Here is a 48,851-nt window from a genome sequence, read left to right as displayed (position 1 = left end):
GCTCGCGCCGGCCCCAGCGGCAGGCCGCGCCCGAGCCGGTCCGGGCTGAGCGGCATACCCCCCCACCTGTGAAGGCGCCCCCGCGCACCCGGATACGCAAGGGGCGCGTCATCCTGCTCGGTGTCGTGCTCGTCGTCGTCGCCTGGCTGGCCTTCATGGTCTGGGTGCCGTTCAACGCGTGGAACAACGTGGCCCGCGTCGACAACATCCCCGACGGGGCCAGGCCGGCGGACACGTCGGGCTACAACTACCTGCTGGTCGGCTCGGACAGCCGCGAGGGCCTCACGAAAGCACAACGCAAGGAGTACGCGACCGGCAACGCGGAGGGCCAGCGCACCGACACGATCATGCTCGTGCACGTCTCCGAGAGCGGCGGCAAGCCGGTCATGATCTCGATCCCGCGTGACTCCTACGTGCCGATCCCTGGCTACGGCAGCAACAAGATCAACGCGTCGTTCTCGCTCGGCGGGCCGAAGCTGCTCACCGAGACCGTCGAGCAGGTGACCGGGATCCACGTCGACGGCTACCTCGAGATCGGGCTCGGCGGCTTCGCGGCCGTCGTCGACTCGCTCGGCGGGGTCGACATCTGCGTGCCGCGCGACATGAAGGACAAGAAGGCCGGGATCGACCTGAAGAAGGGCTGCCAGACACTTAACGGCAAGAACGCCCTCGGATACGTCCGCAGCCGCTACGAGGACCCGCTCGGCGACATCGGGCGCGCGGCCCGGCAGCGGCAGTTCCTCGGCGCCCTGATGAAGGAGGCCGCGACGCCGGCGACGGTGCTGGTCCCGTGGCGCTACAAGGGCTTCGCCGATGCCGTCGCGGGCGGGATCACCGTCGGCGAGGAAACGAGCCTCATGGATGCCGTCCGGATCCTGCGGGCGATGCGCAGCGTCAGCAACGACGAGGGTCTGTCCCTGAGCGTGCCGGTCGAGAACCTGGCCTACCCGACCTCCAATGCCGGCGTAGCGGTCAAGTGGAACACCGCGCAGGCCAAGGCCCTCTTCAGCGCGCTGAAGAACGACGAGCCGCTCACCACACCGCCGACGGGCACCACCGTCAAGGACTGACGACCGGCCGACGTAGGCTCTGGCCGTGCTCTCCCCCAGCGAGATCCTTACCCGGATGCAGGCCTCCGACCCGGGGCGCCCTCGGCTCACGTGGTACGACGACGTGCCCGGCCCGACGCAGGGCGAGCGCATCGAGCTGTCCGCCCACGTCCTGGCCAACTGGGTCGCCAAGGCGGCCAACCTGCTCCAGGACGACGCGGGTGCCGAGCCCGGCACGAGGGTGGGTCTCGACCTGCCGACGCACTGGCGCGCGGTCTACTGGGCCCTCGCCACCTGGGCGGTCGGCGCGACGGCCGTGACCGGGCCGGACTCTCGTAATGCGGACGTCCTCGTCACCCACGACCCAGAGCATGCCGCGGACCACCACGCAGATGCGGTCCTCGTGTGCCTGCCCGCCCTGGCCCGCCGCCATCCGGACGCTTCCCTGGCCCCGGGGGCGGTCGACGAGGCCCGTGACCTGGCGACGCACGGCGACCGGTTCTCACCTCTGGCCGACCCGGAGCCGGGTGACCTCGCCCTCGACGGTCAGCAAGAGCGGTCGTATGCGGAGCTGGTCACCAGCCACGACGACTGGCCGGGCACGCCTCGAGCCGCAGTGTCCGGCGTCCTGCCCGATGCGCTCCTTGACATCCTCGCGGTGTGGGCGCTTGACGGGTCGGTCCTTCTGTCGAGAGGCTCACCTGGCGACCCGGAGGGTCGACGGCGTACCGAGGCAGTGACCCTCGACCTCCAGGAGGAGTGAATGCGAACAATCCGGCTCAAGCGCGGCATCAACCGTGCCTTGGCCCCGCTGGGGTACCAGATCACGCGGCGTGGCGGGCGAAACACGTCTCCCGCGCCGGCAGGTGCGGCGCTCACACCTCAGGCTCCCGCCCCGAGACCGGCACCGGCGACCACTGACAACGCTCCCAGTGCGGCTCCGACCCCCAAACCACTGCCACAGGGTGGTGAGCCGGGAAGCTTCGATGTGGATGACTTTGCGAGCTCTGTCATCGCGCGCATCTCAGGGCGCACGATGACGAGCCAGTTCAAGGTGCTGGGCCTGATCGACGGGTTGCGCTACCTGCACCGCTACGGCATCGAGGGTGACATCGTGGAGTGCGGGGTCTGGCGCGGCGGATCCATGATGGCCGCCGCACTGACCCTGATGGAGCTCGGCGACGCCGGCCGTGAGCTGTATCTCTACGACACCTTTGAAGGCATGAGCGAGGCCACCGAAGAGGACATGAGACGGCGGGACGGTCGCTCCGCGGCGGATCTGCTGACCGGAGCCGGCGTGGACAGTGCCTTGCGCGCCCGGGCGACTCTCGAAGACGTCCGCGAGGGCATGGACTCGATCGGCTACCCAGGGCCCATCCACTACGTCCAGGGAAAGGTCGAAAAGACGATCCCCGGGACGGCCCCCGAGCGAATCGCCTTGCTGCGCCTCGACACCGACTGGTTCGCGTCGACAGCGCACGAGCTCGAGCACCTCTATCCCCGGCTCGCCCCGGGGGGAGTGCTCATCCTCGACGACTACGGATACTGGGACGGGGCACGGAAGGCAACCGACGACTTCCTCGATCGCACCGGTGAGCAGCTGTTTCTCGTCCGAATCTCGGAAGGACGGATTGCCGTCAAACCACAGCCGGTCGCGGCGTCGATCGACCAGTGAGCTCGCGCATCTCGTCCTCCCACCGGTCGAGGACCGTGTCGAGGGCGAACCTCCCGGAGTCCTGTTCAGCCCGTACTCCGAGCCGTTCACGCAGTGCATCGTCGGCCATCAGTTGTCGCAGACCCGTGACCAGTCCGCTCACGTGGTTCTTGGGCACGACAACTCCGTTGACGCCGTCGTCGATCAGGTCGCGGATTCCCGGGGCACAGTCGAACGAGACAGTTGGGACACCAGCCACTGCGGCCTCGACGATCGTCAGGGGCAGCCCTTCGTCCTGGCTGGACAACGCATAGATCTTGGCTCGGCGGAGCACAGACTCCGGATCGCTCGTGATCCCCTCGAGAGTGGCTGTCCCGGATACCCCCAACTCGTGGATGAGCACCGCCAACTCGTCCCTCAGCGGTCCCTCCCCGTACAGCCGCAACCGCCACTGAGGGAAGTCGGGAGACACCACCGCCCACGCTCGGAGCAACCAGTCCAGTGACTTCTGCTCGTCGTAGCGATTGAGCGACACGACCACGTCTTCTCGCTGCGCCGGCCCATGTCGTTGACGTGGGACCGGATTATATATGAATCCCGTGTTGTTGAGCTGGTCACGGATGCGGAACTCCTCCGCGTCGGTGGGGGTGAGGGCGAGGAACCGATCCGCGTTCGCACACCACCGACGCAGACGCCGGACGGAGCCAACGGCAACGGACATCTGCCTAGAGCCGTGGTATTGCGCGATCACGTAAGGCCCCTGCGGGTTACCCGGTTCAAGACCGGCTGGGACCAGGTACTCCATGCCCTGGATCTGGGTGCAGATGATCAGCGTCTCCGGCCCCCAGCCGGAAACGATGGGACGGAGCTTGGCGACCCCACGGTCGCGGGTGCGTTGCCAACGCCGGGCCGCAGCAACCTTTCGAGGGTTGAGTCGGTCCAATCTGTCCAAGCGTACCCAGTCCGGCGGGATCGACTCCTGGATGGTGCGCACGGTGATGCCCGGGTCTCGCTCGAAGGCGTACGCATTTCCGGGAGAACTGGGCTGGAGGCCGATGATCTCAACCTCATAGCCGCGGCCCAGGAGTCCGTTGGCAAGAGTGTTCATGAACCCTGCGACACCACCGAGCCGGGAATGTTCGATCCCCACCAGCGCGATCCGACGTATGCCCGTCGATCCCGGTCCCTGCCCGGCACGCTCGTCGCCGACGGTCGGTCTCCCCCTCATCGGCGGGCTTGCCGGTCAGCAAGAAGGAAGTCCACCACGCGAGCTGACGCTTTGCCGTCCTCGTCTCCGCAGTAGCGATCTCGGAACGATCTCCGGGTCTCCGTCATGCGCGCCTGGTCCTCTCGGGCGGTACGCACCAGTGAGTGCAACGCCTCCTGCGTCTCACAGAATGGCCCGGGTGCGTCGTCCCGCAACTCGAAGTAGGTGCCGCGGGTGTCCTGGGTGTAGTTCTCGTAGTCCGGCGCGTAGATGATGATGGGCTTGTCGAGCCAGATGTAGTCGAACATCACCGATGAGTAGTCGGTCACCAACATGTCCGAAAGTCGGTACAGATCGCTGATCTCCTCCACGTGAGAGACGTCCATCAGGTATGGGGCGTACTCACGTTTGACCGCGAACTTGTTGAGATAGTGCGACCGAAGGAGCAGGTAGTGGGTCTCGCCCATCTCTTCGATCCATCTGCCCAGGTCGAGGAGCACGTCAGCCGCCCGACGGCTGTCTCTCAGGTTCTCGCGGAACGTCGGCGCGTAGAGCACGACCGACTTGCGCTCCGGAAGATCAAGCCGGCGCACCAACATCGGGTCAGGATCGGGGTTGTTGATGAGCACATCGTTGCGTGGACTGCCCCCACGGATCAGCTTTCCGGTGAACCGATAGGAGTCGACTAAGGTTCGCTCGAAGTAGTCCGATGGGCTCACCAGGGCATCCCATGCGGCCTCGCCGGTGATGCGAGCAACAGTCTCCGGTGAGGCGTGGAGGTTCTCGAGCTTGTGCAGGGCCATCCGCTTCAGGGGGGTGCCGTGCCAAGTCTGAACGTGGCGCTGGTCGGGCCGCTTGAGCGCCCAAGCCGGCAGCCCTTGGTTGTCCACGATGCTCCCCGCTCTGCCCAGTGCCTGCGTATAGGGGAGGCTGTGCCTCTTGATCCGGCGACCATGGTAGTCGGGGTGCCCGTCCGGATCGAGGAAGTCCCAGACGATGTCGAGCCCGGTGTTGCGACGCACGAGTTCCTCGTAGACCGCCCGTGGGTTGTCCGAGTACTGCTTGCCCATGTGGGAGTCGAACAACACGAGGTTCTTGAAGACGGGCCGCCGTCGGGCCAGCTCATACGCACGTTCCCGGATGTTGGCCTGAATGCGCCGACTGCGGCTGTTGGCCTCTTCCCACAATCGATCTGTGCGATGCAGGACGCGCGCCGCCTTGGCCGGGCGTCCCTGCATCCGCGCCCTTCTGAAGGCTGCATCGCCATATCTCGTCACATAGAGCTCGATCCTCGAGCGAAGATGGCTCGTCGCGCCGGCAGGTTCGGGGAACGAGAAGCCGCCCAGCTCCGCCCCGAGGCAGATCTCCGAGTCATTGACGAGACCACCGCCGGTCGTGCGGATGTCGAGCCACCATCGCGTCTGGAGCTGGTTGTCCCGGTTTGAGAAGCGTGGCACATCCACCTGCCAGCGGATGTGTCCAGGCTCCACCGAGCTGAGGTGGACCGGTACCTCCTGGCGCTGTCTCCTACCGCGCAGTCGGATGCGAAGGGTGAGTTCGGGCCACTCGTCGCGACCCGTGAACTTCAGGAGGGGGTCGTGGGTCGTCCCTCGGAGGCGGACGCCCACCGGAAGGCGCTCGGCCCGATCGAGCACATGGAAGAGCCGCATCAGTGGCGTAGGAGTATCTCGAATGGGGTCATGGCTGAGATCGGTCAGGAACTCCTCGAGCGAGCCCGCTGGCGGCGCTGACCACGTCGACCACGGGGCCCACAGGAGGCGATCGCCTTGGCGTACGATCCGACCGGCGAGAGAACCACGGTTACGGCTCGCCATCGTTGCTTGCTGGATCCCGGCTCGGTTCCGCATGAGCCCCATACCGAGGGCGACACGGGCCATCGCCGAAAGGCGCTGGTAGAACTCCCGGGGCACCGCTCGCAACTCCGGCTCGATGAGATCGAGCAGACGCTCATGCAGCTCAGGATCGTCCGTGTCCGCAGCGTCCTCCACCGTGATGCGCGCGTCATGAGCCAGCAGCTTGCCGAGCAGTCCCTCGAGGAGGGCTGGCTTGTCGTGCTCGACGAACAGGCCGCTCGCTGTCCGGATGGCGTGGAGCCGGTCGGCAAGGTTCTGGGGGGTGCTGCGCTGGTGAGTGATCGTGCGCCGGACATCCGTCGGGTAGATCCGCCAGTGGTAGACGGTCTCCGGGATCACGCCGAACCGCTTCACGACCGAGTAGACATGCGCCGTGAACTGAAGGTCCTCGTACTTGACGCGCTCAGGAAAGGCCAGCTGATGCTCCTCGAGGAAGGACTGGCGGTAGAGCTTGTTCGTCGAGATCGAGTCGAAGAGGAAGTCGGGTTCTTGCTCGATGTCGAGCAGGACGCGCCGCTCCTGGTAGAGCTTGGGATACCACGTGGTCCACGTGTCGTTCTGGAGATGATGGCGTCGGCATCTTCCGCTCACGACATCGCACTGTTCTTCGCGCGCCATCTTGACGAGGTTGTAGCAGGCATGTCGTTCGAGTTCGTCATCGCTGTCCAGGAACATCACGAACGGAGCCCGGGCGAGCTTCATCCCCTCGTTGCGAGGGACCCCGCATCCACCGGAGTTGCGCGGTTGTCGGACATAGCGAACCCGCGGGTCAGATCGCAGCAGCGCCCCTGCCAACTCAGGCGTGTCGTCCGTCGAACAGTCATCACTGATGATGACCTCGACCGCGCGCAGCGACTGCCTGAGCACTGACCCGACGGCTCTCGACAGGTTGGCCGCGTCGTTGTAGCCGATCACCACGACTGAGACAACCGGGGTGTCGGGCTTTGCGCAGACCGCTTCCGTGGACAGTGTCACTCCTCTCACTCCCCGGGGAGAGCATACGGAACTGGCGCACATCACGCCGAGACACCTCGGAGGCAACCCAGTAGTGACCGCGTCCGCGAAGCGACACCCGGCGCTTGCCCGGCCCGCACGCGCCTGCCCCGTCCTGACGGCGGCGCAGTCCGCCGTGGCTGGACCTACGTGGTCACATCCCATCCGGCGGTCCAACAAGTGGGGGCTTGCCACCCTGGGTGACAGCCGCTGGGGAGTAGGGTCCGAGCCATGGACAAAGTCGTCTCTTCTCCCCGCGAGGCCATCGAGGGGATCAGCAGTGGGGCGTCGATAGCAGTCGGCGGGTTCGGGCTGTGTGGCATACCGAGCGTGCTGATCCAAGCCATCCACGACGCTGGCATCGATGGCCTCGAGGCAATCTCGAACAACTGCGGCGTCGATGACTGGGGTCTCGGGATCCTGCTCAAGGACAGGCGGATCCGGCGGATGGTCGCCAGCTACGTAGGCGAGAACAAGGAGTTCGAACGGCAGTACCTGCACGGCGAGCTCGAGGTCGAGCTGACCCCTCAGGGCACGCTCGCGGAGCGGTTACGAGCGGGCGGGTCCGGTATCGCGGCGTTCTTCACCCGGACTGGTGTGGGCACCCAGGTGGCCGAGGGTGGCCTACCGTGGCGCTACGACTCGCAGGGCAACGTCGCGGTCTCCTCGCTCGCCAAGCAGACCCAGGACTTCGAGGTCGACGGCGAGACGAAGACGTTCGTGCTTGAACGGGCCCTGCGCCCCGACTTCGGACTCGTCCGAGCGGCCAGGGGCGACCGACACGGCAACCTCGTCTTCAACCAGTCCGCGCGCAACTTCAACCCGCTCTGCGCGATGGCAGGGAAGTTCACGATTGCCGAGGTCGAGCAGCTCGTCGAGCCCGGCGAGCTCGAACCCGACTCGGTTCACCTGCCGGGGATCTTCGTCCAGCGGGTGCTGCCCCTGACCCCGGAACAAGCGACCACCAAGCGCATCGAGCGGCGAACGGTGCGCGCTGCGAAGGATCACGCATGACACAGCCGACCTTCGCGCGCACCGAGAGCGCGAGCACAAGAACCGAGCGGCGAACGGTGCGCGCTGCGAGCCAGGAGGGCTGATCAATGGCACTGACCCGTGAGCAGATGGCCGCCCGGGCCGCAAGGGAACTGGCCGACGGAATGTACGTCAACCTCGGGATCGGCCTGCCGACCCTCGTGCCGAACTATGTACCCGACGACATCGAGATCGTCCTGCAGTCCGAGAACGGCATCCTCGGCGTGGGCGCGTACCCCCTCGACGGCGAGGAGGACCCCGACCTGATCAACGCCGGGAAGGAGACCGTCACGCTGCGCAACGGCGCTGCGTTCTTCGACTCGGCCACGTCCTTCGGGATGATCCGCGGTGGGAAGGTAGACGCGGCGATCCTCGGTGCGATGCAAGTGTCGCAGGCAGGCGACATCTCCAACTGGATGATCCCCGGCAAGATGGTCAAAGGCATGGGCGGGGCGATGGACCTGGTCCACGGCGCGAAGAAGGTCATCGTCCTGATGGAGCACACCGCCAAGGACGGGTCGTACAAGATCGTGAAGGAATGCTCCCTTCCGTTCACCGGCAAGGGCGTCGTTGAGCGCATCATCACCGATCTGGCCGTCGTCGACATCACTCCGGACGGACTCGTACTTCGCGAGCTCGCACCGGGCGTCAGCGAGGATGAGGTGCGCGCCAAGACCGAGCCCGAGCTCAAGGCAGAACTGGCCGGATGAGGCTCGGCCACGCCGGTTGCGTTCGGGTCTGGAGAGATGGGCAACCCAAGCCATCGATGCGAGACGGCGAACATCTGCCTGCCGTTGGCACGTGGGCTGCACCACGGTGAGCCAAAGAGGTGCGTCAGCCCAGGCTTGAGATGTGCTCGATCAATCCAGTCGTGGACACCGACGGCGTGCGCGGCAGGTAGATGACCTCGCACACGTCGCTGACCCAGTCGAACCTGCCGGCCCAGTCGTCGCCCATGACGAGCACCTTCCCGCCCTGCTCCAAGATGTAGTCGCGCTTCTTCTCGAGCGACTCCTCGAGGAAGACCGCGTCCACGCACTTGAGGCTGGCGACGATCTCCATCCGCTCGTCCTCCGTGAAGACGGGAGGCCGTCCCTTCTTCGCAACGTTCAGGGCGTCGGCCGAGACGCCGACAACGAGCCGGTCTCCGTGCTCAGCGGCGCGTTGGAGCATTCGGACATGACCGACGTGGAACACGTCGAAGGTACCAAACGTGATGACGGTGCGCTCGCTCAAACTCGGCTCCCTGCAGACTCAACGCGCTCCGGCTGCCCGGTGCGGCGAATCGAGCCTATCGTCCCGGTTCACGTCATGCGTTCGAGGCGGTCCATGGCTGCATCGGCGGCCTGGGCCATCGTTCGCTCTGCCAGCCCGGCCCCGTCGCTGACCGGTCCTCCCTCGAGCACCACCGTGGCGAGCCCACTCGCGTCGAGCGGCGCCAGCTCGACTCCGCGCGGGCGCGGTGCCCGGTCACTGGCGACGACCCTCGCGCCCGAGGCCAGCGCCTCCCGGACGATGAGGGAGTCGCCGTCCCAGCTGGTCGGGCGCAGGAAGCACCCGACCCGCTGCAGGACCTCACTCGTCGCCGCGGCCGGCAGGTCGAAAGTGATGGTGACCCACGCCTCGCCGCGCACTTGCTCGCGGAGCCGATCGAGCGCGGGCCCGTCGTTGCCGTAGGCGAGGATGTGGATCGTGGCATCGGGCCACTTCCTGCGCACCAGGCGGGCGGCGTCCAGGCCGAGCTCGGCGTTGTAGTGCGCAAGGCCGGCGTTCGTGGCGAGCGCGAGGGCATGGGCATCATGGGCCATGACGTCGAGGCCAGGCTGAAAGGTGTCGTCGAAGGGAACGACCACGACCGCGCGCCCGGCGAGCCCTTCGGGCAGCACTGCCCTGATCTCGTCGTTGACCGTCCACAGCTCGTCGTAGGCGTGCAGCGCGAGGTTCAGGACCGCCCGCATGGGCCCGCCCATGTCTCGCACCTGCCGTGTCGTGGACCCGGAATGGAGCACGAGCACCGTGCGACCGGGCAGCACCGCGAAGACCGGGGCCAAGATGATCGCTCGCCACAACCGGGTGATGTGGAACAGGTGCAGGGCCGGCCTCGTCGCCAGCGCCGGCGCCGCCCGCACTGCTCGCCGCAGCGACCCCGTGTCGACGTACCGCACCTCGTGACCCTCGTCCCGCAGCCGCCGGGACAGCTGGGTGTGGCTCGTCAGGACTCCCCCGACCTGGCCGTGCTCCTGCGCCCACTGGACGACGAGTGCCATCTCAGTCGAGCCTCGAGCTGGTCAGGACGCCGAGCAGGTGGCCGGCCGCGGTGATGAGCGCGAGCGGGACGAGGATGACGACGAGCCATTGGGTTCCCGCGAGGTCGCCGCGAACGACATCGACGATGCCGGCGGACAGCGCGAGCAGGCTCGCCTCGAGTGCGATGAACGCCCGGAAGATCGGCACGTAGCCGAACGCGCGCCGCACTGCGGCCATCCCCGACACCCTCGACCGCGCGGTGGCGGCGACGTCCTCGAGCATCGGCCTTCCGGTCTTGGCCCGGGCCACGTGAACCAGGTCGGTGAACGCCTTGTTGAGCAGGACGAGCACCGAGACGATCAGGCCGAGCACCGTCCACCCGCCGACGTCGAGCGGCTCCCGCCAGGACCAGGCGTCGGCACGCAGGCCGAGGGCGAAGGGGATCGTCGCCTCGGTCAGGTAGTGGCCGACGCGGTCGAGGTAGATCCCGGCCGGGGAGAACCGTTGACGCCACCGCGCGACCTCGCCGTCGGAGCAGTCGAGCAGGATCTGCACCTGCATGGCCACCACGGCGACGACCGGCCCCCAGAGCCCGGGCAGCGGCAGGGCCAGGGCGCCGAGGACGCCGACGACGATCATCAGCCAGGTGACCCCGTTGGGGGTGATGTGGGTGGGCAGCAGCAGCCGGGTCACGTAGATCGACAGATGACGGATGTAGAGCGCGCCGGCCCAGTGCTCGGCGTTGTAGCGGGCGATGTGCTCGGGCGGCTGCGCCACGCTGCGCAGGGTCGCCAGCGTGGGGCGGTCGTCCGTGGGGTCGTGCGTCACGACGGCGCCTCCGTCGCCCCGCGGCGGTAGGAGCGCGCGGCCAGGGTCCAGTCGTGCGCCGCCTCGGCGGCATACAGGACGAACAGCGCGACGCCCCCCCATGCCAGGATCGCGGCAAGGGGCCAGTCGGCTGCGACGGCGAGCAGGAGCAGCACGATTCGGCCGATCGCACCGAGGGTGAGGACGCCGACCCAGCGCGCCGGCGTGCGCCCCGTCTCGCGGAGCCGGTAGACGAGGTCGTAGCGGTGCCAGCAGATCGCGGCAAGCCAGAGGTATGCCGCCCACTGCCCGCCCGCCCGGAGGTGGCCGAGGGCGGCGAGCAGCACCGCCGCCTCGGCGGCGAGGACGAGCCACGGCAGCTGCCAGCCGAGGCGCAGCCCGGTCAGCCGGAGCGTGACCGGCCCCAGGGGGGCAGCGAGCGGGCCGAGGTCCAGCAGCTCAGCCAGGTGTGGATCGCTGCCCCCGGTGCGGAGCCGGTCCCGGCGCAGCAGCGCGCTTGCGGTGCGTCCCAGCCCGGTCCAGAGGAAGGCGAGCACCACTGCCACGGTCAGGGCCCAAAGGAAGAAGGCGGGACTGTAGGCGAGCAGGCCGATCGACATGATCAGGTACCGCTCGGCGATGGGCAGGTGCAGCACCTGCTTGATCTTGCGGACGGCGACGGCCCGGCCGCGAGGTGGCGCCGGCACCGTCGTGGGCGCATCCGCCGGGCCGAGGTCACCCAGCGTGGTGAGCGGCAACACGTCCGGTGACTCGTCGGCGGCCGCCGATCGAGCGCGTCGGGTGTAGCAGTAGTCCTCCACATGGCGGATGGCGAGCAGGGCGAGCAGCACCACGGCCAGCGTCCACAGCCCGGTTCCCCGCTGGGCCGCGACCCCGGCCACGACGCCGACCATCGCGAACTCCTTGACACGGTCCCCGACCGCGTCGAGCCAGCCGCCGAGGGCGCTGTAGGTCCGGGTGAACCGGGCGATCTCACCGTCGACGCAGTCCACGACGAGAGACGCCTGCAGGAGAACGGCCGCGGCGACCCATCCCCCGCGGGTGTCGGTGGCAGCCAGGCCGCACGCGAGCAGGCCCAGCACGAGACTGACCACGGTCACGATATTCGGCGCCCACCCGGCACGGAGCCCGACTGCTGTCAGCCGGCGCGAGACCGGTCGGACGACCGCCATCGAGAAGGCACCGTCATTGCCCCGCGACGCACCCCGGAGCCGTTGCTGCCACGGGGACCCCGGCGCTCCGGGTGCGTGATCGGATCCGCGGCTGATCGTGTACGGCCCGATGGGCACTGCCTGGACGGGCAGACCCGCACGGACGAGCGCGAGGAGCGCGAGGTCGAAGGGCTCGATCGAGCGGACCGCCGGGACTGTGGTCTGCCCGGCCACCCGCCAGATCTCGGCGACGCGGGGTCGGTCGGCGGCACGGATTCGTAAGACGCCGGCGGAGTACGCCGTGGGTCTCGTGACGGCGTGCACCGCCGACCCGGCGGACAGGATCTGCCGGCTGTGACTCGCAACGCGGACGGGAGGCATGGCGCTCGCGTCCGAGCCCAGGCCGGCGCGCTCAATGGTCAGCGCTGCCGTGCGGTCGGCCGGCGTGTCGACCAGGTCGAGCAGGGCGACGGGGGTGACTCGAAGGTCGGCCGCACAGACGACGAGGGCCAGGTCGGTGCGTGCCTTGGCTCTGGCGGCCAGTTCCGTCAACGGGTCTTCGTCGGCACGTGCTTCGGCAACGATGAGGCCCACCTGCTCGAGGGCTTCGCACATCTCCGCGTCTGGATGCGCTCCGAGAAGCACCGACTCCCCCGCGGGTCGGTTGACCGCAACGCGGCGCGCGTCGGCGTCACCGACGAGAGGCGCCACCTCGAGTCTCACTGACTACCCGTCTCTCACTGATGCTCGTCGGAGTAGTCGTTGTATTCCGAGATGACGTCCTCGATCGGCCCGTCCGCCACCAGCCGTCCTTCCCGGACGTAGAGGCCCCTCTGCGCGAAACGGCGAAGGTCCCCCTCGCTGTGCGACACCAGGAAGAGGGTCTTGCCGCCGGACAGCATCTTCTCCATCCGGACATAGCACTGTTCGCGGAAGGACCTGTCACCAACCGCGAGCACCTCGTCGACGAGGACGATCGGTTTGTCAAGCGTCGTGATCAACGAGAAGGCGAGGCGAACCTGCATGCCCGAGGAGAAGTGCCGGAACGGCATCTCCATGCTGGCCTTCACCTGAGATCCGGCAAAGTCGACGATCTCGTCGTACCGCGCGCTGATGTCAGCCTGGGTGAGGCCGTGCAGGCCCGCCGCCAGATAGACGTTCTCGCGGGCGGTCAGCTCGCCCAAGAAGCCACCCGTGAGCTCGATGAGGGGAGCCACGTCGCCACGCACCCGCACCGACCCCTCGTCGGGGATGAGCACGCCGGCGATCATCCGCAGTAGTGTGCTCTTGCCGCCGCCGTTGGACCCGATGATCCCGACGGCATCGCCGGGCCGGACATCGAAAGTGACGTGACGCAGTGCCCAGAAGGTGTCCTTCGGCGCGGTGTTCCTGCCTTGGAGGATCATTTCGCGCAGGGACATGCGGCGCTTCTTGCCTCGGTAGAACTCTATGCCGAGGTCCTTGACTTCGATGACCGGCTTCACTCAGATCTCCTTGAGCACCGGGGCCTCGAACCGCTTGAAGACGGCGGTACCGACGATGAAGACCAGCACGCTCAGGACGATCGAGATGACGACGGCCCGGCGGCCCAGCTCGCTCTCGAAGAAGCCGCTGCGGAAGAGCTCCATGATGCCGCTCATCGGGTTGAAGATGAGGAACCGGCGGATGCTCTCCGGGGCGGACTGGACACTGTAGATGATGGGGGTGGCGTAGAAGCCCATCCGCAGGCCGATGCGGACAACCCGCGCCATGTCGGTGACGAGGACGGTGATGGGGGCCAGGATGAGCCCGACTCCCGTGGCCAGGATGAACGTGAGAACCATCCCAACGGGAAAGTACACGAGGGTCCAGTTCAGGTGCGCCTCGCCACGGATCACATAGATGGCGACGAAGATGACGAGGATCGGCAGCGAGAGCACGAACTCCACCCCCTTTGCCAGCACGACCCGCACCACCCACAGCTCACGCGGCAGGTTGGTCGACTTGACGAGCCTCGACTCCTGCAGCAGAGCACGTGAGGTCTCGGTCATGCAGAGGGAGAACCACTGCCACACGAGCAGCCCGGTCAGCAGATGGAGGAAGTACGGTTCGTTGCCGACGTGGCGCGCCTTGAAGATCAGCGTGAACACAAGGAAGTAGATGAGCGACATGGCCAGTGGATCCAGCACCGACCAGAGGTAGCCGAGCACACTACGGGCGTATCGGACGCGTAGATCCCGGCGCACCAACGTACCCAGGACGTTGCGGTTGGCCATGAGCCCCTTGAACTCGGGGACGAGGATCATGCCACTCATGCCACCGCCTCTCTGCTCGATCGCGACCGGCCCGTTGGGACCCTCTGCGCCGATGGAAGTCTATGCGGGTCGGCCCCGACGACGCCGCGCGGCGCGCACGGACGCGCGGTACGCCACTCGGTACGATGACGACGCGACGCAAACGTCCCAGAAGCCCGCTGATCAGCACCGGCTGGAGGAGTCCGTATGAAGTTGTCCCGCACCTGGCGACAACACGTTCCCGCCAGGTCGCTGGCAGCCGCCGCCTACAAGGGAGTCCGGAATCGTGTCCCTCATGACGCATGGGCCAGGTTGCGCGCTCGCGCCCACCCTGCGCTCCGGCACAAGGCGGCCCTGCTGACCCGCACGCGTCTGCCGAGCAAGGGGCGTGTATCGGTGATTGTGCCGTGCTACCGGGTGGAGCAGTATCTGCGAGGTTGTCTCAACAGCCTCATCTGGCAGACCTACGCGGACCTGGAGATAATCGTCGTCATTGACGGTTCCCCTGACCGCTCGGCTGAGATAGCCCGAGGGTATGCCAGGTGGGATCGTCGAGTCCACGTCATCGAACAAGCGAACGCAGGGCTCGGTGCAGCGCGCAACACAGGAATCCGACACGCGACTGGCGACTTCCTCACGTTTGTCGACTCGGACGACGATCTGCCGAAGACCGCGTACGCCAAGATGGTCGACAGCATCACGCAGAGCGGCTCGGACTTCGTCGTCGGCAGTATCCAGCGCAGACAGGGGGGCCGCACGTGGCTTCCTCGCTGGGCCGAAGAAGTCCACCGCGTCACGCGCACCTCCTTGCGGCTCGATGACTATCCAGAGGTGCTCGCGGATGTTTTCGCCTGCAACAAGGTCTTTCGTAGGGGCTTCTTCCTCGAGCATGTCTCGCCGTTCCCGGAAGGAGTGCGCTACGAGGACCAGATCCCGAGCGCCCGCGCCTACACATCCGCTCGGAGCTTCGATATCCTCCACGACACCGTCTACACGTGGTACGTGCGATCCGATGGCACCTCCATCTCGCAACAGAAGGGCAACCTCCACGACCTGAACGACCGGTTGCGCGCGATCGAGGGCGCCGCGACGATCCTGTCGGCGAACGCTGAGCCAACGGTGCGGAGCTACTGGGTCGCCAAGACGCTCGGCCTCGACCTCGGCTCCTACTACAGCGTGATCCCGCGAACCGGGGACGACTTCTGGAAACCGCTGCGCGAGACCGTCCTCAAGGTGGCCGAGCAGGCGGACGCGAGCGCGTGGGAGCGCATCGACATCCACGACCGGCTGCTCGCTCGGCTCGTCATCGAGGGCCGTCGCGACGACGTCTGCACGGCTGTGCGGCGCAGGGAAGAGCTCGGGGTCGGATGCGTCCGGGTGGACCGCTCCGTGTCGCCCCCGATCGGCAGGCCGCTCTACCTTCCCGAGCTCGGCTGGCGCCCGCCGGACAACGAGCTGCGGTTGGCTCCCGAGTCCGACGTCCTGCGCACCACCCTCGTCGGGTACCACATCGACGCGTCGGTGTTGGAGCTGACCCTGATGGCATGGCTTCCCGGAACCTCCGACGATGCGACCCGCGGCGAGCTGAGCTGCCGGATCATCCGGGGCACCCTGGGTGACGACCGACCGTACATCCGAGGTGAGGTGGAGCGTGTACGTGGGGCCGGTTTCGTCGAGGCGACGGACGAGGCGGCCGCCCGGCACGGGTCGTGCGGCTACCTGCTCCGCTTCCCGCTCGGGGAGCTCGCCTCGATGATCGCCGGCACACCGAGCGCCGGCGACGACGGACACGGAGACGTCCTGGACTGGCACGTCGACGTGACGCTGCGACGGGGCGAGGACACATGGACCAGTCGCATCCGCGCGCAGGACCGCAGATGGACCGCCAACCGACTCCCAGCCAGCTCCATCCTGTCGAGTGGTAGCCGCATCGTCGCGACGTTCGAGCCGACCGTGGGCCTGCGCGTCGACGCGAAGGTGCCGCACGCCGTCGCCGAAGGCGCATCACTGACTGGCCGCATGCTGCGGTTGGTGCTGTCTGCTGTCCCGTCCGTTCCCGGCCGCCGCGTGGTCCAGGTGGCGAACACCTACCTCGGCATGCACAAGAGAGCGGCTCTCCCACCCGGTTCGTCCTCCTGCGTGATCACCCTGCCGGTACCGTCGCTCCCTCCGGGCGCGAGCCAGCACCGGACGTGGCGATGGGGGCTGAGCGTTCAGCTCGACGGCAGGACGATGCCTGTTCACTTCTCGGGCTCGCAGGCAGAGCTCGAGACCGACGAGGCACTGTCCGGACACCTGAGACTCTCCGTCGACGGCAAAGGACGTCTCCGTTGCGAGGAGAACGTCCGACACGCTGTGGTGACCGCCCTCGATGTCGCCGATGACTGCTCGTCCTTCACCGTTCACGGTCTGGCGGCCACGCCCGGAGGGCGGAGTCCACATCTCGCTCTCGGCGGCACGTCCGGCATGTGGTCTCCCGAAGCGCTGATCTACGACCCCCGAACGTCCCGTTTCGCTGCGACGTTCAGCCCGCTCGAGGCCAGATGGTCCAAGCAGGACGTCCCCCGAGCGTCCGACGGTTGGTCCCTGCGGCTCCTGACGGAGGCCGGGTCACTGTCTCGATCGATCTGGGTGCCGGTCGCCACGACTCGCATCGCAGACGTCGAGCAGCAGTACCTCGCGTGGCACGAGAACGAGCGCAGCGCCTTCCGGTTCACCGTGACTGCAGGTGCTCGGGCTCTGTGGGTGAACACGCGTCCACCGCTCGGGGAGGCCTTCGGCCGGTATCCGCAACGTCGGCTGCAGGAGCAGATCCCAGCCCTGCTTCGCTCGCCGCTGCGGAATGTGGTCCTCTTCTCGAGCTACAACGGGAAGTCGGCGTCTGACTCGCCCCTCGAGATCCACCGTGAGCTGCGCCGCCGCGGCGTGGACGCCGATCTGGTGTGGTCTGTCTCGGACCACGCCGCGGAGGCACCATCCGACGCCCGCTCCGTCCTGGTCGGCACGCATGAGTACTACGAGTGCCTCCACACCTCGCGCTACCTGGTGAACAACAACAACTTCCCGTACTACTTCGAGAAGCACCCGGACCAGACCTACCTTCAGACCTGGCACGGCACACCGCTCAAGCGCATCGGCAACGACGTTCCCTCTGCGAACCTGTCGCTGTCCTACCGGGCTCTGATGCGTCGGGAGGCGGCTGCGTGGGACTTCCTGCTGGCCCAGAACTCGTTCGCGGCTGATGCTCTGCCGGCGGCGTTCGGTTACGACGGCGAGGTCCTGTCCCTCGGCTACCCACGCAACGACATCCTCGCCGGCTCCAGTGCTGAGCTCGTCGACTCGGTGCGACAACGGGTCGGCGTTCGCCCCGGGCAGCAGGTGGTCCTGTACGCGCCTACGTGGCGTGACACCGTCAAAACCTCGTCGGGCAGGTACGCGTTCGTCAACTACCTCAAGCTCGACGAGGTCAGTGCTGCCCTGGGCGACGACACCGTGTTGCTGGTGCGTGGCCACAGCAACACCCAAGGAATGGCCGCGGGGACAACCCCCGCGAATATCGTCGATGTCTCGACCTACCCCAATGTAGCCGAGCTGATGCTCATCTCGGACGCGCTCGTCACTGACTACTCGTCGATCATGTTCGACTTCGCCGTGACGGGTCGGCCCATGGTCTTCCTCGTTCCCGACATCGAGGAGTACGCGGGGACGACCCGTGGGTTCTACCTGGACTTCAGGGAGATCGCCCCGGGGCCGATGCACGCGACAACCGATGAGGTGCTGGGGTCATTGTCGGCACCGGACCGCCTCGGCAGGGACTACCACGACCGATACGAGTCATTCCGCCAACAGTTCGCGCCGCACGACGACGGACATGCCGCGAAACGCGTCGTCGATGCCGTCTGGGGTCTCGCCGACGACTCCTGAAACCTGAGCGGACCCGGCTACAGGCGAAGCTCACGGGACGAGTGCCTCGAGCGTCTTCTTGTTCCGCCTGAAGTCGAACTCCCAGTCCGAGAAGTAGGCGGCCTCGGTCCAGCCCCCTTCCGGATGGGCGATGTCGGGACTGCTCCACACGTAGTCCACGTCGAAGCCGAGCACCGCGCCATACAGGTGTTCGTTGCGAGCGGTGTACCCCTCATGCGCAAGGACGATGGCCTTCTCGAGGCGACGCGAGTACATGAGGTTGAACAGCGCCGATCCAGCGAAGCCTGCGACCACCTTTGCCCCTGCAAAGATCGTCGCCTGCTCGACCAGGTCGAGATGTTCGGGGTAGATAACCGTGAATCCCCTGCCTTCGAAATACGACTCGACGTCGTGCCGGTTCCGGCACCGCCTGTTGCTGCTCGTCGTGTCATGGCGCGAGACGAACACGCGCTCCGGGTCCTCCGCCTGGTGTCGGACCAGATGCCCAGCCATCCGGTCCCAGATCTCGACGATGCGCGGACTCACAAAATGGGGAAACTGGTTGTGCCACAGGGGGCTCGCACCGTAGAGCTCATCAACACGGACGGGTTCTCCCGCCCAGACGACGTCGCGGCGGTCTATCCCGTAGGCCTGGAAGAGCCGCATCTCAAGCTCCGGGATCCGTTCGTTGGGATGCCGCAACCGGAAGAATGCCTTCAGGTCAGGACAGCGGGACTTTGCCTCGTCCCAACCCCAGAGCTTCGACACCACCTCTGTCGTCAGATGACCGAAGTGGCCGGAGTTCGATGCATCCAGGTGGTAGTAGGACCCGGGCAGGTGCCGAGTGGCGATGTCTCTGTCGGAGACCGTCGCGAACTCGCGGTCGACGGCAACCAGCCTCGGATTTCGCAACGTGGACTCGTGGTTGTGCCTGAACGACTCGGGCATGACGGATGACTCGAGAAGGGCAAGGCAGCTGCCCACGAGGGTGATGTCGCCTTCATATCTCCGCAGCGTCATCGCCGGCACCTCGAATGTCGGCTCGATCCCGGCTACGGAGTGGCTGACCCCGTGAGAGGTGGTCTTGCCGAGGGCGGTGAACGCCTGAGCGGGGAGCCTGACAATGTCCTGGACCCTGCTGCGACGGGACCGAGAGGCCAGCGTCCTGCTGGCGTCTGCCTCCACCACCCTCAGGTAATGCGTACCCACCTTCGTGAGAGCCAGATGATCGACGCCGACTGCTACTTCGCCGACACACCGCGCCAGGGCGCCCTCCCGGGGACTCTGGGGCTCGGAGCCTGGCAGGCCGAGACCGACCGCACCCATACGAATGACATCCGCGGCCAGCGACGCGTAGTCCTCCGTCGACGGACACGCGTGTCGGGGGATGACATAGCGTCCACCGTGCGAGAGGTGAAGCAGGAGACGGTCGAGCACGGCCATGCGGGTCTCGCGGGACACGGCGCGAAGGTCGATGATCTTGCTCGGGCTCCCGATCATCTTCAGCACCCAGTTGAACTCGACCGGGGTGACGGCAGGGTGGAACGGCACACCCCTGCGGGACAGTCCCCAGCTCGGGTCGTCGCCGAAGCCCACCACATGACACTCGTGCCTCGGGTGGTCTGACAGGACCCGGACGAGGGACCTGCCATCTGAGGAACCGACCAGTACGACCACGAGTTCCTGCCGGTGGTTCGATGCGCTCTCACTCATGGGTGTCTCCCGCACGGCTGGCCCCGATCGCCTGGAGGAACTCATCGATGGCCTTCCTGTTGTAGTCGGTCGGGTCGAAGGGCGGATGCGGTACGTCCCCACGGAGCACGGCGCGCATACCTTCGGCCAGGTCAGCCACATCACGTCTCACGATGCGCCCCACACCGGCGGGCAGGGATCCCCGGACAGAGTCGAACTCGGTGCTGACCACGGGAAGCCCCAGCATGCGTGCTTCCAGGATCACCATCGGTTGTCCCTCGTAGTCGCTGGACAGGACGAAGGCCCCACAGCGGGCCATGATGGCCCACGGGTTCGGTTGCAGACCCGTGAGGGTCACCGCTCCGGTCAGTCCGAGGCGAGCCACCAGACCGGTGATGTCGTCACGCAGGGGGCCATCCCCGATCAGGACCAAGCGGGCGTCCGGGTGCTGCGCATGCACGAGAGCGAAGGCCTTGATGAGTCGCTGGTGGTTCTTCTCGGGCGACAGGCGGCCGACCGTGACGAATATCGTCCCATCGGTCTGCGGGACCAGGCCGGCCGGCGGCACCTCGGCGGCCCCCCGCAGCATCCGGTCGGCATCGATAGTGTTGCGGGCCCAGGTGAACTGTTCCGGTCGTCCCCACCTGGACAGTTTCTCCGCGTTGATGTCGCGCAGCGCGTGGGAGACCGAGACGAGGTGGTCGAACCCGCGGTATGAGGTGAAGACTCCGGCGAGGTTGCGACGGTGCGGATTGCGGCCCTCGACCTCCCGTTGCTGGTCGGCGGCGAGGTCGTTGTGCAGCCAGATGGACCTCGTGCCCGCCGGCGCAACACCAATCATGAAGGACCAGAGGGGGCTGTAGCCGCTGAAGTCGATGACGTGGTCGAAGTGGGCCGTTCCCACAGTGCGCCGCCAGTCATCGAGGAGCAGTTCCATGAGGACGGCCCGCTCCCGGGACCCGAGCCGCTCCGCCGCCCCGCTGAGTAGCCGGCGTTTGCGCAGGACGTTCCGCTTGCCCGCGTTGAACCCCCCCGACCGGACGAACTGTCGCACCCGCTCATCGATGTGGGTGAAGTTCGAGCGTCGCTCGGGGTCCTGGCTCTGGTTGTGGACGACCGAGACATCGAACCTGTCGTGGTCGAGGTTCCGCAGCAGGTTCAGGCCCGAGGTGGTGATGCCGTTGGACTTCATGCCCCCGAGGTAGATCAGCAGCGTGGGCCGCCCGTCGCGTCGGGTCGGGCGAACCCGCCGCTGCTGCGCCGGCTCACGCAGCACGATGTCGAGCACCCGCTGGGTGGCCGCGCCGTCGTCCCAAGGCGCAAAGCGGGTCCGCGCCGCCTCCCGTCGCCCGCCGTGCGTCACGAGCGGGTCTTCCGCCGAACCGGACCCCGATGCGCGGACGAGCTTGGCGAGGTCGTCGACCGAGTCCACTACCGGGCCAGGCAGGTCGTCGGGTGACACGTACCACCCCCGGTACGCCCCGTAGTCCTCGAGGTCCGGGGCGTAGAAGAGGATCGGCCGCCTGGTGGAGAGGAAGTCGAAGAAGATGCTCGAGTAGTCGGTGACGAGCAGGTCGGTCGCAGCGAGCGCATGGTTTGTCGGGACCTCGTTGCCCACGAGCCGCCCGACGAGCCGCGCCTCCCGGGTGGCCGGCTCGGCAACCTGCTGATGGACCTTGAGCAGGACCCGGTGGTTCGCGGGCAGCCGCGCCTGGAGCTCGTCGACAAGCCTGGCCATCTGTGCCGCATCGTCCCGGGCGGTGTGGAACGACTCCCCCCGCCAGGTAGGGGCGTAGAGCACCACGACATCGTCCTTCGACACCTGCACGCCCGAACGCCGCAGCCGCTCGACGGCCTGGGCCCGGCTGGTGCCGGCGAACTGAACGTCCGTGCGCGGGTAGCCCTCCTCGACGAGCAGCCCCGGCGCGACATTCGCCAGGCGATAGGCACCCTCGTACATCACCTCCGACATGAAGGGCGACGTCGAAAGCAGGAAGTCGGCCATCATGAAGTTGCGCAGCACGTTGTATGCGCCCAGCGCACCCTGCGCCTCGTCGTACCCCATCCGCTTCAGAGGGGTGCCGTGCCACGTGTTGACATAGATCTGACCAGGACGCTTGCTGAAGCCCGGCGGGAAGGTCGCGTTGTTGAAGAGCAGCCCGGCCGTGGCGAGGGCCCGGTGGTAGGCGAGCGTGCCGCGCTCGACGAACCGCACGCGCTGGTTGCCGCGGAACTCGGCGAGCAGGTCGGCGTGGCGCTCCAGGTCGCGGAGCACCCAGATGTGATGGCGATGGGCCTGGTCCGGGTCGTCGAGGATGACCCGGAAGAGCGCCTCCGGATTGCACAGCATGCCGCTGCCGGCAAACGCCTCGTAAACGACGAGGTCACGGTCGATGGGCAGACGTCGGAGGTGGGCCCTCCACTCGCTCGGAACCGTCTTGACGACCTTGCGGACCACTGCCGTGATCCGGTGAGCGGCTCTGAGACCGGAGGCCATGCTGCTGACCCTACTTCCGTCGGAATGCCATGCCATGCCAAGGCGCGCCGTTCTGGAGAACCCGATACCTTCAGCGGTCGGCTACTATGTGCGGGCCACGAGGCCGATGCCTGATGCAACGTACTGCCCGAGGAGTTCCATGGGGATTCTGGTCCCGGGGACCACCTCATGGCCGGAGGCCATCCCGATCATCCTGCTGGGCCTGTCCGTGCTCTTCGTCCCCGGACTTGTCGCCGCGCTTGTGCTGCGGCTTTCGCTGCTGGCCTCCGTTGCCGTAGCCCCTCTGCTCAGCACCGCCTGCGTGGCTGGGGCAGGGATCGTATATGAGAGGTTGGGGGTGCGCTGGGGTGTCCCGGCCTTCGTCGGTGCTGTGCTGCTGCTGTGGTCAGGCGCGTGGGCCCTGAACCGCGCACAGGCGTCCCTATCCGGGTCGTCGCGGCTGCGGACGCGCGTCGGCGCCGACGATCGCCACCGGAGCCGTATGGTCGCGTGGGCCCGCGAACTGAGGTCTCCGACGTTCCGGGCGGTCGGCATCGGAACCCTGCTCGCCTTCGCTGTCGTCTGCCTTTCGGTGTTACCCGAGGTCGGCACCCCGGAGGCGATCCCACAACACCCGGACACCATCTTTCACCTCGGGGCGGCTGAATGGATGCTCGAGTCAGGCTCCATCTCGTCACTGACCGTGGGGCGGTTCGCCGCCCCCGGTACCAACAGCTTCTACCCGGCTGCCTTCCATGGCTTCACGGCCACGATCGCGATGCTCACCGGAACATCGGTCGCGGTGGCCACCTCAACGTTCGTCCTGGTCCTCGTCGGTGTGGTCTGGCCGGTCGGGTGCATCTGGCTCGCCCTGAGCCTGCTGGACAACCGACCGGCCGTGGCGATCGGCGCCGGGATCATGTCCGCCGCCTTCACGGGCTTTCCGTACCTGCTCATGGGCTACGGAGTCCTTTGGCCAAACCTCTTCGGGCAGACCATGCTCCCCGCGGCGTTGGTCCTCTTCCTCTGCGCGATCCGGTCCAGGGGTTCCTCGACGCTCATCCATCCGAGCCGTCTGGTCTCGTCGTGCCTGCTGGTCGTCTCGCTCGTGGCACTCGTCCTAGCGCATCCCAGCGCACTGATCGCGTTCGGGGTGATGGCCGCGCTCATCCTGCTGGCCGGCGCCGTAGCCTTCGCGGCCCGGCACCTGCGGGATGACCCGATGCGAGGAGTGGGCCGGCTGGTCGTCGCCGTGGTGCTCGTCCTTGTCGGTACCGCCGCAATGACGATGCTGCGCCCTGCGTCCATGGTCGGTGCGGCACGCTACGGACCGGACGACACGGCCGCCTTCGCGTGGACGTCGATGCTGCTCTTCGCGCCGGGCAAGGAACTGCCCCTCTGGGCTCTCGCAATAGCGACCGGTGCTGGCGCTCTCGCGATCCTCATCCGACGCCCAGGGGCGCGCTGGGTCGTTGCCGCGCTCAGCCTCTTCCTAGCGCTCTACTGGCTCAATGTCGCCGTGGATACGACGTGGGTGCGTTACCTCACGTGGCCCTGGTACAACGACGCCTTCCGGTTGCAGGCCGTGGCCATCCTTCCGGCAGTCATCGCGGCCACCGCCGGGGTGGTGGCCATGGCGGACGTCTTGGGCAACTCCCGAGTGTTCCGCCGACAGGGCCTCGACAGAGCTGCTCCCGACCGTCCGTCCCTCGCCACCCGATGGTCATCGAGGATGGGCGCAGCCACCCTCGTCTCTCTCAGCTTCCTCCTGGTGACCGGAGGTGACTATCTGCACCAACACCGACACGTCCTGCACACCTACTTCCACCCATCGGTCGAGGAGTCCTGGGTCAGCGACCAGGAACTGCAAGCACTGCACGACCTTGCCTCGCATCTGCCCGCGGACGCCGTGGTGGCCGCCAACCCGTGGAACGGCGCGACCTACCTCTATGTGATCAGCGGCCGCCGGCTCCTGGTGCCCACGGAGAAGGCCAAGATGAGCCAGGACCAACAGCTCCTGTCGAAGCACCTGAATCAGGTCGGCACCGATCCCGCCGTATGTGCCGCCGCCGAGCGGTACCACGTCGAGTGGGCGATCACCGGCGGAGAGGCCTACTCCTACGCGGGCGACCGCGTCGACCAGTACACCGGGATCGACCTGGTCGGCTCCTCCCCGGCGTGGCGCCGCGTCGCCAGAGCCGAGCCCTACACGCTCTACCAGCGAGTCGCGTGCGCTACCGCCGCTCCGCTGATCGACGGCAGCGCGCGCTAGAGTGGGCGCGCGCGGGCCGGGTCAATGCCGATGGCCCCTCCGCCAGTCGAGCTTCCGGAGGACCTGTTGGGCGTGCTCATCCCCGGGTCGACGACCTGGCGCGAGGCGATCCCGATCTTCGTGGTGGCGGTCGCCCTGCTCTTCGTGCCGGGCACGGTGGCGGCACTCGCGGCCCGCGTCAAGCCGCTCGCAGCCGCCGCGGTCGGCCCGGTCCTCACGACGAGCTTCCTGACCGTCTCCGGTGTCGTATGCGGTGCGCTTGGGATCGCGTGGACGAGCAGTGTCCTCGTGGTCAGCCTCGCCCTCTGCGTTGTCGTCGTGGGGGCCCTGGGCCGGTGGCTGAGCCGACGGCATACCCTGCCCGACGGCGGTCCACTGTTCGCGTCCCTGGTCGGCGTCGCCGCTGCGCTGGCCATCGTGCTGCTGTCGATCCGCAAGGAGATCGACACACCCGAGGCGATCCCCCAGCACCCCGACACGATCTTCCACCTCGGTGCCGCGCAGTGGATGCTCGAGCACGGTGACATCTCGGTGCTGCACGCGGCAGGGTTCGCGTCACCGAGCGGCACCGGCTTCTATCCCGCGGCGTTCCACACCTTCACGGCGAGCATCGCCATGCTCACCGGGAGCTCGGTCGTCGTCGCGACCACGGTCTTCGTGCTGGCCGTCGTCGGGATCGCCTGGCCACTGGGCTGCATCGCCCTGGCGATGTCGCTGCTGGGGCGGCGGTCCGCCGTCGCCGTGTCAGCCGGAGTCGCCTCGGCCTGCTTCACCGGCTACCCGTACTTCCTCATGGGCTTCGGGGTGCTGTGGCCGAACCTCTTCGGCCAGGCGCTACTGCCCGCTGCGCTGCTGCTCGTCATGTCCGTGGTCGGCTCACTCGCCAGACCCCCCTTCGTGGCCGCGCCGCGCCGCACCGCCGCGCTCCCGCTGGCCGTCTCGCTCCCGGGGGTCGCCCTGGCGCACCCCAACGCCTTCGTCGCGATGTGCGTCTTCGCCGCCCTCATCGTGCTCGGGCGCGCGCTGGCCTTCGCCTGGTCTCATCGGACCGACCGGCGAAGGCTGGCCGGGGGCATCGGCATCGTCGTGGGCGTCCTGCTCGTCGGAGCGGTCGGGCTGGTGCTGCGGCCCGCGAGCATGTTCGACACCGGGGCTCCCGGGCCCGAGGAGAGCGCGGCCCGCGCGTGGCACGACCTGCTCATCTTCGCGCCGCGCGAGACCAAGGACCTGACGCTGCTCGCCGTCCTCGTCCTCGTCGGCGTGTTCGCCATGTTGGGCCGGCACCGGGGGAGCCGATGGGTCGTCCTCGGACTCGGAGTCTTCCTCGCCCTCTTCTGGCTGAACGTGGCCGTCGACTCGCCTGCGGTCCGGTTCTTCACCTGGCCGTGGTACAACAACGCGGTCCGACTGCAGTCCGTCGCGATCCTTCCCGCGGTGATCGCCGCCACGGCGGCATTCGTCCTGCTGGGGGACCTGGCCGCTCGCGTCATCCGAGCCAGACACGCGGGTCTGGCTGTGACGGGCGTCGCGCTGCTGGTCTTCCTGGCGGTCACCCACGGCTACGTCGGTGCGCACGAGCACATCCTGCACCGGTACTTCCACCCGAAGCCGGCCGACTCCTGGGTGAGCGACCAGGAGCTGCGCTCCCTGCGGGCCCTGTCCGCCCACCTGCCGCCGGACGCCGTCGTTGCGGCCAACCCGTGGAACGGCGCGACCTACCTCTACGTCGTGAGCGGCCGGCGGCTGCTGATCCCGACGGAGAAGGCGGACACGAGCACGGACCGGCAGCTCCTGGCGAAGCGCCTCGACGAGGTCGGCAGCGACCCTGCCGTCTGCGCGGCCGCCGAGCGGGAAGACGTGGACTGGGCGATCACGGGCGGGCAGCCCTTCTCCTGGGCGAACGGGCGGGAGAAGCGCTATGCCGGCATCGACGACGTCGGCAGCTCGTCTGCCTGGCGGCAGGTCGCCACGGCGGCGCCATACACGCTGTACGAGCGAGTCGCCTGCGCACGCTGAGGAGCGGGCACACCGGCGGTCACGACTTCGCCAGATCCCGCGGGCTGGTCAGGAAGCCTGCCCCCCAGGCCCAGTGCATGGTGGCCAGGACGAGCGGGGCCAGCGCCCTGGTCCGCATGCTCTCGCCCTTGGCGATGGCCAGTCCCCCGGCGGTGACCGCTGCCGCATACGCCGCCGGCACGAGCCAGGCCGGCCTCCAGCGGGCCCCGACCAGCAGGGCGGTGGCCGTCCCGAGCACCATCGTCGGCGGAGCGAGGTAGCGCAGGTTGATGGTGCCCTCGTGGTGCCGTGCCACGACATGGCGCCACCGTCCGTAGTGGAAGTACTGCTTGGCCAACCCGCGGAACGTGCTCCGGGGACGGTAGGTGACCTTGAGCTCGGGCATGAACCAGACCGTGCCGCCAGACTGCCGGATGCGGTGGTTCATCTCCCAGTCCTGTGCCCGGGCGAAGTGGGGGTCGTAGCCGCCCACCCGTTCGAGCGCCTCGCGCCGGAACACGCCGAGGTAGACGGTCTCCGCCTCCCCTGCCTGCCCACCGGTGTGGAACGCCGAGCTGCCGACCCCGATCCTGCTGCGCATCGCGCAGGCCACGGCTCGCTCGAAGTCGTCGGTGCCCCGGGCGTCCATCATGCCGCCGACGTTGTCCGCACCGACGCGGATGAGCTCACGGACGGCGGTCGACACGTAGTCGCCGGGGATCTCCGCGTGACCGTCGACGCGCACGATGATCTCGCCGGTCGACGCCGCGATGGCGGCGTTGAGGGCATCCGGGGTGCGCCCGGTCGGGTTGGGCACCGTGCGGACCCGCGGGTCGGTGGCCTGCAGACGGCCGGCGACCGCGTCCGTCCGGTCGTGTGACGGACCGAGTGCCAGCACGACCTCGAACGGGCCTGCGTAGTCCTGGGCAAGGACCAGGTGCACGGCGTCGGCCAAGTGCCGCTCCTCGTCGAGGACCGGAAGTATGACGCTCACCGGCGGAAGGTCGGCCTCGCTGCCTGCCGCGCCGGCTGAGACGCGGTCACCCGGGTGCGCCGCGCTCATCGCGTCAGTCACCCCAGCAGCTGACGCGCCATCACGATGCGCTGGACCTGGTTGGTGCCCTCGTAGATCTGGGTGATCTTGGCGTCTCGCAGCATCCGCTCGAGCGGGAAGTCCTGGGTGTAGCCGGCCCCGCCGAGCAGCTGCACCGCGTCGGTCGTCACCCGCATCGCCACGTCCGAGGCGTAGCACTTGGCGGCGGCGCCGAAGAAGGAGAGGTCCTTGTCCTGGCGTTCGGACTTGGCTGCGGCGACGTAGACCATCTGCCGGGCGGCCTCGAGCTCCATCGCCATGTCGGCCAGCATGAACTGGATGCCCTGGAAGTCGGCGATGTGCTTGCCGAACTGCTTGCGCTCCTTGACATAGGCCAGTGCACCGTCGAGCGCGCCCTGCGCGATGCCGACGGCCTGCGCCCCGATCGTGACGCGGGTGTGATCGAGTGTGCGCAGCGCGATCTTCAGACCGTCACCGAGGGCTCCGACGAGCCGGTCGCCGGGGATCTTGACGTGGTCGAAGTGCAGTTCGCGCGTCGGGCTGCCCTTGATGCCGAGCTTGCGCTCCTTCTCGCCGAAGGTGAACCCGGCGTCGGACTTCTCCACGACGAAGGCGCTGACGTTGCTGCCGCGCTTGCCGTCCGGGTCGGTCACCGCGAGCACGGTGTAGTACTCGGACACGCCGGCGTTGGTGATCCACGACTTCTGCCCGTTCAGGATCCAGTCGTCCCCGTCCGGGGTCGCGCGGCACTTCATCGACGCGGTGTCGGAGCCGGCCTCCCGCTCGGACAGGCCGTAGGAGAAGGCGGCCTCCCCCGCGGCCAGGGGCGTGAGGTAGCGCTTCTTGACGTCGTCGCTGGCCGCCAGGATCAAGGGCAGCGAGCCGAGCTTGTTGACCGCCGGGATGAGCGAGCTCGAGGCACAGACCCTGGCGACCTCCTCGATGACGATGCACGTCGCGAGAGCGTCGGCTCCGACGCCGCCGTACTCCTCCGGTACGTGTGGGGCGAAGAAGTCCGAGGCGACGAGTGCCTCGTGCGCCTCCTGCGGGTAGCGGGCCTTCTCGTCGACCTCCGCGGCGAAGGGGGCGATCTTGTCCTCGGCTACCGCGCGCACCGCCCCGCGCAAGGCCTCGTGGTCCTCGGATGTCCTGAACAGGTCGAAGTCGGGATTCGTCACGACTCGATGCTACCCGGGCGGTCGGTCCCTGACCTGTCCGGCGAGGTGACCGGGGCCGTGCGCCGGTAGGGTCGCCGACGTGAAGATCCTCAGCGTCGTCGGGGCCCGCCCGCAGTTCGTCAAGCTGGCCCCGATGGCCGGCGCGATCGCCGCGGCCGGCCATGAGCACGTCATCGTGCACACGGGCCAGCACTACGACGTCAACATGTCCGAGGTCTTCTTCCGGGACCTCGGCATCTCGGCCCCCGACGTGCACCTCTCGGTCGGCTCGGCCTCCCACGGCCGCCAGACCGGAGCGATGCTCGCCGGCATGGACCAGGTCCTCGAGGAACGCCGGCCGGACTGGGTCCTCGTCTATGGCGACACGAACAGCACCGTCGCCGGCGCCCTCTCCGCGGTCAAGATGCACATCCCGGTCGCCCACCTCGAGGCCGGCCTGCGGTCGTTCAACCGGCGCATGCCCGAGGAGCACAACCGGGTCCTGACCGACCACGCGGCCGACCTCTGCCTGGCCCCCACCGAGGTGGCGATGGGCCACCTCGCGCGGGAGGGCCTCGCCGAGCGCTCGGTCCTCGTCGGGGACGTCATGACCGATGTCCTGCTCAAGGTCCGAGACGCGGTCCGCGGCTTGCCGGCCGGCCTCCCCGCGAGCCTGGACGGGCGACCGTTCCGGGTCGCGACGCTGCACCGCCCGGACAACACCGACGACCCCGACCGGTTGCGTTCGATCATCGCCGGCCTGGCCGGCCTCGAGACGCCCACGCTGCTGCTGGCACATCCGCGCCTGCGGGCTCGTGCCGCCGACTTCGGCATCTCCCTCGAGCAAGGCACCCTGCACGTGGGCGACCCGCTGTCCTATCCGCAACTGGTCCGCCTCGTCATGGCCGCCTCCGGCGTCGTGACCGACTCGGGCGGCGTGCAGAAGGAGGCCTTCCTGCTGCGGGTGCCGTGCACCACGGTCAGGACCGAGACCGAGTGGACCGAGACCGTCGAGCTGGGCTGGAACGTCCTCGCCCCCGACCCGCGGCACCTGTCCGGCGCCGTGAACCGGCCGACTCCGCCGGCGACCGACGCCGCACCATACGGTGACGGGCGCACCGCGCACCGCGTCGTCGACGCACTCCAGCAGGCACTGGGTGCTCGATGAGCAGACACCGGATCCTCTGCATCTCGCTTTCCCCGATCGCGCGCGACGGCCGGGTGCTGCGTCAGCTCGGCGTGCTCACCGAACATGGCGACGTCACGACGGTCGGCTTCGGCCCGACGCCCGACGGCGTTGCCGAGCACCTCGAGGTGCCGCCGTCCGCCACGCTTCCGCAGACGCTTCCCGGAGTCGCCCGCCTCGGACTGCGCCGGTATGCCGCCAGCGAACTCGCTGCGCCAGCGGTCCAGCATGCGATCCGCCTGATCGGTGAGAGTCGGTTCGACCTGGTCGTGGCGAACGAGGCCCGGGCCCTCGGGCTGGCCTTCGCCGTCAGCCGAGGGGCACCCGTCTGGGGTGACATGCACGAGTGGGCTCCGGGAGAACGTGACCAGGTGCGGCTGTGGCGGCTCCTGGTGGCCCCGTTCATGGACCACCTGTGCCGCACCTACCTGCCGGCCTGCGCGGCGGTGACGACCGTCTCGCTGGGCATCGTCGACGAGTACGAGCGCGTCTACGGCGTGCGAACCGAGCTGGTCCGCAACGCGCGCCCCTGGGTCGATCTCACGCCGACCCCGGTCGTGGGCGACGGCCCACTGCGCCTCGTGCACAGTGGTGGCGCCGAGCCCGGCCGGCGGATCGACCGGCTCATCGACACCGCCCGGATGGTGCCGAACGCGACCCTCGACCTCTACCTCGTGCCGGCCAACGACGGCGGCAAGCACCTGGCCGAGCTTCGCGAACAGGCGGCGGCGGGCCCGGGTGTCACGATCCACGACCCGGTCGCTCCGAGCGACCTGCCCCGCGAGCTGAACGGCTATGACGTCGGGATCTTCCCGCTCGTCCCGCAGAACTTCAACATGGAGCACACACTGCCCAACAAGCTCTTCGACTTCCTTCAGGCCCGCCTCGCGATGGCCGTGACGCCGAACAGCGAGATGCGGCGCTTCGTCAGCGAACACGGCCTCGGTGTCGTGTCGGACGACTTCTCGCCGGAGTCGTTCGCGGCAGCGCTGGGGGCACTGACGCCCGAGCGGGTCCGCGGCTTCAAGGAGTCGGCCCACCGTCAAGCCCGAGCCCTCAGCAACAGCACCGATGTCGCGACGAGCCGGGCCATCGTGGACCGGCTCCTCGCGCGATGAACACGAGCCGGGGCGCACGGGCCGTGACCGACCCAAGCGTCCTGCACGTGGGCGAGGCGGCCGGAACCGCTCGTCAGCTCCTCGACGAGGCACACCGACGCGGTTTGAGGTGGGACCATCTACCGTTGGCCGACCCTGACCTGGGTTGGCCCGGGCCGCTCGCCGGGGCACAGAGGGGGGCGCGCGGCGTGTCCTGGCTCGTGCGCCTGCGGATGCTGGCCTCTCGCCGCGACATCGTCCACATCCACTCGGCCGCGACGTTCGGGCACAGCCGGTATGCGGTGCGACGCTTCGTCCTGCACTGCCACGGCACCGACGTGCGCACGGCGCAGTACGAGCCAGGCCTCGGTCCGGTCGTGCGCGCCGCGCTACAGATCGCCGAACGTGTCCTGTACTCGACGCCAGACCTCGCCGAGCACGTGCTCGGCCGGCGGGCCGACGCAACGTACTTCCCGGTGCCGATCGAGGTCGGCCGGCTGCCCCTGTGGTCACGACCCACGCGTCCGCGGGTCGTCTTCGCCTCCCGCTGGGAGGCGGTCAAGGGGCTCGAGCGCCAGCTCGGCGTCGCGAGGTCGCTGCGCGCCGCGCTGGGTGAGGGCGCACAGATCGTCGGGCTCGACTGGGGTCCGGCGGCAGCCGAGGCGCGGGCCGCCGGGGTCGAGCTGGTCCCGCGTCTCGGTCACGCGGCATACCTCGGCTGGCTGGCCGGCGCGACGGCTGTGATCGGGCAGGCGAGCGGCATACTGTCCGCCTCGGAGCTCGAGGCGCTCGGCACCGGAGCCCCCCTGCTGTTGCCGGTCCCCCTGCCGCTATACGCCGAGGACCCGCCGCCGGTGCTCGGTCACGACATCGAGAGCGTCGTCGAGATCGCCCGCAGCCTGGTCGTCGGCGCCCCACACGATGCCGCCGCGGGCCACGCATGGGTCGAGCGGGTGCACGGCACCGGGCAAGCCGTCGACACGCTGTGCTCCCTCTACGCCGACGTGCTCGCCACGAGGGACCGATGATGCATGCCTATCTGCGTCCGCTGCGCGTACAGCACTCCAGAGGAGTCTCCGTCGCCGCCGGGGGGGCACTGTCAATGGTCGGCCTGCTCGCCCAGGGCGTGCTGCGATTTGCGACCATCTGGCTCGTCGGTCGCGTGGCCGGACCGGTTCTGGCCGGTACGGTCGCCGCAGCCATAGCCACCGCAAGCCTCCTGGTCCTCCTGTGGCCGACGACGGCCGGATCGGCCGCCTCGAAGTACATCGCGGTTGCGCGAGGTGGTGGCGACACCGCCGAGATCGGCGCCGTCGCCGCCCACTTCCGGCGCCGGGCGACGCTGACCGGGATCCTGGTCGCCGCGCTCTCGATTCCCGTTTGGGTCCTCATGCAGGACGGCAGGTTGCTCGATGGGCTCTGCGTCGCTGTCCTGGCGCTCGCCTATTCGGGATACAGCTTCGTGCGCGGGGTGCTCTTCGGCGCCCAGCAGATGGCCCGCGCCACGACTTGGGACGTAGCGTCCTCCGTGCTGGGTCTGCTCGCCCTCGGCGCGGCACTGCTGGCCGGGGTGGGAGGGGGTGCCCTGCTCCTCCCGGTGGCCGGGGCATACGCGCTCTACAGCCTCGCGAGCTGGCCGTGGCGCCTGCCGGAGCACGACCCGCTCTCGCGTGCCGTGCGGCGCGAGCTGGACCATTTCGTTGCTCTCGGCGCGGTCGGTTCTCTGGCGAGCTCCGGGTTCCTCCAGCTCGCGATGATCGTCGCGCGCGCCACCGACCCCGAGGGGGCGGGTCAGTTCGCGGCGGCCATGTCCACGGCGACCCCGGCCTCGATGCTCGCCGCCGCGCTGAGCCTGGTCCTGCTGCCCTCGCTGTCCGAGGCCCTCGGAAGCGGCGACCGGGACCGGTTCCGCATCATGTCCGACCGGGCCAACCGGGTGCTCATCACCGTGATGGTCGCGACCTTCGGCTCCCTCGCGCTCGGCGCCAGGCTGGTCATGACGATTCTCTGGGGACATCGCTTCGCCCCGGACTCTCTCCTCTTCCCGCTCCTCGTGCTCGCGCTGCTCGCCTCGAACTCCAGCGTCGCGAGCGTCAACGCGTTGGCGGCTCGCTCGCGGCGCGGGGTCCTGATCACCACTCTCGCGAGCATCGCCGGGCTGCTCACGGGAGTCGTGGTGTGGTGGCTGTTCATCGGGCGGCTCGGGGTGCTCGCCGTCGCCGTGGGCTACCTCGTGGGAGCCGTCGTCACCAATGTCGTGCCCCTGGCCGCCGAGTGGCGGGTGGGCGCCCACGCGTGGGCCGGACTGGCTGCCCGATCGGTGACCGCCGTGGCGGTCGCGTGCGTGGGGTTGTACGTGCAGCGGGCGTTCGACATCTCGATCTGGCTCGACCCGGTCGTCGTCGCCGTCTTCCTGCTCGGCTGGCTGCTCGCCAGCCGCCGCGACCTCGCCTCGCTGCACCTTCGCCTGCCGGGCCGTCGACCGACCGCGAGGTGAGTGAGCCCGCAAGCCAGTCAGGAGCCGAGAGCGGCGATCACTCCTGCCGCCGCGACGCGGCCCTGAGCGCGCAGGGACGCGTTGCCGCGCGTCCACGTGATGCACCGTAACGACAGCTCGTCGCGCTCCGGCGATGGCTGGCGCAGGGCCGCCAGCATCGCCACCGCGACCGCGTCGACATCGTAGCCCGGGGCCCATCCCAGCCTGGCCTGCTCGACGAGCTGCTGGCCTGCGCCCGCCCCGGCGTAGACGACCGGCGTACCACAGGCCGTCGCGGCATAGATCTTGGTCGGCTTGGCGAAGTCGTAGCCGAGGCCCGGTTTGATCGAGACGAGGGCGGCCCGCGCCCCGCGGATCCACGCAGCACAGGTGGCGGGTGGGACGACGCCGCGCGACTCGACAGCACCCGGCGCGATCCGGTCCGCGAGCGCCATGATGTCCGTGACCGCGCTGCCCTGGCCGAGCAGGACGAGGCGGGCACCGGGTACCTGGACACGTACCTTCGCCAAGGCCTCGACGAAGACCTCGGCCCCCTGCCATTCCGACATCGTGCCGGTGTAGACGAACTCAGCCGGTGCCTCCGGTGTCGGGCCTTTGGGTGTGAAGACTTCGGTGTCGACCCCGTTGCCGACAACGATGAGCCGATCCCGGGAGACTCCGAGCCCGGCGATGCGTTCGGCAACCTCGTCACTGATGCACAGCACCCGTAGCGCACCCCTGGCGACCCACGACTCGGCAGCCCGCATGCCGGCGACGACTGCCCGCGGAGCACCCATCGAGGCGACGCCGTCGCTCCACACGTCGCCCGCGTACCAGACATACGGCCTTCGATGGACGGCCAAGGCCACGCGCGAGACCAGGCCGGTCGTAGGTGGAGGCTCGACGATCGTGACGTCCGAGCGAGACGACAGGAGCATCCGCACGAACAGGGGCACGTCGAAGGACAGGTACTGGACGTAGCCACGGACGTTTCCGCCGGCGTCGCGCAGGACCGGCCAACGGCGCACCGTCAGGGCACCGTCGGCGCCGGGAGGCACCTCGGCCGGAGGACGCGTAGTCAGCACCTCGACAGCGCGTCCTGCATCGGCGAAGGCGTCCGCCAGCACTCGCAAGCGAAAGGCGGCCGCCCCGACCTCGGGCGTGAAGAGCCGGCTGACGAGCCGGACCCGAGCGTCATGCCGCCGCCGACGCACCCTCACGTCTGGAACGTGACGACCGAGCCGCCCCGGGCTGACTCGATCATCGCCTCGGCGACGAGCACAGTGTTGTGACCATCGCGCATCGTGACGATGTCGGCCTGCTTGCCCAGCACGGCATCGCGGAACTGTTCGTGCTCGACGCGCAGCGGCTCGGGCTTGGCGATGGCGTAGCGGATGACGTCACCCTCCGTGACACCGCGGAACTGGGCGATCTCGTCGCGAGTCACCCGCACGGAGCCGTTGGCGAAGAAGGTCAGGTCGGCGGTCAGGGTGTCGGCGACGAACGCGCCCTTCTCCCCGGTGATCGTGGTGACGCGCTCCTTCAGCGGGGAGAGCCAGTTGACCAGGTGGTTCGTGACGGTGTCGTCGGCCAACAGGCCGGTCGCGGCGACGAGGTCCTCGTGCCGGCGACCGCTCTTGAAGGCCGTGTTCGCGCTGACCCGACGGTACGGCTGCTGCGTGACCCAGGCGGTCAGGTCGATGTCGTGGGTAGCGAGGTCCTTGACGACGCCGACGTCGGCGATCCGGGCCGGGAACGGGCCCTGCCGACGGGTCGCGACCTGGTAGACCCGGCCCAGCTCACCGGCCGCGATCCGTGCCCGCGCCTGCTGCAGGGCGGGGTTGTAGCGCTCGATGTGCCCGACCGCCCCGACCAGACCCGCGGACTCGAACGCCGCCACGAGCCGCTGCGAGGACGGCCCGTCCTGGGCCAGCGGCTTCTCGACCAGCGCATGCACCCCGGCCCTGGCCAGGGCCAGCCCGACCGGCTCGTGCAACGCGGTCGGCACCGCGACGACGCAGTAGTCCAGGCCGCGGCCGATGAGCTCCTCGACGGTGGCGAGCACCGGCCGGCCTCCGGCCACGCCGTGCACGTCGCCGCCGGGGTCGGCGACCGCGACCAGGTCGACCCCCTTGAGGGAGGCCAGCACCCGGGCATGGTGTCGACCCATCATGCCCAGCCCGATCAGGCCCGCCCGCAGGGTGCCCATCACGCGCCCGCCCCGGCCAGCGCGTTCACCGCGGTGACGATCCGCTCCAGGTCTGCCGGGCTCACCGAGGGATGCACCGGCAGGGACAGGCACTGGGCCGCCGCCCGCTCGGTCTCGGGCAGATCGGCGGCGACCTGGAACGGCGCCAGCCGGTGGTTCGGCACCGGGTAGAACATGCCCGACCCGATCTGGTACTCCTCGCGCAGCGCCGCTGCGAGACCGTCGCGGTCCTCGGGCACCCGTACCGTGTACTGGTGGTAGACGTGCACCGCGCCTGCGGCTACCGGGGGTGGTGTCACCGTCTCGAGGTTCGCGCTCAGGAACGCCGCGTTGTCCTGGCGACGCCTGGTCCAGCCGTCGACCTTCTTCAACTGCTCACGGCCGATCGCCGCGTGGATGTCGGTCATCCGCGCGTTGAATCCGACGACCTCGTTGTGGTACTGCCGCTCCATCCCCTGGTTCCGGTACAGGCGCAGGAGCCGCTCGACCTCGGCGGTGGAGGTCGAGACCATGCCGCCCTCGCCCGAGGTCATGTTCTTCGTCGGGTAGAGCGAGAACATCGCGAAGGTGCCGAACGCGCCGACCGGGGTGCCGTGCAGGGTGGCTCCATGAGCCTGGGCGGCATCCTCGAAGACCTGGATGCCGTGCTTGTCGGCGATCGCCATGATCGCGTCCATCTTCGCCGGGTGTCCGTAGAGGTGCACCGGCATCACGCCGACCGTGCGCGGCGTGATCGCAGCCTCGACCGCCGCAGGGGACAGGCAGAAGTCGTCGGCGTCGATGTCTGCGAACACCGGCGTCGCTCCCGTCAGCGCCACCGAGTTCGCCGTCGCCGCGAAAGTGAACGACGGCACGATGACCTCGTCGCCCGCTTTCACCCCGCACGAGAGCAGCCCGAGGTGCAGGCCCGAGGTGCCCGAGTTGACCGCGACACACGCCCGGCCGAGGCCGAAGTGCGCGGAGAACTCCTCCTCGAACGCTGCGACCTCCGGGCCCTGGGCCAGCATCCCGGAGCGCAGCACCCGGGTCACCGCGGCGACCTCGTCGTCGCCGATGAGGGGCTTGGCCGGTGGGATGAACTCACTCATGGCTCGATCTCCGTCAGTCTCTCGTTGTCCTCGCGGTACATGGCGCCCGTCTCGGGACACCGCCACCTGCCTACGCCCGCCGACTCGAGGGGCACGCCCGACCGGCCCACCCACCGGATCCGGCGGGCGGGGACCCCCGCGACGAGGGCGAAGTCCGGCACGTCCTTGATCACCACGGACCCGGCCGCGACGAGCGCCCACCGACCGATCGTCACCGGGGCGACGCACACCGAACGGGCACCGATGGAAGCTCCCTCACGACAGGTCACGCCGACCGCCTCCCAGTCGTCACCGCGCTTGAGCGTCCCGTCCGGGGAGACCGAGCGCGGGTACTGGTCGTTCGTGAAGACGACCGCCGGGCCGACGAACACCCCGTCCTCGAGCACCGCCGGCTCGTAGACGAGCGCATAGTTCTGCAGCTTGCAGTTGGCGCCCATCCGCACGCCCGGGCCGACGTAGGCGCCCCGCCCCACGATGCAGCCAGTGCCGAGCACGGCATCCTCTCGCACTTGGGCCAGGTGCCAGATCGAGGAGCCGTCACCGATCGAGGCAGCCTCGGCGACGTCTGCCGACGGGGCGATCCGGGCGCTCATCGGTGCGCCCCCGACTCGCTGACGAACGACCCGCCATCCTGCGCCCCTGAGATCTCGCCCGCCGCGGTGTCGCCCCTCTCGGCCTGGCCGACGACGAGGAAGCGCACTCCCTGGAACCGGTCCCGGTCGAGCACCTTGCGGCCGTCGACGACGACCTGGACGCCTGGGACGTCCGAAGCGCCGATCTCGCGGTACTCCGGGTGGTCGGCCTGCACGATGACCACGTCGGCGGGGCCGCCCAGCTCGTAGGCGTCCCAACCGAGCTCGTGCAGCTCCGCAGCGGTGTACATCGGGTCGTGGACCATGACCCGTGCGCCACGCTCGCGTAGCGCCTGCACCGTGGCGAAGATCCCGGAGAACGCCGTCTCCTTGACCCCACCACGGTAGGACGCGCCGAGCACGACGACGCGCCGCCCGGCCAGCGACCCCAGCACGTTCTCGGCCAGGCCCACGGTGTAGGCCGGCATGGCCACGTTGGCCTCGCGGGCCGCCCGCACCACCGTCGCGTCCGGGTCGTTCCACAGGTACAGGCGGGGATACACCGGGATGCAGTGCCCGCCGACCGCGATGCCCGGGCGGTGGATGTGGCTGTACGGCTGGGAGTTGCTCGCGGCGATCACCTCGTGGACGTCGATCCCGTGTGCGGCTGCGAACCTGCCGAACTGGTTGGCCAGCCCGATGTTCACGTCCCGGTAGGTCGTCTCGGCGAGCTTGGCCATCTCGGCAGCCTCGGTGGAACCGAGATCCCAGACACCGTTGCCACGCTCGAGGTCGGGTCGCTCGTCGAACTGCAGGACCTGCTCGTAGAAGCCCTTGGCCCGGGACGCGCCGCGTGGTGACAGCCCGCCGATGAGCTTGGGGTAGCGCCGCAGGTCGGTGAAGATCCGTCCCGTGAGCACGCGCTCCGGTGAGAAGACGAGGTCGAATCCCTCGCCCTCGGTCAGGCCTGAGCCGTGCTCGAGCCGAGGCTTCCACCGCGTCCGTGTCGTGCCCACCGGCAGGGTCGTCTCGTAGACGACCAGGGTCTGGTTCTCGGCTCGTAGCCCGCGAGCGATGTCGTCGGTCGCCGCGTCCATCCAGCCGAAGTCGGGGCGTGCGTCCTCGTCGACGAACAACGGGACGACGACGACGACCGCGTCGCTGCCGCTGACCGCCTCGGCCGTGTCGGTCGTCGCGCTGAACGAACCGGAGCCGACCACGCCGGCCAGGTACTCGGCCAGGTGCGCCTCACCGGGGAACGGCGGTGTCCCGGTGTTGACCTGCTCGACGACGCGCTCGTTCACGTCGGCACCGAGGACCCGGTGGCCGGACCGGGCGAACTGCACGGCGAGGGGCAGGCCGATCTTGCCCAGTCCTACGACGGTGATCCTCACGGTGCTCCTTCGGGTGTCGGCTGATCGGCGTTCATCCTAGCCCCGCGCCGATGGGGGCCCCGCCGTCCAGCATGAGGACAGCGGGCGCTGGAAACCCGCACGGCGGCATACCCTCGCAGACAGGTCATGAGCGCCAGCGCGAAGCCCCGGCTCGCTGGCCGGCAACCCTCCCACCCGCGGTGGGGTGCCCCGGGTGAGGACCGGGCCGACGGTTACCATCGCCGGCAAGCGCGGAGAGCCTTCTCCCGCACCGATGAGACACGTCGGTGCCCCGGCATCGACACCGAACCAATACCTATACCAAGCAACCGGATACGAGGAAGCACGATGGGTGACACCCCGAACTGGTCCTTCGAGACACGCCAGGTCCACGTCGGCCAGGAGCAGGCCGAGCCGACGACCGGCGCGCGGGCCCTGCCGATCTACCAGACGACCTCGTTCGTCTTCCGCGACACGGAGCACGCGAAGAACCTCTTCGCCCTCTCGGAGCTCGGCAACATCTACACCCGCATCATGAACCCGACGCAGGACGCGATCGAGCAGCGCATCGCCTCCCTCGAGGGCGGCGTCGGCGCCCTGCTGCTCAGCTCCGGCATGTCGGCGACCTTCTTCGCCATCGCCAACATCGCCGAGGCCGGTGACCACGTCGTCGCCAGCCCGGCCCTCTACGGCGGCACGGTCAACCTCTTCAAGCACACCCTGCCCAAGCTCGGCATCGAGGTGACCTTCGTCGACGACACGGCCGACCCCGACGCGTGGCGCGCCGCGGCACGACCCAACACGAAGGCCCTCTTCGGCGAGTCGATCGCCAACCCGAAGGCCGACATCCTCGACATCGAGGCCGTCGCCGCGGTCGCGCACGAGATCGGTGTGCCCCTCATCGTCGACAACACGATCGCCACGCCCTACCTGCTGCGCCCGATCGAGCACGGCGCCGACATCGTCGTGCACGCCGCGACGAAGTACCTCGGCGGGCACGGCAACTCGATCGCCGGCGTCATCGTCGACTCGGGCAACTTCGACTACGGGCAGTACCCGGAGCGCTTCCCCGGCTTCAACGAGCCCGACCCGAGCTACCACGGCCTCGTCTACGCCCGCGACCTGGGCGTCGACGGCGCCTTCGGGGTCAACCTCTCGTTCATCCTCAAGGCCCGGGTGCAGCTGCTGCGCGACCTCGGCAGCGCCATCTCGCCGTTCAACGCCTTCCTCGTCGGCCAGGGCATCGAGACGCTCTCGCTGCGCGTCGAGCGGCACATCGAGAACGCCCACAAGGTGGCCGCCTTCCTCACCGGCCACGACCAGGTCGAGCGCGTCGTCTGGGCTTCGCTGCCCGACGACCCGAACTTCGAACGGGCCCAGAAGTACGTCCCCAAGGGCGCCGGTGCGGTCCTTTCCTTCGAGATCGAGGGCGGCCTCGAAGCGGGCAAGAAGTTCGTCGAGGGCTTGACCCTGCACAGCCACGTCGCCAACATCGGCGACGTCCGGTCGCTGGTCATCCACCCGGCTTCGACGACGCACTCGCAAGGGCCCGAGGAGGACCGTCTCGCGGCGGGGGTGACCCCCGGGCTCGTGCGCCTGTCCGTCGGCATCGAGCACATCGACGACATCATCGCCGACCTAGAGCAGGGCTTCGCCGCCGCAAAGGCCTGACCCGTCGGAGGCAGCACATGTCGTGGTTCTACAGGTTGGCGTACGCGATCGGCTTCACGCCCTGGGACCAGAGCGAGACCGTCCCGGGCGAGGGCGACCAGGTCCTCGGCGTTCTCGCCGCGCAGGAGAACGGCGAGCCGCCCCCGCACGGGCGGGCGGTCGACGTCGGCTGCGGGAAGGGGCGCTACTCGATCGCGCTCGCCCAGCGTGGCTGGCAGGTGACCGGCGTCGATGCGGTCCCGAAGGCGCTGGCCCTGGCGCGGCAGCGCGCGCAGGAGCACCGCGTGCAGGTCGACTTCGTCGAAGGCGACGTGGGCCGGCTCGACCACCTCGTCGCGCCCGGCGCGGATCTGCTGCTCGACGGCGGCTGCTTCCACGGGATGTCAGACGGGGATCGCACCCGGGTCGTCCGTGCCGAGAGCGAGATCGCCAGGTCGGGGGCGACTCTCGTCATGGTCGCATTCCACCCGATGGCCGGACCCGGCCCGCGGGGTGCCACCCGGGACGACATCGTGGCCGCCTACCACGGGTGGCGCCTCGTCGACGACGTGGCGCTCGAGATTCCGGCGGGCGCCCGGGGCCCCGCGGCGCGGGCGCGGCCCTGCATCTATCGCCTGCGCAAGCTGTGACCGCGCCGGCGGGCGGTCCCTCAGGCGCGCAGGGCCGGCACCACCTGCGAGGTGAACAGGTCGATCCCGGACCGGTCGTAGGCCGCCTCGAAGAAGTTCGTGATCGCGTAGGCCAGGCCCAACTCGGCCAGCCCTCGGAACGTCTCGATGATCTGCTCAGGGGTCCCGACCGCCGGGCCTCGACGCATCGCCTCGACGTTGCGCTCGACCTTCCGCTCGGGGATGCCGCCGCGGCGCAGGGTGTCGGCCTAGAACCGGAATCGCTCGTCCAGCTCGGACTCGGTCTCGGCGATGAAGACGTTGTAGTCGGCGGTGCGGACGATCGAGCCGAAGTCGCGGCCGACAGCCTCGCAGTGCTCCCGCAGCACCTCGCTCTTGCGGGCGAAAACGTCCGGCGTCCCGTCGACGTTCGCGTAGTCCGCGTAGCGAGCCACGATCTTGAGCGTGACCTTCTCGCCACCGCCGGCGATCCACATCGGTATGCCGTTCAGCTCGCTCCCCGGGGCCACCGTCCCCTGGAGGGGGCGCGGGTAGCAGCGGGCCTGCTCGACCTGGTAGTAGTCGCCGTCCAGGGTGGCGCGTCCGGTGGTCCACATCTCCCGCAGGATCGCGACGCCTTCGCGGAGCCGGCCGAGCCGCTCCCGGGCCGGTGGGAACCCGTAGCCGTAGGCACGCCATTCCTGCTCGTACCAGCCTGCGCCGATGCCCATCTCGAGGCGGCCTCCGGAGATGTGGTCGATGGTCGCGGCGGCCTTGGCGAGGTAGGTCGGGTGACGGTAGCTGATGCACGTGCACATCTGGCCGAGACGCACCCTGCTGGTCGTCGCGGCGAGGCCCGCCATGAGCGCCCAGGCCTCGTGGGTGGCCTCTTCGCTCGGCGCCGGCACGGTGTGGAAGTGATCGAAGACCCAGATCGACTCGAAGGCCTCGCCCTGGTCGACGTAGCGTGCCAGTCCGTTCATGGCGTCCCACTGCTGCTCGGGTTCGATGCCGACCAGGTCCATCCGCCAGCCCTGTGGCACGAAGATTCCGAAACGCATGAACGCCATCCTCGCACGCACCACCTCCGGGTCGAGCCGGCACCAGGTCTCGGTCCAGTGGGCACCACCTCCCGGTCGAGCGGTCCAGCCGCCTGCATGTGAGGATGGGCCCCATGACGCCGCATCACAACGATCCAGCCGTCGTCCGGGACCTACTCGCGACGCCGGCCACGTGGGCCGTCGTCGGTCTGGGAGACAATCCCGACCGCACTGCATACGGCGTCTCCCGCTGGCTGCAGCGAGAGCTCGGCATGCAGCTCATCCCGATCCACCCCAGAGCCGACGTCGTGCACGGAGAGAAGGGCTTTGCCTCCCTTGCCGACATCCCTGACGACACGAAGGTCAACGTGGTGGACTTCTTCGTCAACAGCTCGCATGTCGGATCGCTCGTCGACGAGGCGATCGAGCAGCAGGAACGCCTCGGGATCGAGTCGCTGTGGCTGCAGCTCGGCGTGCTCGACGAGGACGCCGCCGCACGCGCCGAAGCCGCCGGCCTTCACGTGGTCATGGACACGTGCCCGAAGATCGAGTACCCCAGACTCGTCCCCGGTGACGGTGCAGGCGCTGTCACCGACTGAGAAGACGCAGCTGCCGGCGGCGGGCTCCCGGGGACCTTCGGACTCGACGGGGAGGCGGTCAAAGCTCGCGGGTGACCTCGGCCCGCAACGACGCGCCCTTGGCGTGGGCCTGGTCACGCAGGTCCGACCGGAACTGCGTCATGCGACGACGTACCGCCACCCCCAGCTCGTCACCGGCCGAGCCGATGATCCGCGCCGCGAGCAGCCCGGCGTTCCGGGCACCGCCGATCGACACCGTCGCGACCGGCACCCCCGCCGGCATCTGCACGATCGAGAGCAGGGAGTCCATGCCGTCCAGGTACTTCAGCGGCACCGGTACCCCGATGACCGGCAGTGAGGTCACCGACGCGAGCATCCCCGGCAGGTGCGCCGCCCCCCCGGCTCCGGCGATGAGGACCCGCAGGCCCCGGCCCGCGGCCTGCTGCCCGTAGGCGATCATCTCCTCCGGCATCCGGTGCGCGGACACGACGTCGGCCTCGAAAGGGATCGAGAACTCCTGCAACGCCTGTGCCGCCGCGCGCATGACTGGCCAGTCACTGTCGCTGCCCATGACGATCCCGACGACAGCGCCGCTGCCAGGTTTGCGTGTCTCTGCGTCCACCACGCTCACTCCCTCACCAGGCCCGTCAGGTAGTCCGCTGCGTGGCCCGCCCGCTCGCGAGCCACCTGCAGGTCGTCGGAGCTGACATTGACGTGCCCGATCTTCCGGCTCGGCCGAACCCCCTTGCCATACACGTGGATCTTGGCCGCGGGGTCGCGCGCCATGATGTGTCGGTACGCCGGGTAGAGCTCATCGTCCTGGCCGCCGAGCACGTTGGCCATGACCGTCCACGGCGCCCGCGGTCGAGGGTCCCCGAGGGGCAGGTCGAGCACCGCCCGCAGGTGCTGCTCGAACTGACCGGTGACGGCCCCGTCCATGCTCCAGTGGCCCGAGTTGTGCGGTCGCATGGCCAGCTCGTTGACGACGTACGGCGAGTATCCCGCGAGTCCCACCTCGAACATCTCCACCGCGAGCACGCCCGTCACGCCCAGCTCACCGGCGATCCGCAGCGCCGCCTGCGTCACGAGCGACGCCAGCGGCGGGTCCAGGCCGGGGGCCGGCGCCAGCACCTCCGTGCAGATGCCCTCGGTCTGCACCGTCTCGACGACGGGCCACGCCGCAGCCTGTCCCGACGGGCTGCGGGCGACGAGCACCGCGAGCTCACGGACGAAGTCGACACGCTCCTCGAGGAGCACTCCTTCCTCGAGGGGCCCGGGCGCGCCGACCCGTTCGAGCCACCCGGTCAGCTCGTCGACCGAGCCGACGAGCAGGACCCCCTTGCCGTCATACCCGCCTCGTGGGGTCTTCGCCACGACGGGCCAGCCGACCTCCTCGCCGAACGCGGTGACGTCGTGGGCCGTCCGGGCAACCGTCCACCGCGGGCAGGCGATGCCCATTGCGCTCAGCCGGCGGCGCATGACGAGCTTGTCCTGGGCGTGCCGCAACGCGGCCGGTGTCGGGTGCATCACGACGCCATCCGCCTCGAGCGCCCCGAGCAGCGACGGGGGCACGTGCTCGTGGTCGAAGGTGAGCACGTCGCAGGATGCGGCGAAGGACCGCACCGCGTGCAGGTCGGTGTGTTCGCCGACCGGGGCGGACGGAATCGCGAGTGCCGCTGCCGCGTAAGCGTCCTCGGCGAGGACCGACAGCTGGATGCCGAGCTCGATCGCGGGTCCCTGCATCATCCGCGCCAGCTGCCCGCCACCGACGACTCCGACGACGGGGAAACCTCCGGGCGTGCGCTTCGGCTCAGTCACGACGACCAAGGGTAGTCGTCGAGTCGGCGCCCCGGCCGGGGCCACCAGGAGTCGGACGGGGCGCCCGCACGGCAGCGAAAGTCCAGAGCTTGTTCAGCACGAACGACACCGGCGTGACCACGCCGATCACGATGAGCTGGGCCCAGTAGAGCCGCGTCCGCAGGCCGGTCGAGTCGTCCAGCACCGCGGGTGGCAACGCGAGGAACGACCCCGGATGCATGAGCAGGGTCAGCAGGACCAGGCCGATCGCCTGCCCGATGAGCCCGACGACGAGGAACGGCCAGTACTCGCGCCACCAGGCTTGGTGTCGGTCGCTCCGGAAGGTCCACGACCGGTTCAGCTGGAAGTTCCACAGGTTTGCGACGAGGAAGGCAACGGTCGAGTAGATGTGGTACCAGCGAACATTGAAGGCGGTGAGCGGGATACCGACCGCTGCTCCGTCCGGGTCGGGGCCGAGCCGTTTGAGCAGGATCAGGACGATCATGTTGACCAGGACACCGGACCCGCCGACCAGGCCGAAACGCAGAAACAGCAACCAGTTGTGCCGGTGCCGCACCAACACGTAGTCCCGGATCCGGCCCACGTGTCGAGACTAGCCCGAGACCAGCCCCATACGGGCAACCCCCCGTGCACCGCCCACACAAGCCGTCGCAATGTACGGGGGCGCGAGCGCCGTCAGGGGTCGACCGCCTCGGACAGGAAGATGGCGAACCGGGGTGGCTGGGCCTGGACCAGGTCGAGCCGGCCACCGTTGGCCTCGGCGAGGTCGCGGGCCAGCGCCAGACCGAGACCGGTACTGCCGCTCGTGCCGGTACTGACCGACCGCTCGAAGATGTGCGGAGCCATGGTGGGAGGCACTCCATCGCCTTGGTCGCTCACCTCGACGATGACCGAGGGGCCGGACCGGCGTGCTTGCACCTCGACCGTGCCACGGCCGTGCATGAGCGAGTTCTCGAGCAGCGTGGAGAGCACCTGGGACAGGGCGACGGGGGTCATCCGTACGAGCAGGCCCCGCTCGCCATGGACGTGGACCGACCGGCGGGCCTGCTCGAAGGCCGGCTGCCATTCGCGCTGGAGCGCCGCGATGACCGAGTCGAGCGAGACCGCCGGCGGCCGGCCGCCGTTGCCGGCTCGGTTGCGTCCGAGCAGGTCGTCGACGACCCGGGTGAGGCGCTCGACCTGGGCGATGGCGATCATCGCCTCTTCCCGTGCGACGTCCGGTTCGTGCGTCTCGGAGATCTCCTCGAGGCGCATGAGCAGCGCGGTCAACGGGGTGCGGAGCTGGTGCGAGGCGTCGGAGGCGAAGTCACGCTCCTCCGCGAGCGATCGAGCCATGTCGTGGGCGCGCCGCGCGATGACCTCCGAGACCGTATCGAGCTCGACGATGCCCGTCCGAAGCGGGCGCAGCCGCGCCTGACCTGCAGCCAACCGGTGGCTGAGCTCGACGAGATCGGCCGAGGCAGCCGTGATGTCCCGTCTCAGCGGGAGGGTCACGAGCGTGCCGGCGCCCCACGCGACCAGGAAGATGGCGATGACGGTACCTGCCGCCCGAGCCAGCCCGACCCCGGTGCCGAGCTGGAACCACGAAGAGAAGGCCGCCGGGCCACCCGCATGGATCCACCAGCCGGCCCCGGTGACCAGCAGCGCCGCGGTCCCGGCGGAGACACCGGCCCCGACAGCGGCGATCCGGTCGAGCTTGCGGCGCACGCTCACTCGGCTGCCGGTTGGTCGAACCGGAAGCCGACCCCACGCACGGTGGCGATGTACCGCGGGTCCTGCGCCCCGTCGCCGAGCTTGCGACGCAGGACGGAGATGTGCATGTCGAGGGTCTTGGTCGACCCGAGCCAGTGGGTGTCCCAGACCTCGCGCATGAGCTGCTCGCGCGAGACGACCCTGCCCTGCTCGCGGAGGAGCACCCTCAGCAGGTCGAACTCCTTGGCCGTCAGCTGCAGCTCGTCGTCATGGAACCAGGCACGCCGACCCTCCGGGTCGATCCGCACCGGGTCGCCCGAGGCCGGGACTGGCTCGCTCGGCGTGCGCCGCAAGAGCGCCCGCACCCGGGCGAGCAGCTCAGCGAGGCGAAACGGCTTGGTCACGTAGTCGTCGGCACCGGCATCGAGGCCGACGACGGTGTCGACCTCGTCGGCCCGCGCCGTGAGGATGAGGACGGGAACGCTGCGGCCCTCCGCCCGGATCCGGCGGCAGACCTCGAGCCCGTCGACCCGTGGCAGCCCAAGGTCGAGCAGGACGAGGTCGGGGTTGTCCTTGGCTCCCTCGAGCGCGGCCTCGCCGTCCTCGCGGACGTCGACGTCATACCCCTCCCGCCGGAGCGCTCGGGCCAGTGGCTCGGAGATCGTGGGGTCGTCCTCCGCCAACAGCACTCGAGTCACAGTCAGGCTCCTCTTCCGATGCCACTTCCCGCGGTTGGCCCCGAGCGCAGCCTATCGAGTGCGCGGCCCGCAGCGCACAGGCAGCCGCCAGTGACGGACGAACCTGCCCACTCCACCGGGAGAAGGCCCGCCCGACGGGAGAGGGTGCCCACGCGACGGGGGTGGTGCGCCCCGGGCTCACCCCGGCCGGCGACCACCGCTCGAGGCGCGCCGCAGCACGGAGGGCGTCACCGTCCCAACGCCTCGTAACACCCGCCGACGTCTGCCGTGCAGCTCGAATCCGGACAGCTCCGCGAGCTCACGGGCCGTGGGCCCGTCGACGAGGACCGTCCCGGCCGGGGCCGCAGCAGTGAGCCGCGAGGCCCGGTTGACCGTCGTACCGAAGATGTCGCCCATCCGTGAGACGACCGGGCCACGCGCCACGCCGACCCGCACGTCCGGCAGCAGGTCGTCCTCCTGGATCGCGTCGACGAGGTCGAGCGCGATGGCCGCGGCCGGCGCGGCCGGCGCCGCCGTGAAGAGCACCTCGTCCCCGACGGTCTTGACCAGCCGACCGTCGTGCGCCGTGATGACGTCAGCCGAGAGGGCCTCGAAGCGCTGGACGAGCCGAGCCAGCTCGCGCTCGGACATCTTCCGGACGAGGGCGGAGAAGTTGACGAGGTCGGCGAAGCCCACCGACCTGACCTTGGTCGTCCCGTACTCCTCCGGTTCCGCGTCTGCGATCATCCGAGCCACCGTGGCGCTCAGGTGGCGACGCCAGGCGTAGACGAGAAGCGGCTCGAGCCGGTCGCTGAGGTCCACGATCCGCCGGGCGGTCTCGGTGGCCGCATCGAGGGTCGGCAACCGAAAGGTCTGGTCGGTGTCGGCGGCTCGTCCAGCCGTCAGCTCGTCCTCGACCGCCTCGGCGATGAGCTGTGACTGCCAGCCGGCGAGGCGGTCGGCGGACCGGGCGAAGGCGCGTGCCAGCGACAGGGCTGTCGGCTCGTCGAGTGCGCCGTCGCGGACCAGACCCGTAAGGGAGGCGAGAGCCTCACGGTCGGCCTCGGTGAACATCACGTCGTCGCCCGCGACGACGGGAAAGCCGAGAGCGTGCCAGAACTTGCGCGCGGACACCAGCGAGACCTCGGCGCCGCGGCTGACATCGCGACCGCGAAGGGTCCGGGGCCGCCCGAGAAGGACCTCGGGATAGTCCGGTTCCGGCCGGTCCGGCTCCGTCATGCCTCGATCATGCCAGCCCGCCGTCCGGCCGCCGGACGTGCTCGACGTCCCCCGCAGCGAAGGCCCGCCTGCCGTCGGTCGTGCTGACGAGCAGCGTCGCCCCGGTCCCGATGCCGGTGGCCGTCCCCTCGACGAACACACCACCGGACAGATGCACACGCACCCGTTGACCGAGGGTGCTGCACAGCCTTCGGTATGCCGCTGTCGCCGCCGTTCGCTCACCGGTGGCCTCCGGCGTGAAGAGCCTGCCCAGCTCGGCGAGGTAGGCGATGACGAGCTGCTCCCGGCCCACCGGAGCACCGGCGAGGGACAGGGAGGTGGCCGTCGCGACGGGCAGCTCGGCCCGCGCCTGGTCCACGTTGACGCCGGTCCCGATGACGACGTGCGTCCCGGTCCCGTCGGCGACCAGCTCGCACAGGATGCCGCTGACCTTGCGGTCGCCGTCGTCGGCGATCAGGACGTCGTTGGGCCACTTGAGCCTCGGGGTGAGCGGCCGGCCTGAAGCGGCCGAGACGGTGCCGATGGCCCGGCTGAGGGCGACCCCGGCGAGCAGGGGCACCCAGGGCAGGTCGGCCGACCTGGCCGCGGGGACCGAGACGGACATCGAGACCGCTGCCCGGTCCGGCACCTGCCAGCCCCGGCCGAGCCGCCCCCGCCCCCCGGTCTGGTG

General features: G+C 69.1%; 41 protein-coding genes and 1 riboswitch. Of the genes, 15 read left to right on the top strand and 26 right to left on the bottom strand.

Features of this window, described 5'->3' with window-relative positions; all coding sequences use genetic code 11:
- The 3 genes from L0H79_RS01865 to L0H79_RS01855 form a co-directional block, all read left to right on the top strand.
- On the top strand, positions 1–1,070 hold a 1,070-nt coding region (locus L0H79_RS01865; RefSeq protein ID WP_367652422.1), incomplete at its 5' end, for an LCP family protein.
- 25 nt (positions 1,071–1,095) lie between these two features.
- Positions 1,096–1,812: a TIGR03089 family protein gene (locus tag L0H79_RS01860; protein ID WP_301482836.1), complete on the top strand. Its 717-nt coding sequence runs from the start codon at positions 1,096–1,098 to the stop codon at positions 1,810–1,812.
- A gap of 273 nt (positions 1,813–2,085) precedes the next feature.
- Entirely contained in the window at positions 2,086–2,724 is a 639-nt protein-coding gene (locus tag L0H79_RS01855; RefSeq protein ID WP_301482835.1) for a TylF/MycF/NovP-related O-methyltransferase, read from the top strand.
- On the opposite strand, the gene L0H79_RS01850 is transcribed toward L0H79_RS01855, so the two are convergent.
- A complete protein-coding gene (locus L0H79_RS01850; RefSeq protein WP_301482834.1) occupies positions 2,687–3,931 on the bottom strand; it encodes a glycosyltransferase in 1,245 nt (414 codons plus the stop codon). The genes L0H79_RS01855 and L0H79_RS01850 overlap by 38 nt on opposite strands.
- A complete protein-coding gene (locus L0H79_RS01845) occupies positions 3,928–6,759 on the bottom strand; it encodes a CDP-glycerol glycerophosphotransferase family protein (protein ID WP_301482833.1) in 2,832 nt (943 codons plus the stop codon). Before L0H79_RS01845 ends, L0H79_RS01850 begins: the two co-directional genes overlap by 4 nt.
- A 249-nt stretch (positions 6,760–7,008) precedes the next feature.
- On the opposite strand from L0H79_RS01845, the gene L0H79_RS01840 reads away from it, so the two are divergent.
- Both L0H79_RS01840 and L0H79_RS01835 read left to right on the top strand, forming a co-directional pair.
- The gene (locus L0H79_RS01840; RefSeq protein WP_301482832.1) at positions 7,009–7,791 is read left to right on the top strand and encodes a CoA transferase subunit A; all 783 of its coding nucleotides are present in this window, start codon (positions 7,009–7,011) and stop codon (positions 7,789–7,791) included.
- 86 nt (positions 7,792–7,877) lie between these two features.
- The gene (locus tag L0H79_RS01835; protein WP_301482831.1) at positions 7,878–8,519 is read left to right on the top strand and encodes a CoA transferase subunit B; all 642 of its coding nucleotides are present in this window, start codon (positions 7,878–7,880) and stop codon (positions 8,517–8,519) included.
- A gap of 124 nt (positions 8,520–8,643) precedes the next feature.
- Here the strand turns inward: L0H79_RS01835 and L0H79_RS01830 are convergent, their stop codons facing one another.
- The 6 genes from L0H79_RS01830 to L0H79_RS01805 form a co-directional block, all read right to left on the bottom strand.
- Positions 8,644–9,045: an adenylyltransferase/cytidyltransferase family protein gene (locus L0H79_RS01830; protein WP_301482830.1), complete on the bottom strand. Its 402-nt coding sequence runs from the start codon at positions 9,043–9,045 to the stop codon at positions 8,644–8,646.
- 68 nt (positions 9,046–9,113) lie between these two features.
- Entirely contained in the window at positions 9,114–10,076 is a 963-nt protein-coding gene (locus L0H79_RS01825) for a hypothetical protein (protein WP_301482829.1), read from the bottom strand.
- A gap of 1 nt (position 10,077) precedes the next feature.
- Positions 10,078–10,884, bottom strand: coding sequence for a CDP-alcohol phosphatidyltransferase family protein (locus tag L0H79_RS01820; RefSeq protein WP_301482828.1), 807 nt, complete (start codon positions 10,882–10,884; stop codon positions 10,078–10,080).
- A complete protein-coding gene (locus tag L0H79_RS01815; RefSeq protein ID WP_301482827.1) occupies positions 10,881–12,746 on the bottom strand; it encodes a CDP-alcohol phosphatidyltransferase family protein in 1,866 nt (621 codons plus the stop codon). Before L0H79_RS01815 ends, L0H79_RS01820 begins: the two co-directional genes overlap by 4 nt.
- A gap of 26 nt (positions 12,747–12,772) precedes the next feature.
- Positions 12,773–13,519 carry an ABC transporter ATP-binding protein gene (locus L0H79_RS01810; RefSeq protein ID WP_301482826.1) on the bottom strand — a complete coding sequence of 249 codons (747 nt, stop codon included), beginning with the start codon at positions 13,517–13,519 and terminating at the stop codon, positions 12,773–12,775.
- Positions 13,520–14,329 (bottom strand): ABC transporter permease, encoded by an 810-nt coding sequence (locus L0H79_RS01805; protein WP_301482825.1) that lies wholly within the window; start codon positions 14,327–14,329, stop codon positions 13,520–13,522.
- Positions 14,330–14,515: 186 nt separating this feature from the next.
- On the opposite strand from L0H79_RS01805, the gene L0H79_RS01800 reads away from it, so the two are divergent.
- A complete protein-coding gene (locus tag L0H79_RS01800) occupies positions 14,516–18,232 on the top strand; it encodes a bifunctional glycosyltransferase family 2 protein/CDP-glycerol:glycerophosphate glycerophosphotransferase (RefSeq protein WP_301482824.1) in 3,717 nt (1,238 codons plus the stop codon).
- Between the two features lie 30 nt (positions 18,233–18,262).
- Here L0H79_RS01800 and L0H79_RS01795 read toward each other — a convergent pair whose 3' ends face one another.
- Both L0H79_RS01795 and L0H79_RS01790 read right to left on the bottom strand, forming a co-directional pair.
- The gene (locus tag L0H79_RS01795; protein ID WP_301482823.1) at positions 18,263–19,672 is read right to left on the bottom strand and encodes a DUF563 domain-containing protein; all 1,410 of its coding nucleotides are present in this window, start codon (positions 19,670–19,672) and stop codon (positions 18,263–18,265) included.
- 244 nt (positions 19,673–19,916) lie between these two features.
- A complete protein-coding gene (locus L0H79_RS01790) occupies positions 19,917–22,400 on the bottom strand; it encodes a glycosyltransferase (protein WP_301482822.1) in 2,484 nt (827 codons plus the stop codon).
- A gap of 139 nt (positions 22,401–22,539) precedes the next feature.
- Here L0H79_RS01790 and L0H79_RS01785 point away from each other — a divergent pair, with 139 nt between their 5' ends.
- Positions 22,540–24,651, top strand: a complete 2,112-nt coding sequence (locus tag L0H79_RS01785; protein ID WP_301482821.1) for a DUF6541 family protein — start codon at positions 22,540–22,542, stop codon at positions 24,649–24,651.
- A 30-nt stretch (positions 24,652–24,681) separates the two neighbouring features.
- The gene (locus tag L0H79_RS01780; RefSeq protein ID WP_301482820.1) at positions 24,682–26,667 is read left to right on the top strand and encodes a DUF6541 family protein; all 1,986 of its coding nucleotides are present in this window, start codon (positions 24,682–24,684) and stop codon (positions 26,665–26,667) included.
- Positions 26,668–26,686: 19 nt separating this feature from the next.
- On the opposite strand, the gene L0H79_RS01775 is transcribed toward L0H79_RS01780, so the two are convergent.
- Entirely contained in the window at positions 26,687–27,721 is a 1,035-nt protein-coding gene (locus L0H79_RS01775; protein ID WP_301482819.1) for a glycosyltransferase family 2 protein, read from the bottom strand.
- On the bottom strand, positions 27,718–28,878 hold the full coding sequence (locus tag L0H79_RS01770) for an acyl-CoA dehydrogenase family protein (RefSeq protein WP_301482818.1): 1,161 nt from the start codon (positions 28,876–28,878) through the stop codon (positions 27,718–27,720). Before L0H79_RS01770 ends, L0H79_RS01775 begins: the two co-directional genes overlap by 4 nt.
- 79 nt (positions 28,879–28,957) lie before the next feature.
- On the opposite strand from L0H79_RS01770, the gene wecB reads away from it, so the two are divergent.
- The 4 genes from wecB to L0H79_RS01750 are packed head-to-tail and all read left to right on the top strand — an operon-like array spanning position 28,958 to position 33,637.
- The gene (gene wecB, locus L0H79_RS01765) at positions 28,958–30,025 is read left to right on the top strand and encodes a non-hydrolyzing UDP-N-acetylglucosamine 2-epimerase (RefSeq protein ID WP_301482817.1); all 1,068 of its coding nucleotides are present in this window, start codon (positions 28,958–28,960) and stop codon (positions 30,023–30,025) included.
- Positions 30,022–31,161, top strand: a complete 1,140-nt coding sequence (locus L0H79_RS01760) for a glycosyltransferase (protein ID WP_301482816.1) — start codon at positions 30,022–30,024, stop codon at positions 31,159–31,161. The genes wecB and L0H79_RS01760 overlap by 4 nt, the downstream gene beginning before the upstream one ends.
- Complete coding sequence (locus tag L0H79_RS01755) at positions 31,158–32,168, top strand: hypothetical protein (RefSeq protein ID WP_301482815.1); 1,011 nt, start codon at positions 31,158–31,160, stop codon at positions 32,166–32,168. Before L0H79_RS01760 ends, L0H79_RS01755 begins: the two co-directional genes overlap by 4 nt.
- On the top strand, positions 32,165–33,637 hold the full coding sequence (locus tag L0H79_RS01750) for a lipopolysaccharide biosynthesis protein (protein WP_301482814.1): 1,473 nt from the start codon (positions 32,165–32,167) through the stop codon (positions 33,635–33,637). The genes L0H79_RS01755 and L0H79_RS01750 overlap by 4 nt, the downstream gene beginning before the upstream one ends.
- Before the next feature lie 17 nt (positions 33,638–33,654).
- Here the strand turns inward: L0H79_RS01750 and L0H79_RS01745 are convergent, their stop codons facing one another.
- From L0H79_RS01745 to L0H79_RS01725, 5 genes are read right to left on the bottom strand one after another with little or no spacing between them, the layout of a single operon-like run.
- Positions 33,655–34,836: a glycosyltransferase family 4 protein gene (locus tag L0H79_RS01745; protein WP_301482813.1), complete on the bottom strand. Its 1,182-nt coding sequence runs from the start codon at positions 34,834–34,836 to the stop codon at positions 33,655–33,657.
- Positions 34,833–35,825: a Gfo/Idh/MocA family protein gene (locus tag L0H79_RS01740; RefSeq protein WP_301482812.1), complete on the bottom strand. Its 993-nt coding sequence runs from the start codon at positions 35,823–35,825 to the stop codon at positions 34,833–34,835. The genes L0H79_RS01745 and L0H79_RS01740 overlap by 4 nt, the downstream gene beginning before the upstream one ends.
- A complete protein-coding gene (locus tag L0H79_RS01735; protein WP_301482811.1) occupies positions 35,825–36,913 on the bottom strand; it encodes a DegT/DnrJ/EryC1/StrS aminotransferase family protein in 1,089 nt (362 codons plus the stop codon). Before L0H79_RS01735 ends, L0H79_RS01740 begins: the two co-directional genes overlap by 1 nt.
- On the bottom strand, positions 36,910–37,506 hold the full coding sequence (locus L0H79_RS01730; RefSeq protein WP_301482810.1) for an acyltransferase: 597 nt from the start codon (positions 37,504–37,506) through the stop codon (positions 36,910–36,912). The genes L0H79_RS01735 and L0H79_RS01730 overlap by 4 nt, the downstream gene beginning before the upstream one ends.
- The gene (locus L0H79_RS01725; protein ID WP_301482809.1) at positions 37,503–38,879 is read right to left on the bottom strand and encodes a nucleotide sugar dehydrogenase; all 1,377 of its coding nucleotides are present in this window, start codon (positions 38,877–38,879) and stop codon (positions 37,503–37,505) included. The genes L0H79_RS01730 and L0H79_RS01725 overlap by 4 nt, the downstream gene beginning before the upstream one ends.
- A gap of 122 nt (positions 38,880–39,001) precedes the next feature.
- Positions 39,002–39,116: riboswitch (SAM riboswitch) on the top strand.
- 90 nt (positions 39,117–39,206) lie between these two features.
- Here L0H79_RS01725 and L0H79_RS01720 point away from each other — a divergent pair.
- A complete protein-coding gene (locus L0H79_RS01720; RefSeq protein WP_301482808.1) occupies positions 39,207–40,529 on the top strand; it encodes a bifunctional o-acetylhomoserine/o-acetylserine sulfhydrylase in 1,323 nt (440 codons plus the stop codon).
- A 17-nt stretch (positions 40,530–40,546) separates the two neighbouring features.
- Positions 40,547–41,158: a class I SAM-dependent methyltransferase gene (locus L0H79_RS01715; RefSeq protein WP_301482807.1), complete on the top strand. Its 612-nt coding sequence runs from the start codon at positions 40,547–40,549 to the stop codon at positions 41,156–41,158.
- Positions 41,159–41,178: 20 nt separating this feature from the next.
- On the opposite strand, the gene L0H79_RS22125 is transcribed toward L0H79_RS01715, so the two are convergent.
- Both L0H79_RS22125 and L0H79_RS01710 read right to left on the bottom strand, forming a co-directional pair.
- Positions 41,179–41,346, bottom strand: a complete 168-nt coding sequence (locus tag L0H79_RS22125) for a hypothetical protein (protein ID WP_367652421.1) — start codon at positions 41,344–41,346, stop codon at positions 41,179–41,181.
- Between the two features lie 60 nt (positions 41,347–41,406).
- On the bottom strand, positions 41,407–42,198 hold the full coding sequence (locus tag L0H79_RS01710; RefSeq protein ID WP_367652420.1) for an LLM class F420-dependent oxidoreductase: 792 nt from the start codon (positions 42,196–42,198) through the stop codon (positions 41,407–41,409).
- 113 nt (positions 42,199–42,311) lie between these two features.
- Here L0H79_RS01710 and L0H79_RS01705 point away from each other — a divergent pair, with 113 nt between their 5' ends.
- Positions 42,312–42,776 (top strand): CoA-binding protein, encoded by a 465-nt coding sequence (locus L0H79_RS01705; protein WP_301482806.1) that lies wholly within the window; start codon positions 42,312–42,314, stop codon positions 42,774–42,776.
- 58 nt (positions 42,777–42,834) lie between these two features.
- Here L0H79_RS01705 and purE read toward each other — a convergent pair whose 3' ends face one another.
- The 7 genes from purE to L0H79_RS01670 all read right to left on the bottom strand — a co-directional run.
- Positions 42,835–43,326, bottom strand: a complete 492-nt coding sequence (purE, locus tag L0H79_RS01700; protein WP_301482837.1) for a 5-(carboxyamino)imidazole ribonucleotide mutase — start codon at positions 43,324–43,326, stop codon at positions 42,835–42,837.
- A 56-nt stretch (positions 43,327–43,382) separates the two neighbouring features.
- Positions 43,383–44,573, bottom strand: a complete 1,191-nt coding sequence (locus L0H79_RS01695; RefSeq protein WP_301482805.1) for a 5-(carboxyamino)imidazole ribonucleotide synthase — start codon at positions 44,571–44,573, stop codon at positions 43,383–43,385.
- Entirely contained in the window at positions 44,566–45,156 is a 591-nt protein-coding gene (locus L0H79_RS01690; RefSeq protein WP_301482804.1) for a GtrA family protein, read from the bottom strand. Before L0H79_RS01690 ends, L0H79_RS01695 begins: the two co-directional genes overlap by 8 nt.
- Before the next feature lie 92 nt (positions 45,157–45,248).
- Positions 45,249–46,280, bottom strand: a complete 1,032-nt coding sequence (locus L0H79_RS01685; protein WP_301482803.1) for a sensor histidine kinase KdpD — start codon at positions 46,278–46,280, stop codon at positions 45,249–45,251.
- 2 nt (positions 46,281–46,282) lie between these two features.
- Positions 46,283–46,963, bottom strand: a complete 681-nt coding sequence (locus tag L0H79_RS01680) for a response regulator transcription factor (protein WP_301482802.1) — start codon at positions 46,961–46,963, stop codon at positions 46,283–46,285.
- A 177-nt stretch (positions 46,964–47,140) separates the two neighbouring features.
- Entirely contained in the window at positions 47,141–48,181 is a 1,041-nt protein-coding gene (locus L0H79_RS01675; RefSeq protein WP_301482801.1) for an adenylate/guanylate cyclase domain-containing protein, read from the bottom strand.
- Positions 48,182–48,188: 7 nt separating this feature from the next.
- The coding region (locus tag L0H79_RS01670) for a biotin--[acetyl-CoA-carboxylase] ligase (RefSeq protein ID WP_301482800.1) at positions 48,189–48,851 on the bottom strand (663 nt) is incomplete at its 5' end.

The sequence above is a fragment of the Intrasporangium sp. genome (assembly GCF_030452765.1).
Lineage (GTDB): Bacteria > Actinomycetota > Actinomycetes > Actinomycetales > Dermatophilaceae > Intrasporangium_A.
The sequence above is the reverse complement of the archived record's forward strand: the minus strand, read 5'-3'. Positions and strand labels throughout refer to the sequence as shown.

Bases quoted from the DNA above. Each gene is read 5' to 3' on its own strand.
- L0H79_RS01835 (WP_301482831.1), top strand. From the start codon at position 7,878: ATGGCACTGACCCGTGAGCAGATGGCCGCCCGGGCCGCAAGGGAACTG.
- L0H79_RS01735 (WP_301482811.1), bottom strand. From the start codon at position 36,913: ATGAGTGAGTTCATCCCACCGGCCAAGCCCCTCATCGGCGACGACGAG.
- L0H79_RS01730 (WP_301482810.1), bottom strand. From the start codon at position 37,506: ATGAGCGCCCGGATCGCCCCGTCGGCAGACGTCGCCGAGGCTGCCTCG.
- L0H79_RS01785 (WP_301482821.1), top strand. From the start codon at position 22,540: ATGGGGATTCTGGTCCCGGGGACCACCTCATGGCCGGAGGCCATCCCG.
- L0H79_RS01805 (WP_301482825.1), bottom strand. From the start codon at position 14,329: ATGAGTGGCATGATCCTCGTCCCCGAGTTCAAGGGGCTCATGGCCAAC.
- L0H79_RS01740 (WP_301482812.1), bottom strand. From the start codon at position 35,825: ATGGGCACCCTGCGGGCGGGCCTGATCGGGCTGGGCATGATGGGTCGA.
- L0H79_RS01855 (WP_301482835.1), top strand. From the start codon at position 2,086: ATGACGAGCCAGTTCAAGGTGCTGGGCCTGATCGACGGGTTGCGCTAC.
- L0H79_RS01715 (WP_301482807.1), top strand. From the start codon at position 40,547: ATGTCGTGGTTCTACAGGTTGGCGTACGCGATCGGCTTCACGCCCTGG.
- L0H79_RS01800 (WP_301482824.1), top strand. From the start codon at position 14,516: ATGAAGTTGTCCCGCACCTGGCGACAACACGTTCCCGCCAGGTCGCTG.
- L0H79_RS22125 (WP_367652421.1), bottom strand. From the start codon at position 41,346: ATGCGTCGAGGCCCGGCGGTCGGGACCCCTGAGCAGATCATCGAGACG.
- L0H79_RS01750 (WP_301482814.1), top strand. From the start codon at position 32,165: ATGATGCATGCCTATCTGCGTCCGCTGCGCGTACAGCACTCCAGAGGA.
- L0H79_RS01720 (WP_301482808.1), top strand. From the start codon at position 39,207: ATGGGTGACACCCCGAACTGGTCCTTCGAGACACGCCAGGTCCACGTC.
- L0H79_RS01850 (WP_301482834.1), bottom strand. From the start codon at position 3,931: ATGAGGGGGAGACCGACCGTCGGCGACGAGCGTGCCGGGCAGGGACCG.
- L0H79_RS01755 (WP_301482815.1), top strand. From the start codon at position 31,158: ATGAACACGAGCCGGGGCGCACGGGCCGTGACCGACCCAAGCGTCCTG.
- L0H79_RS01825 (WP_301482829.1), bottom strand. From the start codon at position 10,076: ATGGCACTCGTCGTCCAGTGGGCGCAGGAGCACGGCCAGGTCGGGGGA.
- L0H79_RS01710 (WP_367652420.1), bottom strand. From the start codon at position 42,198: ATGCGTTTCGGAATCTTCGTGCCACAGGGCTGGCGGATGGACCTGGTC.
- purE (WP_301482837.1), bottom strand. From the start codon at position 43,326: ATGGGCAGCGACAGTGACTGGCCAGTCATGCGCGCGGCGGCACAGGCG.
- L0H79_RS01780 (WP_301482820.1), top strand. From the start codon at position 24,682: ATGGCCCCTCCGCCAGTCGAGCTTCCGGAGGACCTGTTGGGCGTGCTC.
- L0H79_RS01840 (WP_301482832.1), top strand. From the start codon at position 7,009: ATGGACAAAGTCGTCTCTTCTCCCCGCGAGGCCATCGAGGGGATCAGC.
- L0H79_RS01675 (WP_301482801.1), bottom strand. From the start codon at position 48,181: ATGACGGAGCCGGACCGGCCGGAACCGGACTATCCCGAGGTCCTTCTC.
- L0H79_RS01760 (WP_301482816.1), top strand. From the start codon at position 30,022: ATGAGCAGACACCGGATCCTCTGCATCTCGCTTTCCCCGATCGCGCGC.
- L0H79_RS01790 (WP_301482822.1), bottom strand. From the start codon at position 22,400: ATGGCCTCCGGTCTCAGAGCCGCTCACCGGATCACGGCAGTGGTCCGC.
- L0H79_RS01705 (WP_301482806.1), top strand. From the start codon at position 42,312: ATGACGCCGCATCACAACGATCCAGCCGTCGTCCGGGACCTACTCGCG.